This is a genomic window from Rhizobium sp. IBUN (genome assembly GCF_000510625.1).
In the GTDB taxonomy this organism is placed as follows: Bacteria; Pseudomonadota; Alphaproteobacteria; order Rhizobiales; family Rhizobiaceae; genus Rhizobium; species Rhizobium altiplani.
This window is the reverse complement of the sequence record NZ_AZNV01000030.1, coordinates 1-57,201: the sequence shown is the minus strand read 5'-3', so window position 1 is coordinate 57,201 and position 57,201 is coordinate 1. Positions and strand designations below refer to the sequence as shown.

At 59.2% G+C, this 57,201-nt stretch carries 50 protein-coding genes and 2 pseudogenes (1 of these 52 only partly in view); 36 read left to right on the top strand and 16 right to left on the bottom strand.

The genetic code is table 11. From position 1 onward, the window contains the following. From RHIBUN_RS0123555 to RHIBUN_RS0123530, 6 genes are all read left to right on the top strand, one after another. Positions 1–659: the 3' portion of an AraC family transcriptional regulator gene (locus RHIBUN_RS0123555; protein WP_025661438.1), read on the top strand. It extends 304 nt beyond the left edge of the window; 659 of the gene's 963 nt are visible here — the last part of the coding sequence; its start codon lies beyond the left edge, outside the window; the stop codon is at positions 657–659. A gap of 114 nt (positions 660–773) precedes the next feature. Further along, complete coding sequence (locus RHIBUN_RS0123550; RefSeq protein WP_025661437.1) at positions 774–1,427, top strand: nitroreductase family protein; 654 nt, start codon at positions 774–776, stop codon at positions 1,425–1,427. Between the two features lie 34 nt (positions 1,428–1,461). Next, positions 1,462–2,007 (top strand): carboxymuconolactone decarboxylase family protein, encoded by a 546-nt coding sequence (locus RHIBUN_RS0123545; RefSeq protein ID WP_025661436.1) that lies wholly within the window; start codon positions 1,462–1,464, stop codon positions 2,005–2,007. Between the two features lie 43 nt (positions 2,008–2,050). Next, the gene (locus RHIBUN_RS0123540; RefSeq protein WP_025661435.1) at positions 2,051–2,707 is read left to right on the top strand and encodes an NAD(P)H-dependent oxidoreductase; all 657 of its coding nucleotides are present in this window, start codon (positions 2,051–2,053) and stop codon (positions 2,705–2,707) included. Between the two features lie 85 nt (positions 2,708–2,792). Further along, the gene (locus RHIBUN_RS0123535) at positions 2,793–3,260 is read left to right on the top strand and encodes a DUF3788 domain-containing protein (protein ID WP_025661434.1); all 468 of its coding nucleotides are present in this window, start codon (positions 2,793–2,795) and stop codon (positions 3,258–3,260) included. Between the two features lie 184 nt (positions 3,261–3,444). After that, a complete protein-coding gene (locus RHIBUN_RS0123530) occupies positions 3,445–4,362 on the top strand; it encodes an NADP-dependent oxidoreductase (RefSeq protein ID WP_025661433.1) in 918 nt (305 codons plus the stop codon). Positions 4,363–4,665: 303 nt separating this feature from the next. On the opposite strand, the gene RHIBUN_RS33795 is transcribed toward RHIBUN_RS0123530, so the two are convergent. Together RHIBUN_RS33795 and RHIBUN_RS0123520 are read right to left on the bottom strand one after the other, a co-directional pair. After that, on the bottom strand, positions 4,666–4,872 hold the full coding sequence (locus RHIBUN_RS33795; RefSeq protein ID WP_245271709.1) for a type II toxin-antitoxin system RelE/ParE family toxin: 207 nt from the start codon (positions 4,870–4,872) through the stop codon (positions 4,666–4,668). Then, positions 4,860–5,141, bottom strand: coding sequence for a CopG family ribbon-helix-helix protein (locus tag RHIBUN_RS0123520; RefSeq protein ID WP_025661432.1), 282 nt, complete (start codon positions 5,139–5,141; stop codon positions 4,860–4,862). The genes RHIBUN_RS33795 and RHIBUN_RS0123520 overlap by 13 nt, the downstream gene beginning before the upstream one ends. Before the next feature lie 145 nt (positions 5,142–5,286). On the opposite strand from RHIBUN_RS0123520, the gene RHIBUN_RS33790 reads away from it, so the two are divergent. Beyond that, entirely contained in the window at positions 5,287–8,193 is a 2,907-nt protein-coding gene (locus RHIBUN_RS33790) for a winged helix-turn-helix domain-containing protein (protein ID WP_037217449.1), read from the top strand. On the opposite strand, the gene RHIBUN_RS0123485 is transcribed toward RHIBUN_RS33790, so the two are convergent. Further along, positions 8,150–9,391, bottom strand: coding sequence for an MFS transporter (locus tag RHIBUN_RS0123485; protein ID WP_245271708.1), 1,242 nt, complete (start codon positions 9,389–9,391; stop codon positions 8,150–8,152). The two genes, RHIBUN_RS33790 and RHIBUN_RS0123485, sit on opposite strands and share 44 nt — an antisense overlap. 173 nt (positions 9,392–9,564) lie before the next feature. Between RHIBUN_RS0123485 and RHIBUN_RS0123480 the strand changes: the two genes are divergently transcribed. The 4 genes from RHIBUN_RS0123480 to RHIBUN_RS0123465 all read left to right on the top strand — a co-directional run bounded on the left by RHIBUN_RS0123480 (position 9,565) and on the right by RHIBUN_RS0123465 (position 13,254). Further along, a complete protein-coding gene (locus RHIBUN_RS0123480) occupies positions 9,565–10,416 on the top strand; it encodes a VOC family protein (RefSeq protein ID WP_025661425.1) in 852 nt (283 codons plus the stop codon). A gap of 85 nt (positions 10,417–10,501) precedes the next feature. Further along, the gene (locus tag RHIBUN_RS0123475; RefSeq protein WP_025661424.1) at positions 10,502–10,930 is read left to right on the top strand and encodes a putative quinol monooxygenase; all 429 of its coding nucleotides are present in this window, start codon (positions 10,502–10,504) and stop codon (positions 10,928–10,930) included. A gap of 114 nt (positions 10,931–11,044) precedes the next feature. After that, positions 11,045–11,764: an SDR family oxidoreductase gene (locus RHIBUN_RS0123470; protein ID WP_025661423.1), complete on the top strand. Its 720-nt coding sequence runs from the start codon at positions 11,045–11,047 to the stop codon at positions 11,762–11,764. Positions 11,765–12,021: 257 nt separating this feature from the next. Continuing rightward, positions 12,022–13,254 (top strand): MFS transporter, encoded by a 1,233-nt coding sequence (locus tag RHIBUN_RS0123465; protein WP_025661422.1) that lies wholly within the window; start codon positions 12,022–12,024, stop codon positions 13,252–13,254. Between the two features lie 669 nt (positions 13,255–13,923). Here RHIBUN_RS0123465 and RHIBUN_RS0123455 read toward each other — a convergent pair. Next, on the bottom strand, positions 13,924–15,795 hold the full coding sequence (locus RHIBUN_RS0123455; protein ID WP_025661420.1) for a sigma 54-interacting transcriptional regulator: 1,872 nt from the start codon (positions 15,793–15,795) through the stop codon (positions 13,924–13,926). 212 nt (positions 15,796–16,007) lie between these two features. Here RHIBUN_RS0123455 and RHIBUN_RS0123450 point away from each other — a divergent pair, with 212 nt between their 5' ends. Both RHIBUN_RS0123450 and RHIBUN_RS0123445 read left to right on the top strand, forming a co-directional pair. After that, positions 16,008–17,060 carry an NAD(P)-dependent alcohol dehydrogenase gene (locus tag RHIBUN_RS0123450; RefSeq protein WP_025661419.1) on the top strand — a complete coding sequence of 351 codons (1,053 nt, stop codon included), beginning with the start codon at positions 16,008–16,010 and terminating at the stop codon, positions 17,058–17,060. Between the two features lie 93 nt (positions 17,061–17,153). Beyond that, positions 17,154–17,462 carry a ribbon-helix-helix domain-containing protein gene (locus RHIBUN_RS0123445; protein ID WP_051420084.1) on the top strand — a complete coding sequence of 103 codons (309 nt, stop codon included), beginning with the start codon at positions 17,154–17,156 and terminating at the stop codon, positions 17,460–17,462. A 45-nt stretch (positions 17,463–17,507) separates the two neighbouring features. Here the strand turns inward: RHIBUN_RS0123445 and RHIBUN_RS0123440 are convergent, their stop codons facing one another. Genes RHIBUN_RS0123440 through RHIBUN_RS0123425 form a run of 4 tightly spaced genes read right to left on the bottom strand, consistent with a single transcriptional unit; the run spans position 17,508 to position 19,603 of the window. Then, positions 17,508–17,693: a hypothetical protein gene (locus tag RHIBUN_RS0123440; RefSeq protein ID WP_025661417.1), complete on the bottom strand. Its 186-nt coding sequence runs from the start codon at positions 17,691–17,693 to the stop codon at positions 17,508–17,510. A gap of 24 nt (positions 17,694–17,717) precedes the next feature. Beyond that, on the bottom strand, positions 17,718–18,836 hold the full coding sequence (locus RHIBUN_RS34845) for a hypothetical protein (RefSeq protein ID WP_025661416.1): 1,119 nt from the start codon (positions 18,834–18,836) through the stop codon (positions 17,718–17,720). 3 nt (positions 18,837–18,839) lie between these two features. Then, positions 18,840–19,157 (bottom strand): hypothetical protein, encoded by a 318-nt coding sequence (locus RHIBUN_RS0123430; RefSeq protein WP_025661415.1) that lies wholly within the window; start codon positions 19,155–19,157, stop codon positions 18,840–18,842. Next, positions 19,154–19,603 (bottom strand): hypothetical protein, encoded by a 450-nt coding sequence (locus RHIBUN_RS0123425; RefSeq protein WP_025661414.1) that lies wholly within the window; start codon positions 19,601–19,603, stop codon positions 19,154–19,156. Before RHIBUN_RS0123425 ends, RHIBUN_RS0123430 begins: the two co-directional genes overlap by 4 nt. 466 nt (positions 19,604–20,069) lie before the next feature. Between RHIBUN_RS0123425 and RHIBUN_RS0123420 the strand changes: the two genes are divergently transcribed. The 8 genes from RHIBUN_RS0123420 to katG all read left to right on the top strand — a co-directional run bounded on the left by RHIBUN_RS0123420 (position 20,070) and on the right by katG (position 30,333). Beyond that, complete coding sequence (locus RHIBUN_RS0123420) at positions 20,070–21,737, top strand: aromatic/alkene/methane monooxygenase hydroxylase/oxygenase subunit alpha (RefSeq protein ID WP_025661413.1); 1,668 nt, start codon at positions 20,070–20,072, stop codon at positions 21,735–21,737. Positions 21,738–21,831: 94 nt separating this feature from the next. Next, positions 21,832–22,914: a 2Fe-2S iron-sulfur cluster binding domain-containing protein gene (locus RHIBUN_RS0123415; RefSeq protein WP_037217444.1), complete on the top strand. Its 1,083-nt coding sequence runs from the start codon at positions 21,832–21,834 to the stop codon at positions 22,912–22,914. A 52-nt stretch (positions 22,915–22,966) separates the two neighbouring features. Continuing rightward, a complete protein-coding gene (locus RHIBUN_RS0123410) occupies positions 22,967–24,025 on the top strand; it encodes an aromatic/alkene monooxygenase hydroxylase subunit beta (RefSeq protein WP_025661411.1) in 1,059 nt (352 codons plus the stop codon). A gap of 17 nt (positions 24,026–24,042) precedes the next feature. Next, complete coding sequence (locus RHIBUN_RS0123405; protein ID WP_025661410.1) at positions 24,043–24,411, top strand: MmoB/DmpM family protein; 369 nt, start codon at positions 24,043–24,045, stop codon at positions 24,409–24,411. 77 nt (positions 24,412–24,488) lie between these two features. After that, entirely contained in the window at positions 24,489–25,511 is a 1,023-nt protein-coding gene (locus RHIBUN_RS0123400; protein WP_025661409.1) for an amidohydrolase family protein, read from the top strand. Between the two features lie 4 nt (positions 25,512–25,515). Further along, entirely contained in the window at positions 25,516–26,325 is an 810-nt protein-coding gene (locus tag RHIBUN_RS0123395; RefSeq protein ID WP_198021170.1) for an iron-sulfur cluster assembly protein, read from the top strand. 58 nt (positions 26,326–26,383) lie between these two features. Then, positions 26,384–28,018 (top strand): molecular chaperone GroEL, encoded by a 1,635-nt coding sequence (locus RHIBUN_RS0123390; protein WP_025661407.1) that lies wholly within the window; start codon positions 26,384–26,386, stop codon positions 28,016–28,018. Between the two features lie 131 nt (positions 28,019–28,149). Then, the gene (katG, locus tag RHIBUN_RS0123385; RefSeq protein ID WP_025661406.1) at positions 28,150–30,333 is read left to right on the top strand and encodes a catalase/peroxidase HPI; all 2,184 of its coding nucleotides are present in this window, start codon (positions 28,150–28,152) and stop codon (positions 30,331–30,333) included. A 91-nt stretch (positions 30,334–30,424) separates the two neighbouring features. On the opposite strand, the gene RHIBUN_RS37450 is transcribed toward katG, so the two are convergent. From RHIBUN_RS37450 to RHIBUN_RS0123375, 3 genes and pseudogenes are all read right to left on the bottom strand, one after another. Beyond that, positions 30,425–31,588, bottom strand: a complete 1,164-nt coding sequence (locus RHIBUN_RS37450; protein WP_245271711.1) for a sigma-54 dependent transcriptional regulator — start codon at positions 31,586–31,588, stop codon at positions 30,425–30,427. 237 nt (positions 31,589–31,825) lie between these two features. Beyond that, positions 31,826–32,116, bottom strand: a pseudogene (locus tag RHIBUN_RS37445) (GAF domain-containing protein); the annotation flags it as partial. A 416-nt stretch (positions 32,117–32,532) separates the two neighbouring features. After that, on the bottom strand, positions 32,533–33,015 hold the full coding sequence (locus tag RHIBUN_RS0123375) for a hypothetical protein (protein ID WP_025661404.1): 483 nt from the start codon (positions 33,013–33,015) through the stop codon (positions 32,533–32,535). Positions 33,016–33,329: 314 nt separating this feature from the next. Here RHIBUN_RS0123375 and RHIBUN_RS0123370 point away from each other — a divergent pair, with 314 nt between their 5' ends. The 5 genes from RHIBUN_RS0123370 to RHIBUN_RS0123345 all read left to right on the top strand — a co-directional run bounded on the left by RHIBUN_RS0123370 (position 33,330) and on the right by RHIBUN_RS0123345 (position 39,559). Beyond that, positions 33,330–34,352 carry an NADP-dependent oxidoreductase gene (locus tag RHIBUN_RS0123370; protein ID WP_025661403.1) on the top strand — a complete coding sequence of 341 codons (1,023 nt, stop codon included), beginning with the start codon at positions 33,330–33,332 and terminating at the stop codon, positions 34,350–34,352. Between the two features lie 292 nt (positions 34,353–34,644). Further along, on the top strand, positions 34,645–35,310 hold the full coding sequence (locus RHIBUN_RS0123365; RefSeq protein ID WP_025661402.1) for an MEDS domain-containing protein: 666 nt from the start codon (positions 34,645–34,647) through the stop codon (positions 35,308–35,310). Between the two features lie 46 nt (positions 35,311–35,356). Continuing rightward, positions 35,357–37,804 carry a PAS domain-containing protein gene (locus RHIBUN_RS33780; protein WP_198021169.1) on the top strand — a complete coding sequence of 816 codons (2,448 nt, stop codon included), beginning with the start codon at positions 35,357–35,359 and terminating at the stop codon, positions 37,802–37,804. Between the two features lie 339 nt (positions 37,805–38,143). Then, positions 38,144–38,824 (top strand): response regulator, encoded by a 681-nt coding sequence (locus tag RHIBUN_RS0123350; RefSeq protein WP_025661400.1) that lies wholly within the window; start codon positions 38,144–38,146, stop codon positions 38,822–38,824. 354 nt (positions 38,825–39,178) lie between these two features. Then, positions 39,179–39,559 (top strand): response regulator, encoded by a 381-nt coding sequence (locus RHIBUN_RS0123345; protein WP_025661399.1) that lies wholly within the window; start codon positions 39,179–39,181, stop codon positions 39,557–39,559. Positions 39,560–39,679: 120 nt separating this feature from the next. Here RHIBUN_RS0123345 and RHIBUN_RS0123340 read toward each other — a convergent pair whose 3' ends face one another. The 3 genes from RHIBUN_RS0123340 to RHIBUN_RS0123330 form a co-directional block, all read right to left on the bottom strand. After that, positions 39,680–40,171, bottom strand: coding sequence for a VOC family protein (locus RHIBUN_RS0123340; RefSeq protein ID WP_037217439.1), 492 nt, complete (start codon positions 40,169–40,171; stop codon positions 39,680–39,682). Between the two features lie 363 nt (positions 40,172–40,534). Beyond that, positions 40,535–41,128, bottom strand: a complete 594-nt coding sequence (locus RHIBUN_RS0123335; RefSeq protein WP_025661397.1) for a redoxin domain-containing protein — start codon at positions 41,126–41,128, stop codon at positions 40,535–40,537. Between the two features lie 33 nt (positions 41,129–41,161). Next, complete coding sequence (locus RHIBUN_RS0123330) at positions 41,162–42,922, bottom strand: MOSC and FAD-binding oxidoreductase domain-containing protein (RefSeq protein ID WP_025661396.1); 1,761 nt, start codon at positions 42,920–42,922, stop codon at positions 41,162–41,164. A gap of 549 nt (positions 42,923–43,471) precedes the next feature. On the opposite strand from RHIBUN_RS0123330, the gene RHIBUN_RS0123325 reads away from it, so the two are divergent. From RHIBUN_RS0123325 to RHIBUN_RS0123280, 10 genes are all read left to right on the top strand, one after another. Beyond that, positions 43,472–44,635, top strand: coding sequence for an HlyD family secretion protein (locus RHIBUN_RS0123325; protein WP_025661395.1), 1,164 nt, complete (start codon positions 43,472–43,474; stop codon positions 44,633–44,635). Next, complete coding sequence (locus RHIBUN_RS0123320; RefSeq protein WP_025661394.1) at positions 44,628–46,184, top strand: MFS transporter; 1,557 nt, start codon at positions 44,628–44,630, stop codon at positions 46,182–46,184. Before RHIBUN_RS0123325 ends, RHIBUN_RS0123320 begins: the two co-directional genes overlap by 8 nt. A 60-nt stretch (positions 46,185–46,244) precedes the next feature. Beyond that, complete coding sequence (locus RHIBUN_RS0123315; RefSeq protein WP_025661393.1) at positions 46,245–47,513, top strand: adenylate/guanylate cyclase domain-containing protein; 1,269 nt, start codon at positions 46,245–46,247, stop codon at positions 47,511–47,513. A gap of 138 nt (positions 47,514–47,651) precedes the next feature. Next, a complete protein-coding gene (locus tag RHIBUN_RS0123310) occupies positions 47,652–48,611 on the top strand; it encodes an aldo/keto reductase (RefSeq protein ID WP_025661392.1) in 960 nt (319 codons plus the stop codon). Positions 48,612–48,644: 33 nt separating this feature from the next. Continuing rightward, positions 48,645–49,022, top strand: coding sequence for a nuclear transport factor 2 family protein (locus RHIBUN_RS0123305; RefSeq protein WP_025661391.1), 378 nt, complete (start codon positions 48,645–48,647; stop codon positions 49,020–49,022). 47 nt (positions 49,023–49,069) lie between these two features. Beyond that, positions 49,070–49,678, top strand: coding sequence for a TetR/AcrR family transcriptional regulator (locus RHIBUN_RS0123300; protein WP_025661390.1), 609 nt, complete (start codon positions 49,070–49,072; stop codon positions 49,676–49,678). A gap of 176 nt (positions 49,679–49,854) precedes the next feature. Then, positions 49,855–51,657, top strand: coding sequence for an acetolactate synthase 3 large subunit (locus RHIBUN_RS0123295; RefSeq protein ID WP_025661389.1), 1,803 nt, complete (start codon positions 49,855–49,857; stop codon positions 51,655–51,657). Between the two features lie 65 nt (positions 51,658–51,722). Next, positions 51,723–52,229 carry a G/U mismatch-specific DNA glycosylase gene (gene mug / locus RHIBUN_RS0123290; RefSeq protein ID WP_037217457.1) on the top strand — a complete coding sequence of 169 codons (507 nt, stop codon included), beginning with the start codon at positions 51,723–51,725 and terminating at the stop codon, positions 52,227–52,229. 50 nt (positions 52,230–52,279) lie between these two features. Then, a complete protein-coding gene (locus RHIBUN_RS0123285; RefSeq protein WP_025661387.1) occupies positions 52,280–53,284 on the top strand; it encodes a GlxA family transcriptional regulator in 1,005 nt (334 codons plus the stop codon). Positions 53,285–53,330: 46 nt separating this feature from the next. Continuing rightward, positions 53,331–54,329: an MDR family oxidoreductase gene (locus tag RHIBUN_RS0123280; protein ID WP_025661386.1), complete on the top strand. Its 999-nt coding sequence runs from the start codon at positions 53,331–53,333 to the stop codon at positions 54,327–54,329. A gap of 27 nt (positions 54,330–54,356) precedes the next feature. Here the strand turns inward: RHIBUN_RS0123280 and RHIBUN_RS0123275 are convergent. Beyond that, a pseudogene (locus RHIBUN_RS0123275) lies at positions 54,357–54,647 on the bottom strand (helix-turn-helix transcriptional regulator); the annotation flags it as partial. Between the two features lie 208 nt (positions 54,648–54,855). Further along, positions 54,856–57,201, bottom strand: a 2,346-nt coding sequence (locus RHIBUN_RS0123270; protein ID WP_025661384.1) for a 2-oxoglutarate dehydrogenase E1 component, incomplete at its 5' end; no start/stop codon positions are given.

Here is a 57,201-nt window from a genome sequence, read left to right as displayed (position 1 = left end):
TGCTGAGCGAAAATGACAGCCAGGGAGAGCGGCTCGATCTGTTGTGTGGCCGATTCTTCATTGCTGCGCCCCATGATAGATTGGTCCGCAACTACCTGCCCACAAACCTCGTAACGCGGGCTATGGACGGCGATGGAGATAGTGGTTCGGCTTCCAACCAACTGGCAAGTCTAGTGGGGCTAATGCGAATGGAATCGGCCGGCGACCGAGCAGGAGGGCGCGCGGTTCTCAATGCGCTTTCTTCGGCCCTGTTTACACTCGTGCTTCGCGCCGCGAGTGAGTCCGAGAAAGCTCCCGAAGGTCTGTTGGCCCTAGCCGGCCATCCGCGGCTGGCTCCAGCCATCGCTGCCATGCTTGGCGACCCGGCCCAAGCTTGGAAGCTCCCCGATCTCGCAGACTTGTGTGGCATGTCACGCGCTACGTTTATGCGACACTTTCAGGACAGGCTGGGTTGTTCGGCCCTCGATCTACTGACTGATCTGCGTATGAGCCTTGCAGCCAACGAGTTGAAAAAGCCTGCGATCAGCACCGAGGCCGTGGCCGAAACGGTCGGCTATCAATCCGTTTCGGCATTCCGGCGTGTCTTTGCCGAGAGAATGGGGATGACGCCCGGCGAATGGCGCAGACAGGCGCATGGCGGCGAGACGGGCGCGGGTTAGGAGAGACGCGCACGATTGATCCTTTCGAGCATCATATTGAGATAATTCAGTCTCGTTATTATCAAATTGGTCGGTAAATTGGGCTCCGCAATCACTTGATGAGGGAGCAACCCAATGAACTACATCAGCAACGCAGCCAACCAACCGACGCCGACGAATTCCGTCATCGAAACCATTCTGAGCCGTAGCGCTGCCAAATACTACGACACCACCGCCGCGCTGAGCGACGATCAGATCCGAGATCTGGTGCGGATCGGCACGTCCGCGCCGACATCGTTCCATTTGCAGAACTGGCGGTTTATTGCTGTCCGCACGCAAGGCGCAAAGGCCCGGCTACGTCCGATCGCCTGGAATCAGCCAGCGATCACCGAAGCCGCCGTCACATTCATTGTCATCGGTCGGTTGGCCGATGCGAGCACCGTCCCCGAGCGCCTCGCCCCGGTGGTGGAGGCCGGCATCATGCCGGCGCATCTGGTGCCGGAGTGGGAAGCACCCGCTCGCGGCCTCTATGACGATCAACCCCAGCGGCAGCGCGACGAAGCGGTACGTTCCGCTACTTTTGGCACCTCGGCGATCATCTATGCAGCTCGCTCCCTTGGCCTCGGTACGACGCCGATGATCGGCTTCGACGCAGAGGCCGTGCACAGCGAGTTCGGCCTGGCCGAAGACGAAATCCCGGTCATGCTTTTGACCGTAGGGCCGGAGCGTGCCGGCAACTGGCCGCAGAAGCCGCGCATGCCGGTGGCCGATGTCCTGACCTTCGCATGATTTGCAATCCAATCAAAAGCTTATGGAGATTTAGATGCCTAGAACCACTACCCTGACGCCGGAACAGGTTCCGGCCGAGTCGAAACCGACCCTCGATATGTTCACCAAAAGCATAGGGTTCACGCCCAACATGATGGCGGCCTTCGCGCAGAGCCCGATCGCGTTCAACGCCTGGGCCACTCTGCTCGGCTCCCTGAGCAAGGTGCTCGACGTGAAGACACGCGACAGCATCGGCCTCGCCGTTTCCGAGGTGAACGGTTGCAACTACTGTCTGACGGTTCACAGTTTCACCGCTGAACACATGGCCAAGTTGCCGGCCAGCGACATCATTCTCGCACGCAGGGGCCACGCCAACGATCCAAAGCGCGACGCCGCCGTCCAGTTTGCGCGCAACGTCATTGAGACCCGCGGACACGTTTCTGATGCCCATTTGAAAGCCGTCCGTGACGCCGGGTACACGGACGCGAACGCTATCGAGATTGTGGCACTGGTCGCCATGTACACGCTGACGAATTTCTTCAACAACGTCTTCGATCCCGAGAAGGATTTTCCCGCCGTGACGCCGGCCGGGTCGATCTGATCCTATCCCGTCGCAACTTGTCGAAGTCACTGGGAGCAATCACATGAACATCCTCCATATTGATAGCAGTCCGCGCCGACAATCGCATAGCCGTCAGCTTTCGGCGGCAGTCGTCGAAAGGCTTCTCGAAGTTGCACCCGGCGCAAGCGTCAGCCGGCGTGACCTGGGGACCGAACCCTTGCCTCACGCGGTGGCTGATTATGCGGTGGCGCTATCGACGCCGACCACGTTGGCGGCCCCTCCGAAAGGTTCACTCGATGTTTCGGAAGCGCTTATCCAGGAAGTCGAAGCAGCTGACGTGATTGTCATCGGAACGCCGATGCACAACTTCGCGATCCCTTCGGCCCTCAAGGCTTGGATCGATCAAATTCTGCGCGTCGGTCGCACAATGAAGTCGACACCCGCTGGGAAGGTGGGAATGCTCCGGGACCGTCCGGTCTTTATCGGTGTCGCCTCCGGAGCCATCTTTAGCGGTGAGCGAGCTAACCAGCCGGACTTTCTCACCCCCTATCTGTCGCTGGCACTCAGCTCCATTGGGCTGAAGACCCAGCAGTTTCTCCCCTTGCAGGCCACTGCGTTCCTGGACTGGAACGATGCGCCCTTGGCTAGAAAGAAAGTCCTCGCCGCTCTCGACCTCAGTGTGGTGAGGGAGCCTCGAGGCATGCGCAGCGGTCCTGCCGCCCTGTCGAGCACCGGTTGACCCTAACGCGATACGGCGCCGCAAGCCCCTGCACAGCTTCATCTTAACCCCTCCGGCCTGCCGGACTACAATAACGAGCCTTCAGATGATTTTACCAACCACCATGCTTCCGCAGATCGGCGACAGGATCACCGATCATTCAGCGCCGCCAGACGAAAGCGCAATTCGAGAATGGATCGGACCGCAGGCATTCGGACATTGGGCCGAACTGCGCAGTTGGATCGACGAGTTCTATCCTGCTGTTTTCGAGCCGGACTGGCTCTACGGTGGCAGGAACCGCGGTTGGTCGTTGCGCTACAAGAAAACCAAGGCGTTCACCACGCTGGTGCCGGAATACCGGCGGTTTTCGGCTGTCGTGGTCATGGGCGGAGCGGAACGAGAGAAGTTTGAGGAGCGGCGTTATGTTTGGCGACCGCACCTGGTCAAGTGCTACGATGAGGCCAAAACATACGTCGACGGGAAATGGCTGACCCTTGCCATCTCATCGACAGATGATCTTGACGATGTAACTGCGCTTCTAACGATGAAGCGCCCGCCACCATCGCGCGGTTGAATGTCATCCCGGATTCACGGCGCTGCGGCTCCATCGAACTCGGGCGGCGATCTCTTCGACATCGCACACAAACTCGAGTCACGGTCGGCGGGGAAGCGAACCGACAGCCTCTTGTGTGCGAGATCGAATAGTCTCTCGCGAGAAATTTAGTCTGAAGCAACAAATGTCTGAGGAGATTAATCCCATGAAAGCGATCATAGCAACTGATCAAGCCGCGGGAACGGCCGGCATGAAGCTGGTGGAGCGGCCAGAGCCGCAGGCGGCGATAAACGACGTCATCGTTGAGGTTCATGCGGCGGGATTCGTCCCTACAGAACTGACCTGGCCCTCGACCTGGGTCGACCGGGTTGGCCGCGAGCGAACACCATCGGTCCCCGGGCATGAGCTGGCCGGGGTGGTCACCGCTCTGGGCTATGGCACGACCGGACTGTCGGTGGGGCAGCGGGTGTTCGGCCTCACGGATTGGTATCGCGACGGGACCTTAGGGGAATACGTGGCTGTCGAGGCGCGCAACCTCGCGCCGCTGCCAGGCGAAGTCGATTTCGCGGTGGGCGCGAGCTTGCCAATCTCGGCCCTGACCGCATGGCAGGGATTGTTTCAGCACGGCCGTCTTCAGGCTGGCCAGAGCATCCTCGTACACGGTGCCGCCGGCGCAGTTGGCGCGATTGCAGTGCAGCTAGCACGCGACTTCGGTGCTTATGTTATTGGCACCGGGCGCTCCGCCGACCGTCAGAAGGCTCTCGAATTCGGCGCCCAAGAGTTCGTGGATCTTCAAAATGATGTCCTCGAAGACGTCGGTGGCGTCGATCTGGTGTATGATGTCATTGGCGGCGATATTGGAAAGCGTTCTGCGGGCCTCATACGCGCCGGAGGAACGCTGGTGTCCATTGTTGGGCCAGTAGAGGCGCGGCCCGCCGACGGTCTGGCAATCGACTTCGTCGTTGAATCCAATCGTTCCCAGCTGGACGAAATCGTTCAGCGGGTACGGGACGGACGCCTGCGGACGAACATCGGCAACATCTCTACACTCGATAGCGCTATTGCCACCTTTAACTCGACCGAGCGGCGCACTGGGAAGACGATCATCCGAATTCGTCCATGATCGGTATCGATACAATACATCGAGCGGCCTGATAGTAAGCGCGGTCCTCGACCTGATCTTTTTCGGCCGGTGCAACAACTCCGGCCGACACACGCGAGCGAGATTTCCGGGCCGCCCACGGGCGGCCACTGTCCTCTTGATGAGCATCGGACCGGCGACCCGCTTTGTCGCACAAAGGTTTTAGCTGCACGAGCGGAAAACCGATCACTACAATGCCATCAGAAGACAACCTCTTTCTGATGGCGCAGGGCGAGGACCGTCAAATAATTCTCATCGATACGGTAGCGTGCAATATATCCGCTGTCACCGAATTTCCATGAGCCATTCCCGATACTGATCGGGCAGATCTTCAATGAGCCCACCCATGTAGGGATGCGCGCCAAGCGCCCGTAGACTTTGGATAATAGCTTCGCCCGCTCGCTTGGCCGCTAACGGGGTTTTCCGTTGCAAGAACTCCCGAAGTCTCTCGAGATCACGAATGGAGGCCGGAGAGAAGATTATTTGTGGCATCCGGGCGCAGCGCGCTGCTTGTCGTCGGCTCCCCACGTCGAAAGCCATTTTTCGACCTCATCGGCTGTCACATGCAGGCTGGTCGCCTGAAATTCATCCCAGGCCTTCAGGGTCTCACCGCGCAGCGCCTCCCGCTTCTCTTCACGTTCCACGTATTGCTCAATTGCTTCGCGCATGATCCAGTGGGACGAACGGCGACGGACTTCGGCCAAGTGTTGGACGCGGCCTTTTAACTCGTCATCGAGCTTTAGCGAGGTAGGTGATGCCATGTCAGCTCCTTAGTCAAAGGCAATACCCGCCGCTACTATAGGTTGCTTCGTTGCTCCTGTCTATAATCTCGCAGCAGGAGCGACTTCGTGAAACGATAGTCCCCGTATTGAAAGGCTTTGCATTTTTTCGCCCGGAGCTTTGGCCGTGCTTTCTTATTCATTTGGTCCATATGTGCTTGTACCGGAACGCCAGTCGCTGATGCGGGATCAGACGGCCGTCCGTATCGGTAGCCGCGCTCTGGAAATTTTGGTGGCTCTGATCGAGCGACCTGGTGAACTGGTGAGCAAGGCTGAGCTGGTGTCGCGGGCCTGGCCGGATACATTCGTCGAGGAAAGCAATCTCAAGGTGAACGTTGCGGCACTTCGTCGGGTGCTTGGGGACGCCCCCGACGGCACGCAATACATAGCGACGGTGAGCGGCCGCGGCTATCAGTTCGTGTTTCCCGTGCATATTTCCGGGCACAGTGGCGCCTCCGGTATCGCGACGTCGGCCCGCAAGCATAACCTGCCGGTTTCAGCGACCCGCTTGGTGGGAAGAGATCCTGCCGTTGATGCGATCGGGCGTGCCCTTGAGGGCTCGCGCCTCGTGACGATCGTCGGCCCGGGTGGCGTCGGCAAGACGAGGTTGGCGCTCGCAATCGCTGACCGACTGACCACAGCTTATGAACATGGCGTCTGGTTCGTTGATCTGGCGACTGTGAACGATGCTACTCTCGTACCGACGTCGATCGCCACGGCGATCGGATTGAGGGTTCACTCGGCAAATATCAAAGCTGCGATCGCCGCCTTCGCGACCGACCGGGATTTCATGCTTGTCCTCGACAATTGTGAACATGTTGTCGAAGCGGTGGCTGCTTGCGCAGACGCGTTTCTGGCTGCTGCAGCAAGGGTGCGAATTCTGGCGACAAGCCGAGAACCAATACGGGTTCTTGGAGAACAGATCCATCGCCTGCCGCCGCTCGAAACCCCTCCGGAGGCGTCCAAACTTTCTGCAGCCGGGGCTTTGGCGTTCCCAGCTGTCGAGCTCTTTGTCGAGCGCGCAGTTGGAAGTCGCAACGAGTTCAAGCTCAGCGACGAGAACGCACCAATCGTTGCCGAGATCTGCCGCAAGCTCGATGGTCTGGCACTCGCGATCGAACTTGCAGCACCTCGACTGGATGCGTTCAGTACACACGAACTTCTCGATATTCTTTCCGATCAATCTCATGTGTTGAGCGATAGGCGCGGCCGTGATCCTCGCCACCATACCTTGGCTGCGACGCTGGACTGGAGTTACGGACTGCTCGTCGAGCCTGAGCGCGTCCTGTTGCGACGCCTCTCCGTCTTTGCCGGCGCCTTCAGTCTCGAATCCGCTTGCGCGGTTGCGGTCGACGAAGGTCGCCCCCGCTCTGAATGCATTCACGCTGTCGCGAACCTCGTTGCGAAGTCGCTGGTCTCGACGGAGAGGGGAGAGTTCGGGACGCAGTACAGATTGCTCGATACGACACGCAGATATGCGCTGCAGAAACTTGCCGAAAGCGGCGAAAGCGACAGCATGCGTCAACGCCACGCCGAACATCTCCTCGAACTCGCCAAACGCGCCGAGGCCGAATGGAAAATTCGGCCGACCGCCGACTGGCTCGCCGAGTACGGGCGGAAGATGGATGATATCCGCAGTGCTTTGGGCTGGGCGTTCTCCGGGAACCGCAGCGGTGCCATCGGCGTAGCGCTCACAGTAGCGGCTCTTCCCTTCTGGGAGCATCTATCGCTCGTGGAAGAGTGTCGCGCGGGGGTGGAACACGCTCTTGGCAGTCGCTTTGCCAATTTCCGCAATGCGGGCGACGAAATGAAGCTGCAATTTGCCTGTGGAACCACGCTGCTTCATACGCGGGGGCCCCTCCCCGAGGTCAAGGCAGCCTGGACGGCAGCGCTCGGTTGCGCCGAGTCACTCCGTGACACCGACTACGCGCTCAGATGTCTCTGGGGGTTGTGCGACTATTTCACATGGACGGGCGACCATCGCGCCGCCCTGGCGATGGCGGAAAAGATCCGAGAGCTGGCAACCGATCGCGGCGATCTCGACGCACGCAATAACGTCGACAGGCAGGCGGGAACTGCCCTGCGTTACCTCGGCGAGCTTGCCGACGCACAGCATCACCTTGAACGCATGATAGGCAGATACATTCCTCCCGTGACTCGCTCGGACACTGCGCGGTTTCAATTGGACCCGCGATCTGCGGCGCGGGGCACCCTTGCAAACGTTACCTGGCTACAGGGACATCCCGACAAGGCGGTTGCCATGGCACAGCGCCAGTTGGAAGAGGCGCGCGCCGCGCAACATGCCCTCGCGCTCTGCAATGCCGTCGTCCACACGGCCTGCCCTATCGCGCTGCTGACGGGAGACCTTGCTGCCGCTGAGCGCCTGCTTGTCGCCATCGAAGCTCATGTCGCCGAACACGCCATGACGGTTTGGAGTGCCATGGGCCGCTGCTTGCGCGCGGAGTGGCTTCTGCAGAGCGGCGACGCATCTGGACTGGCAGTCTTGAGAGGCGCGCTTGATGAGCTTCTCGCTGTGGACTTCCGCATGCGGTGCCCATTTTACATCGGCGTTTATGCTGCGGATCTGGGAAAATATGGAGACGTCGAAGCGGGGCGCATGGCAATCGACGAGGCCCTCGCACTTTCGGCTTCGACCGGCGAAATTTGGTGCATGCCTGAACTGTTGCGCATAAAGGCGGATTTGTTGGGCAAGGAGGGCGACCACCGGACCGACAACCCCGTCGAGGCGCTTTATGTGCAAGCAATCGATCTGGCGCGCCGGCAGGGCGCGCTGTCATGGGAGTTGCGCGCGGCGACGGCTCTGGCCGAGCATTGGCTTCGAACGGATCAAAACATCAAGGCCGCAGGAGTTTTGGCGCCCGTCTACGGGCGCTTCAACGACGGGTTCGCGACCCGTGATCTTGTTAGAGCTCGCGAGCTCCTCATTGTATTGAAGGACGTCGGCAGGAGGCGTGCGGCCGCTGTCCCTGTCACTCGGCGCGCAAAGCGTACTCAGTCTGCTCCCGAGCAGTAAGCGATCGCGTACGACCATCCAAAATCAGAAGCACCGGAGCGATCGCCGCAATGACAGCAAAGATCGTGAAAGCCTCAAGGTAGTGGGTGCCTTCGGCCGCCATGATATGCAATGAGGCCGGTCCGAGGCCCGCGCCAAACGTCAAAGCCATGTAGTTGATGCCGAAGAGCTTACCGAAGCTGCGCATTCCGAAGCGTTTGGCCAGGAGGTAACCGATCGCGTCACCTTCCGCTCCGGTGGCAAGGCCGAAAAAGACGGCACTGACATAGACTGGGATGAGACCCTCCGAGCTCAATAAAATGAGGTGACCGACAGCGGGCGACAAAAACGCCAGGCTGGTCAATGGCACCGGCGGCAATCTGTCGAGCAACGCCCCATAGCCGAGGCGCATGGCGATGAAAGCGAGGCCCACAAGGCTCATGACAAAAGCTGCATTCGCCGGATCGGCGCCGCGATCCGCCAAAACGACAGGGAGTGAAATCGATCCGGCCGCAGCAGCGAAGTAATTGAAAAAGAAGGCGGCCAGCATCAGCCAGAAGCTGGCGGTTTCCACCGCCTGGCGAACAGTGTGGCCCTCGCCCCCTGAACCCACGACCTCCCGACGTGCAGGTGGGTCGCGAACAACGAAAAGCGCGACGGGTAGCGTAGCCGCCATGGACACCAGACCGGCAGCCACAAAGGCAAAGCGCCAGCCCCACACGGAAATCAGGAATGCGAGGAAGGGAGGAACCGTCGCGATCCCAAGTCCAACGAAGGCAAGCATGGCCCCCAATGCGAGACCGCGTCGTGAGGAGAACCATCCGACGATCATATAGGTATAGGGCACGCCGGTCTGCGCGGCGCCCATGAGGCTCGCCACAACGACGGCCACGATGAATGTCTCCAGGCTATTTGGCGCGATTCCCGCACCAACAAGGCCGATCGCCATCGACACGGATGAAACAACAAGCACCCGACGCGGACCGAACCGATCCGTTAGTGCACCCACTACAGGCGACATGAGACCGTTTACGATGGCTATCGGTGCGACCACGGCGGCCACCACTGTCCGATCCCACTGAGTATCCGCGGTGATCGGTACAATGAAAACGCTAAAGCCATAGATCAGCACGATCCCGATGCTGAAATACATCCCCACGCCTGCACCCAACACGATCGCAATCCGTCTGGTTCGCCCCGCCGTCCTGTCCATACCCATGTGAGCCTTTGGTTGGTGCCGCTCCCGGAGACCGCAGTCCGCCCACAGGCGTTGATATCGTTACTGACGGGATTGCGGCTCGGTTCACCGAATTTCCCCGATCTTAACCAGCCTCGCAAGCGCATCCGCGTTAGAATTTTCGCAATCACCCCAACGAACCACGGGAGCTAACGATGTCGCGCACGCCAAAGACTTCTATCCAACCGGACGACCCGGATCGCCGAGCTGTTCTTTGCGCTGCGGGAGGCGTTGCTCTCGGCGGAATTGCCGCCGCCCTCGGCGGTAGCGCCACTGCCTTCGCGGAGGAAACGCCGGCAGCAACCCGCGCCACGGGTTCGCTAGGCGCCCGGCTCCAGGGTGTGCAGCATTTCGGCCTCACCGTACAAAACATGGAACGCGCTTATGAGTTCTACACGGCAGTGCTCGGCGGAACCGAAGTCTTCCGCCACGGCGATTTCCAAGGCGACGCGGTCCAGAATACGCTTCTGGCCGACCAGGAAATTCTCGCCAATCAACTCGGCGTAAATCCACGGACAATCGGCGTTCCCGATCTCAGAGGAGGCACCCAACGCCTCGACGTGCGGTTCATTCAGTTCGATAATGTCGTAATCGAACTGTTGCAGTATCGCGATGCCGACCAGCCGATGGGCGGCCCGAAGGCTTTCGCCGAACCGCTGGAGCACATGAGCCCGGCCTTCCCGCGAATGATGCACATCTGCTTCCATGTCGGAGACGATGTCGACTTCAATCAGTTCATCGCCGATCTCGAGGCGGAGGCCGCACGACGCGGAATGACGCAGGTACGAGCAAATCGCATCATTCGCGTTTCGACCGAAGAGGAGCGAAAGGCGGCTCCTTTGAGTGCTAACACCAACAAGGTGACCGTCGCGCCATCAGACGGATGGGAACTGATCTATTGCAAAGGCCCGGAGGGGGAACAACTGGAGTTTGTGAAGGCGCTCGGACCGGTGAAAAAGCGGTTTGCCGACGCGCTGGCAGCGCATCTGCAACTCGCCGCGAAGTAGACCCAAAAGGCATCGACATCACTTCTCAAACCGGTCCCGGCTTGGTCAGCGGCCACTGCGATGGGGCGAGATAGGGAGATATGACATGATCAGAACATTGCGGCTGCAAACCTCGGCTATTCTGCTTGGTGGCCTGCTCGCGGGAACAGTTCTCCAAACGGAAGCGCTCGCACAGGAAGGTCCGGGACAGGGCTATGCCAAAATTGCCAGCGGAGCTTACTCGGTCGTTGCCGAGGTCCGTGCCAAACCGGGCAAGGAGACCGAACTGAGAGCCATCACGCTTCCGCTCATCGACCTCGTGCGTAGCGATCCTGCAAACCTCGTCTATTTCCTGCAGGAGAGCCGAGAGACCCCCGGCCACTTTATCTTCTACGAGATATTTGCCAACGAAACCGACTTCGAGGCCCATAACGCAATGCCTTATGTGAAGGAGTGGTTTGCCAAGCTGCCAGAACTCGCCGACGGGGGCGTGAAGGTGATGCGAATGCAAATTCTGGCGCCGGCCAGCGACTAGTAGGCCTGACAAGAACCACACGTAGGCGAATGAAGGCAATCGCGAATTGCGGGGAGAACACACCCGCCCCGCACACGCCTCCGCCTACGAGACCGTCAGACCGGGAGTTGCGATATGAGACTCAAAGGCAAGGTCGCATTGGTCACGGGAGCCGCTGGTGGTATTGGCTTCGCCGTGGCGGAACTCTTCGATAACGAGGGCGCCATCGTCGTCGCGGGCGACATCAAGCCGCCCGAGCAACCATACCCCGAAGGGGTTGAAGCGGTGACACTTGATGTCACCAGCGAAGAGCAATGGGCAACCGTCGTTAGCGCGATCCTCCGGAAGCATGGCCGCCTGGACGTGCTGGTCAATAACGCTGGCATTATCGCTTACGAACCCCTGGACAAGTTGGAAATGAAGGACTGGCTGAAGATGATCGCCGTCGACCAGACCGGCGTTTTCCTCGGCATGCGTGAAGCAGTTCGTGTGATGCGCAAGCAGCAGGCGGGTTCGATCGTCAACATCTCCTCGATATGGGGCAGTGCGGCAGTTGCAGGTGCGCACTCCTACCATGCCGCCAAGGGTGCTGTCCGCAACATGTCCAAAAACGCAGCGATAACGTTCGTATCCGACGGCATCAGGGTCAACTCCGTACATCCGGGCTTCATACATACGCCGTTGACGGACAAGCAGGCGCCAGAACTCAACGATGCCGTCATCGCCATGACTCCGATGAAACGCGGCGGCAAGCCGATCGAGATTGCATATGGCTGTCTGTACTTGGCTTCCGAAGAGGCAAGCTACGTGACCGGCATCGAATTGAATATCGACGGGGGGTATCTCGCCCAGTAGCGCGAGGGGAATTGCGGCCCACAAAAAGGCCCTGTCTTGCAAGCCGCTCCAGGCGCGGCCGGCAATCGCAGCACCGCGTAGGATCGCTCACGGGATGGCTGCAGCACATTTTTGCGGAGCTAAGCGTCATTTAACAATCGTGATGCCTTCTCAGCAGTAAGGCTCTCGGTAGCGGCACACTTGATCGGCTGCTGCAATTCCCAATGAAGCAAACCGCGTCGAGACAAGGCAGTCACCTCAAATCAACGGAGGCCAAAATGCTCAGTAAAGCCTTTGAAGCCCAATGCGCCGCAGTAAACGTTCACTGTACTGACCAGCGACAACGGCAGAAAGCCGGCCTCACTCTCTTCGCTCTTGCGCTCGGAAGCTTCTGTATTGGCACATCCGAATTCGCGAGTATGGGAATTCTGCAGCTGTTCTCGGCGAGTTTGCAGATCGATCTGCCGGCCGCCACGAACGCAATAACAGCATACGCATTCGGTGTCGTGATCGGTGCGCCCCTCGTCACGCTGGCCGCGGCTCATCTTAACCGTAGAACTTTACTTCTGTTGCTTATGACTGTCTTCGTGTGCGGAAACATCCTCTCCGCCTTGGCGACAGGCCTCGGCACGCTTGCGATGGCTCGCTTTATCAGTGGCGTGCCTCAAGGCGCCTACTTCGGGGCGGGGGCGGTCGTGGCATCATATATTGTCGGCCCGGGACATGGTGGGAAGGCGTTCGCCCTCGTGATGAGCGGCCTGACGATTGCCACGATCGTCGGATCACCCCTCGCCACCTTCCTCGGCCAAAACCTGGGGTGGAGGAATACCTACTTTGCCGTTGCAGCTCTCGGTGTGCTGTCCGCCGCTGCGTTGTGGCTATGGCTCCCCAGGACGAATGCCTTGAATGGCGGTTCAATCGTCCGAGAACTAAGTTCGCTCGGCAAACCGGCGGTCTGGTGGATGATGCTGGTGGCAGCGCTGGGCGTATCGAGTATCTTTGCCGTCTATACTTTCATCGGCCCTTTCGTGACCGATGTCGTTTCCATGAGCCCGGGATGGATCCCGATCGCTCTCGCCCTGTTCGGCATCGGCATGACGGCAGGAAACCTTCTTGGCGGCAGAATTGCTGACCTACACCCGGCACGCGGCATCTTGGTGGGCTTCGGGAGCGCCGTGATCGTACTCGCGATCGTTGCCAGCTTCGGCTCCAATGCCTCCACGCTTTTCGTCGGGCTTTTCTGCGTTGGGGCAACCATGATGACAGCAATACCCACGATCCAGGTCCGCCTTACGCGGCTTGCGCCGGAAGCCCCAACTTTGATGGGTGCCATGAACCTGGCCGCTCTCAACGTCGCAAATGCCATCGGCGCCTGGGCCGGTGGGCTGGCCATCGGCAGCGGCTTGGGTTTGCTCTCTGCGGTATGGGCAGGGTTTTGCCTCACCCTGCTGGGACTTGGCGCATTCGCACTTGTCCTGCGCGGCAGTCCGCGCATGGCTCCCGCGCAATGAGCAGTGACATTCAAGCAAGCACAAAGCTCGTCAGCAGCACCCACGACGAGCATGAGGCCATCGTCTATCCCTTGGTGTTGGATTTTCGTTGCCCTGGTGAGTAAATCTCCGTGAACCGCTCTCCTGTCGCTGGACCGACCCCCATTGTTATCGAAACCTCGGAAGTCTCAAGAATGATCGGGGCTGAAGACTGAAGCGAAATTCTCACGCGCTAACTCCACAAGGCCGATATTGGAACAGCGGACAAACGTTCTCCGAAAGGGATCACCTTCTGGTGGTCATACAAGACCATGCTCGAAACAAACCGTTCTCCGGATGCTTCGGCCAGAATTCGCAATCCCGAAAAATCGGAATTAGAGACGGATGCTGCCGCTTTGACGAGCAGTCGCCTCGCGGCATTGGATAATTTCCGCCTTGTACATGATGTCGCGCGAAAGGTTTCATGTTTTGCGGCCGCCTCCGGCCTATCGCTACATCCAAAATCAACGATGGACGCCTTGAAGGGATCCGAACCTCGTACCTTGTTGTTTCCGGAGCCACGACACTGATTTTCATCGAGGATCTCGGTTCGATCGAAATTCCGAGCCGAGCCAAGCTTAAGCACCTTTCCAAGCAAACAAAAGGTCGCCGAATCCCCAAACAATGACGCCTACCGCACCCGTCTCACGTCTACCGGACGTGTTTGTAGACTGTAGTCCGCGACAAACCAAGCTCATGCGCAGTTCGCAAGATATTGCCTCCGGTCCGCCGATGGACTGTTCTGATCTCCCTGCAGCGGGCAGAGTTGAGCGGGCTATCCCTGCATTCGTCACAGCAGTCGTTTAAGGTAACCGAGGCGGCCAGGGGTTCCTGGAAACACTCTTCGTCCACATACTCGCCCCGGTGTCGAACCAGCGCACGCTGCAAAACGGTGCGAAGTTCGCGGATGTTGCCCGGCCATTTGCGACGCTGGAGCTTTGCAATCGCAGCGTCTGTGACTGGTAAACCCGGTGCCAGGTTCTCCATGAGATTGCGTACAATCGTGGCGAAATCGCTGCGCGCCGCGAGTGGCGGTAGATCGACGCTGAACGCATTCAATCTGTAGAAAAGGTCCGCACGAAATAGCCGTTGTTCGACCATCTCTTCGATACTGCGATTGGTGGCAGAGACAATCTGGACATCGACCTTGTCAACCTTGTGCGCACCGACCGGACGGACCTCCATGTTGTCGAGAAAGCGAAGTAGAGATGTCTGCGCGGCAAGTGGTATGTCGGCCACTTCGTCCAAAAATAGCGTTCCTCGATGGGCTGCGCGCGCAAGTCCGGGCGCTCCCTTCATGCGGGAATTGGTGAACGCCCCTTGCTCGTGCCCGAAAATTTCGGAGATGAAGAGTTCCTCCGGAACGGCCCCGCAGTTGACGGGCACGAACTCACCTTTTCGCTCGCTCAGTTTATGAATATGCCGCGCCATCAACTCCTTTCCCGTTCCCGTCTCTCCGGTGACATGGATGGGCATCCCGAGACTGACCGCATCCGCCAGTTCCGCGAGCAACTTCGAGATGGAGTTGTCCTCGCACACGAAGTCGGGAGCGTCGGCTTTTGATATCAACACGGGAACGAAGGCCCTTTGAGAGCCTCTCAATTCAGCAACGTTGCTCCGTTGGGCAATCTGTCGACAGGCCATGAAGAGCCCGCTGCCTGTCAGATCACGAATTCGGATAACCCCTCCACTCAACAGCCCGTCCAAAGCCCCATGGAAGCCTGCTTCGAAAAGCGAGTCGAAATGGGTCCCGAGCAACGCCGGGAGCCCCGCCAAAAGCGCCTGTCCTGATCGGTTGATAGAAGTGACATCTCCTGAGGGCGATACCGAGATCAATCCTGCGGACAATGTACCCAAGTATTCCGCCCGAGGATGAAACGCAAAAACGAAACTGTCCGCGGATTCCTGAAAGACGAGACCGTTCTCGATCTGAGCGGCCGCCATCCTTACAAGGGCGTGCGTGTGCTCCTGGCGTGCATCATGCGCACACGATGCGTCGAGAAGCCCGAGCATCTCACCACGGCAATTGAAAATCGGCGCAGCCATACAGCTGAGATGCCCGTGGGATGCGAAATAGTGCTCCCGCCCGTAAACGGCAGTAGGCTTTGACGTCAACGTTGCCAGGCCCAACGCATTCGTTCCCCGCTCGTTTTCGTGCCAACCACTGCCGGGAATGATCGCTCGGCCCGCAGCGCTCTGGGCAAACTCGTGGTCGCTGATCGTATCGAGCACGATCCCGTCCCTGTCAGCGAGAGCGATGATGAAGTTCGATCCGGCGATCTGCGAGTGTAGTAGCCGCATCTCTGCGAGTGCCAACTGACGCAACGGGGCGGCTGCTTCCCGTCGTCTCTTTACATCGGAGAATGGAAGCACATTCGCAACAGGGTCGGCGCGAGGATCTAGCCCGGCATCGCGGCACCTCTGCCAGCTATCAGCGACGATCAGCTGGAGCGACCCCGCGGGTACACGATCTCCCCTTTCCAAGGCACTTCTTGCTCGATCCATTCCTGAAAGATGTGACATAGCTCCTCCTCATGCATCAACGCATTTGCGTTGGACCTCAAGTGGCCAGAAACTGAACAGATGACACGCCGTCTGCGTTCATCCTGCGAACAACCTGCCGCCAACCGAATGTTGGTAACCAACTGAAAAAACGACATTCTTTCATCTGGAACGCCGTTTGCTCCCATGTCTGGTGCAATGTTCATCAACACCGCCGACGGAGGAGACATCAAATGAAGGCGCAGGTTCTGAACAAGTACGATGACAATCTGACAGGCGATCAGTGGGTGTCCTTGCAAGAGGTTCCCGACCCGCAGATCAAGAAGTCCACCGATGTGATCGTGCGTATAGGAGGCGCTGGCGTATGCCGAACCGACCTTCACATTATCGAGGGTGTTTGGCGGCCGCACATGGATCCCAATGGAGACAACCTGCTGCCCCTCATCATGGGGCATGAAAATGCAGGCTGGGTGGAAGCGATCGGCAAGGAGGTCGAAGGCATCAAGGTGGGCGATCCGGTGATCGTTCACCCCAAAATATCGGGAGGGACCTGCCTTGCGTGCCGACGCGGATTCGACATGCACGGCCCGGGCAAATTCCCGGGTTTGGACTGCAACGGCGGCTACTCCCAGTACCTGTGCACATCGGAACGCAACATCGTCCCGCTGCCGAAAACACTCGCACCGAAGGACGTTGCCCCGTACTCTGACGCGGGCTTGACTGCATATCGAGCAGTGAAGAAGGCCACTCGCCATCTCCTTCCTGGAGAAAAATGTGTCGTTATCGGCGCAGGCGGGCTCGGTCACATCGGCATTCAATGCCTCAAGGCGATGTGCGCAGCCGACGTAATCGTTGTCGACAAGTCGGACGACTCCCTCGCGCTGGCCGGAAAGATAGGCGCCGACGAGCTCGTGAAAGCGGATGGAAACGAGGTCGAAGCTGTACTCCAGCTGACGCAGGGTCAGGGTGCCGAAGCGGTGATCGATTTTGTCGGTGAGAGAGGGACCACGACCAAGGGTTTGGCCATGACCCGCCCGATGGGTAGTTACTACGTCGTCGGCTACGGCGAGGACATCCGCGTGCCCACCGTCGATATGGTCATCACCGAAAAGAACATCATTGGCAATCTCGTCGGAACCTGGGCCGAACTGGTGGAGCTCATGGCTCTGGCAGATCGCGGACTCGTGAACCTCACCACGGTCGAGTACAAGCTCGCCGATGCGAACAAGGCGCTCAAGGATCTGCACAACGGCAAGATCCATGGGCGGGCCGTTCTCATTCCTTAAACGCGGTCGGCAATTAACCTCATCGAGCGTTCTCTGGCCATTCGTTGGCCGGAGAACGGGATCGAGGCACGCAAGCAACGTGAGGACAATGAAATGATGTGCAGGATTCTCACACGTCGCGAACATGATCGCTTCCTCAAAGTCACCCGCTCAATTCGGATTGCGGGACATTCCACGAGCATCCGGCTCGAAGCTGCCTTCTGGGATACGCTCGATGACATGGCCACAGTCGAGGGTGTCCCGAGAGCAAGGTTGATCGAGCAACTGCATTACGAGGCGGTTGAGCGCCATGGCGTGTCGACCAGTCTTGCGTCGATGCTTCGGACAGTCTGTCTCCTCTATCAGCAGGAGAAGATCAGAGCTGCCCAGCCAAGGGCCGAGGCAGGTCTGATTCGGAACTGAGGCACCCCAACTTTCGCTAACCTCTGTCCCGTTTGACGGGCGTTATTACATTGAGGGGGAAGCCTCGCCAGCGGCTCCAGCCTTTCCTTCGGCGATCCAGCGCGCGCCAAGAACCAATGCTCCCATGGCAAAGTCCTTGCCGTAGGCTTTGACCATCTCCTGCGAAAGGAGCGATATCCTTTCGAAGAATTCGTCCTTTGCCTTTTGCTCCTCGGAAAGTGTGTCCTGCATTGGTGTCCTCCCTTTTCTGTTTGATCACTTGAACATCTGAGCTGGGAAGCTGACGATGGCGACGTTGCCAAGCGCATCTCCCAGACCAAGGTGCTGTCCGTCACTGGTCCACTGCAGTGACGTCACGGGGCCACCGACTGAACGGACGACGAGCTCATCAGGGGCGCCCACTGAGCAGATTACGACCTGACCATTGCCGTAGCCAGCGGCGACAAGACGACCTGTCGGCTGAACCGCCACCGCTTCGACTAACGCCATTCCCGTTCGACCTGTTGTGAGAGCACCCCGGGAGTGGTCTTGGAACGGTGGGCTCCTCATCGACCATGCCGCGACACGAAATGCTCCGGAGGCAACGAAAGCCTGTTCCAGCGCGCACCAACGCACGTCGGCAACCCGGCCCGGGAAGTCACCAAGAAATACGTGCTGCCCGGCCTCGACGTCCACCAAGAGTAACCCTGCGCCCTCCACGCCTAGCGCGAGCCATCTTCCTTCAGCGTCCCACGTCAAGGACAATGGCTCCCCGCCCAGCGGAACCTGTAGGGACGGCTCCAATCCGTTCCGGCAGCGATACAACGCGAGGCAATCACCGGAAGCAGCGGCAACCATCGTACCGTCGCTCGAAAATGCAACGCGCGTTGGATTTCCTCCACCCGGGTGTTCCGCCTCGAACTTCTCGGCGACGTTCCCCTCAGGATGAATGATCAACCTACCGTCGGAGGTGAAGGCCAGTGCGCCCGTGGCACGACACAGGTCGAAGGTGGCAAGCCTTGCACCAGACGACAGCACAGTCCCAACGGTCTCGCCCGATCGGCTAACATGGGCGACCCCGCCTTCTCCTGCGACACGGAAGCCGCCGCCAGTGAAGGCGTAAACGGAATTTGCTCCGTTTATTCGCGTTCTGATCAATGGGGCTGGCTTACCCTGCCGGGGCATGATGGCCGCTCTGCCATCGTCCGTCGAAATACGCGCTTCGGGCGGCTCGTTGTCAGCCATCCTCGCAAAGACGACAGTTCCGTCGTCGCAAACGGCCGCCAGCAGACTGTTGTCATCGTTGAAACAGACGCGTCGAACCGCAGATTGTTGCTTCCAGTTTCGAGCAAGCAGATCGAACAGGGTCAATGGGGGGTTGGACTGCTGGTTCATTTATCATCCTCCCTTGGCTTTCGCGATCAGGAGGTCGATGTCCTTCACTGCCGCTTCCGCCGCTTCAATGGCTGCGTTGGTTTCGATCTGCTCGGACCTGATTGCAGATGCCTGCTCCTCGGATTCTCTCAAAGCCGAAACGAGCGTCTCGTCGGCGGGGTCATCTGCCAAAGCAAGCTCAAGCCGCATGATCTCCATCTCAACCCCCGACGCCTGTTGGATCAGCTTGTGTGCCGTTGCCGTGAGGGACGAAATACGCCCGACCATTTCTAGTCTGCGCTGTAGCGGTTCCTGATTGGACTGGTCTTGAAAGGCCCTCATTGTGCTGCACCTCCCGGCGCTTTCCAGGCTTCGAGAGCAGCGGGAAAGTCAGGCAGCTGCTTTCTGAACTGCTGCTTGGCCATGTCGATATGACTGCGGAGCTGGTCCCATACGTCGACGCGGATCATGGGGTCATTTGTCAGACGCTCAACTTCCTCGACACGCAATTGCTTTGAAAGCGAGACGCCGGAAAACACGAAATCGCGAAGTAGAATGGCATGCCTTTCCGCGAATGCGTGGATCATGGGATGCGTCTCGGGGGTGATCTCAGCAAGTGAAAGTTCTCCCAAGATGAACCGTTGGAAATAACCCTGCAGCAGGTTCTGGCTCTCACCTAGAAAGCGCATAACAAACACCAGATCGCGCGACATTAGCGCGACCAGATCGTCTGCGACATCATTCGCCGCCGTGGGTAGTGATCCGTGATTTTCGCTCTCGTCGGCCATTGATGCCTCGACTGTCACAACGCGACGACCATAGATCAACACCGCGAGGAAGTCGACCGTTTTATTTATATAAAATAATATGTTACATGATTTTCCTGAGACGTTAAATAAAGTTACATTTGTCAATTACACCTGTAATGTTCCTTTACACTCCGTTGAGCGACCAAGCCTGGGAACCCCTTAGAGGACGGGCTTTTTGAGTTTGGCACGGGCCTTGCAGCTCCATTTCCCATAACCGCTCAAAGCGATCACAAAAGAACGAAGGAAGTGGGGAACAGCATCGTGTTCCGGTCGAGGAGGCCGGATGTTCCCATAAGACCTTTGCCTCAACCGACTGAACTGCCGACTCCGGAGCGCGGACGCGCATCCCTTTGTCGTGCCGTTCCAACTCTCGCTCTCGGCGCAGCTCGCGCCGTTTCCTGCCGGGCCTAAGAGCTCGGCGCAAACAAAGTGGAGGCAGAGGACGATGTCGTCTTTGACGCTCAATAAGATTACCTCGCAACGAGGCATTTCTGTCGGCGAGGCAACGAAAAGGATTTCCGACCTCGGTTGGAATCCGACCTACGTTCAGGAAGCGATGACCTTCCCGACCGACTACAAGATCACCAAGGCTCCGCGTGATCCGATGAAGCAGGTTCTCCGGTCCTACTTCCCGATGCAAGAAGAAAAGGACAACCGCGTATACGGGGCGCTCGACGCAGCACTTCGCGGCGACATGTTCCGCAACGTCGAGCCACGCTGGGTCGAGTGGATGAAGCTCTTCCTCGCGATCATTCCCTTCCCGGAAATTTCCGCCGCACGTTCGATGGCCATGGTCGCTCGTATCGCGCCCGGAGAAGATCTCCGTACTGGGTTCACGATGCAGATGGTCGACGAGTTCCGCCATTCGACCATTCAGATGAACCTGAAGAAATGGTACATGGAGAACTACATCGATCCTGCTGGCTTCGACATCACCGAGGAAGCCTTCGGCAAGTGCTACGCCACGACGATCGGCCGCCAATTCGGCGAAGGCTTCATCACTGGTGACGTGATGACTTCAGCCTGCCTCTATCTGACGGTAGTGGCCGAAACGGCTTTCACGAACACCCTCTTCGTTGCAATGCCCTCGGAAGCCGCGCGCAACGGCGACTATGCCCTGCCAACCGTCTTCCTGTCCGTCCAGTCCGACGAAAGTCGACATATTGGCAACGGCCATTCGCTTCTGATGGCAGCGCTCAAGGAGCCGGAGAACCACCTCCTGCTTGAGCGGGACCTGCGCTATGCGTTCTGGCAGAACCACGCGATCGTCGACGCTGCGATCGGAACGTTCATCGAGTACGGCACCACCAACCGCGACAAGAACAAGGAATCTTACGCGGAGATGTGGCACCGCTGGATCTTCGAGGACTACTACCGCACCTACATGCTGCCGCTCGAAAAATACGGCATCAAGGTCCATCACGACGACGTGCACGAAGCCTGGAACCGCATCACCAAGAAGCACTACGTCCACAAGGTCGCCCAGTTCTTCGCCGTCGGCTGGCCAGTAAACTTCTGGCGCATCGAGGCTCAGCGAGAAGCTGACTTCGACTGGTTCGAGAATAAGTACCCGGGCTGGTACGCACAGTTCGGCGAATTCTGGAAGTGGTACGACAAACTCAGCCGACCGGGCGAGACGATCATCACCTTCAACGAGGATGTCGGCTATGTCTACCCGCATCGCTGCTGGAGCTGCCTCGTCCCCTGCTTGATCCGCGAGGACATTGTGGTGGACGAGATCGACGGCAAGCTTCACACCTTCGCCCACGAGCTCGACCGTTGGACCGCAGTCGAGGCATTCGCTGACGAATACCAGGGGCGCCCGACGCCTGCCATGGGCCGCTTCAGCGGGAAGCGCGAGTGGGAGACGCTCTACCACGGCTGGGATCTGGCCGACGCCGTCAAGGACCTGAACTTCGTTCGCTCCGACGGCAAGACGCTCGTCCCGCAGCCGCATCTGCGCTTTGACGCAAAGGACATGTGGACACTCGACGACATCCGCGGCCACACGCTGCAGTCGCCACTGACACTGTTGCGCGAAATGTCCTCCGCAGATCGCGAAGCACACCTGGCGGACTACCGCGCGGGCTTCACCATCAACCCCTGCCACTAGGCTTTAGTCGCGGGAGGCCGGGCATCCGGCCTCCCCATTTCGGGAAGACGCCGCTGCCTTCGGGGAACCGGCAGAAGTTTGGAGGACTATCGAAATGGCTGACGCTCAGAAAGTGCATGCCATGGCGCATAAGGTGAGGCTGGAGCCTGTCGGCGTCGAATTCGAGGTGGAGGACGGCGAAACAGTTCTCAACGCCGCGTTCCGGCAGGGAATCGCCCTGCCTCACGGGTGCAAGGAAGGACAATGTTCTGCCTGCAAATGTGTCTTGCTCGACGGCGAAGTCGACATGCTCAAGTATTCAACCTTCGCCCTCAATGACATGGAGAAGGATACAGGCCACATATTGCTATGTCGCTCCATCGCCTATTCCGACATGGAAGTGGAGCTTCTCAACTACGACGAGGAAGTATTGTCGAAATCGATCGCCGTGAAGTCCTACAGCGGGCGGATCACGGGCTTCGAGAAGCTCACCCACGATATCAGAGGCATTGAGATCGAACTCGGATCCCCGATGAAGTTCTGGGCGGGGCAATATGTCGACATCACGGTCACCACGGAAAAAGGGGAGACGATTACACGCTCGTTCTCCATGGCAAATTCGCCGAGCGAAACCCAAAAACTCTCTTTCATCATCAAAAAATATCCTGAAGGAAAATTCTCCGGTGAACTCGACTCTGGAGGAATTCGGGTCGGTGCCGAAGTCACCGTTGTCGGACCTTACGGCACCTGCTTCCGACGAGAAGGCCGAGGAGGCCCCCTAGTCCTGGTCGGCGCGGGTTCAGGTATGTCTCCGGTTTGGTCGATCCTCAACGACCACTTGCTGAGCGGCGAGTCGCGCCCTGTCTACTTCTTCTATGGGGCTAGAACGGCCGATGATCTCTTCCACCTTGATCGCATCGCCGAACTTGTTGCCCGCCAACCGGAGGTGTCATTCATCCCAGTGCTGTCGCATGCGGCTGAAGACAGCGACTGGTCTGGAGAGCGCGGCTTCGTACACGAGGCGGTCGACTCCAAGCTGAAGGAGCTAGGTATCGACGGCGAGGGTGACGTCTATGCGTGCGGCCCTCCACCGATGATCGACGCGCTGCAGCCGGTTCTGTTCATGAACGGCTTCGAGAGCGAACGCATCTTCTTCGACAAATTCACGACTTCGTCCGGAGGAGCTCCGGGACACTAGAGCTGGACGAAGACCGGACAGCACCATCCATCGAAACAAGGGAGTGAAAACTATGCCTGCAATTTCGAGTTCAGTCGGATCAGGAGCAGCAGGAGCCGCAATATTCGCGGATTCCGACAGCCGCAGATACCGCTACTTCGAACCCAAGGGTCAACGCGCGACCCATTATGAGGATGTCACCGTCGACGTCCAACCGGATCCGGAGCGATACCTGATCCAGAACTGGATCATTTCCTTCGCGAACGGCAAAGGCGCCTACGTCAAGGACAACACCGTCATCAAGAGCTCCAACTGGCACGCGTTCCGCGCACCGGACCAGGAATGGGAGAGGACGCACTACCAGCGCCAGTCGAAGATCGAGACGATGGTGCAGAGCGTCATCACGAACGCTCGGCGGGCTGGCGCGCCAGCGACTTTCGACAAGGCCTGGGTCAAGATCCTGCAGGCCCATCTTGGCGCCTGGAAGCATGTAGAGTTCGGCCTGGGCACGTCCCTGATGCAGGCCCAGCGGTACGGCTACACCCAGATGATCAACAATGCGACGCTGACCAACTCGTCGTACAAACTCCGCCTAGCCCAGGACATAACGCTCTACCTTGCCGAAATTGGCATGGACATTCAGGGCTGGGATGACGAGCTCGGCAAGAAGACCTGGCTTGAAGACCCGATCTGGCAGCCGACCCGCCAGGCGGTAGAGACCATCATGGGCACCGAGGACTATCTCGAGCAGTATTTCGCGATCAACCTCGTGTTCGAGCCTCTGGTCGCCGAACTCTTCAGGTCCGGTTTCCTGATGCAGGCCGCGGCAGCCAACCACGACTTCATCACGCCGCCAGTCGTTTCGGCCGCCGAGGCCGACTACGAGCGAAATCTCGCGAACACCATCGACCTTGTCTACCTGCTCGCCAACGACAACATCCATGGCGACGCCAACAGGAAGGCCTTCCAGTCCTGGATTTCGAAGCACGCAGCGCTCGCTGACAAGGCGGCGACGGGGCTGCAGCCAATCTGGTCGATGCCCCACTCCAAGCCGATATCGTTCGCCGACGTCCAGGCCAAGTCACAGGAACGCATCGGTACCATTCTCAGCGAACTCGATCTCAAGCGCTAGGCCAAGGAGGCTCACATATGTCAAGCGTTGCACGCGATACGTCGCACGACAACATCTTCAAGTTGATGAAGGATATCACCTTCGAGCAGACGATCTCCCACCAGTGTGGTGTCACCATGAATGACTCAGTCGAGGCGCGAGCTATCGCCGAGTTCATGAGCAAGAAGCCAGGGGTGATCGTTACCTATCAGCCCGCGATGATCCGGATCGACGGCAACGGGAAGCTGATCTTCAAAATGGACGAGATCAGCGAATACCTCGGGCGCGAGATGACGGCCGAGATCTTCGAGGTGAATACCTCCACCCACTACGGCCGCATGGTTCGCATCGATGACAACGAGGTGATCCTGTTCGGCAACATGGATGAGGTCTTCGACTACATCTGAGGCCGGACAGATTTCGGGGTAGCGCGCCAATCTAGGCGCGCCACCTTGAGCACAAAGATTTTTTGGAGGAGAGCAAAATGTTCGTCACACCCGAAGGCAAAGAGATATTCGTCGTCGATGGCCACACCCACTTTTGGGACGGTAGCCCGGAAAATCAGAGAAACATCCATGGCAAGCAGTTTATCGAATGTTTCTATGGATATCACACGGCACTCAGCCCCAAGGAACTGCTTTGGGAGAAGAGCAAGTTCGAGAAGTACAGCGCCGACAATTTCTATAATGACCTTTTCATCGACGGGCCGGACGATGTCGCAATCATCCAGTCCACGTACCTGAAGGACTTCTACAAGAACGGCTTCAACACGATCGAGCGCAACATCGAAGTCGCCAAGCGCTATCCCGAACGCTTCATCGTGAACGGATCCTTCGACCCCCGCGACGGTGAGAAGGCACTCGAATATATCCACTTCATGAAGGAAACCTACAACATTCAAGGCGTGAAGATGTACACGGCTGAATGGAACGGTGCCTCCAAGGGCTGGAGACTCAACGATCCCGACGCGTATCGCTGTTTCGAACTCTGCGAGAAGCTGGGTATCAAGAACATCCACGTTCACAAGGGTCCGACCATTATCCCGCTGAACAAGGACTCCTTCGACGTACACGACGTCGACTACGCGGCAACCGACTTCCAGGGGCTGAACTGGATCGTCGAACACTGCGGTCTGCCACGCCTCGACGACTTCTGCTGGATCGCAGTGCAGGAAACGAACGTCTACGGTGGCCTCGCCGTCGCCCTGCCCTTCATCCACTCCCGCCCGCGGTATTTTGCCGAGGTTATTTCGGAGCTGCTGTTCTGGGTCGGCCCGGAGAAGATCCTCTTTGGTTCCGACTACGCCATCTGGACGCCACGCTGGCTCGTTGAGAAGTTCTGGGCATTCGAACTACCGGAAGACATCAAGCAGGAGCGTGGCGTCGACCTCACACCGGAGATCAAGGAAAAGATCCTCGGCCTGAACGCAGCACGTCTCTACAATATCGACATCGCCGCCAAGAAGAAGGCACTGGCAGCGACTCCGTTCAGCGTTGCCGCGGAGTAGTACGATGACAGCCTCCCAAATGAGAGAAAGTCGCCAGGGGGAACTCTGGCGACACCTGGCACAGGTTAACGACCCGGAGCTGGACGAACCCGTCACCGAAATGGGTTTCATCGAACGGGCCGAGATCGCATACAACGGTGATGTCGAAGTCGATTTCAGACTGCCGACATACTGGTGCTCTCCGAACTTCGCTTTCCTGATGCTTGAGGACATACGGGTGGCGCTCGAAGCACTGTCCTGGTCGCCGCACTTCAGGATAGCCCTGCACGACCATATGTTCGCCGACGAGGTGAACCAGGGTGTCGCCTCCGGCAAGAGCTTTGCGGAGATATTCGGCTCCCTTGCGGAGAATACTGATCTCGAGCCGCTGCGCGAGAAGTTCCGCCGGAAGGCTTTCCAGCGTCGACAGGAAGCTGTGATCCTGTTTCTTCGTGGAACCGACGCGACCGACAGCGCTATCGTCAACGCAACCTTGGCAAACCTGGACGCGCGGGCATCGAATGCCGGAGACCTGGCAGGGCCAATCCTGCGTTACCGCGAGGCATTGCTGGCGCGCTGGCCTGCGCTTTCACCCCATGATCTCGCAATCACGAACTTGGACGGAGCAGTAATCGAGGAGCAGGATCTCCCCTCTCACCTGGCCAATCTGCGCAGTGTCCGCATCAATATGGAATTCAACGGAGCTATCTGTCGCGGGTTGAAGACGACCCGCTACAAGGAAATGGAAGTTATTGACGGTGAACCGACGCTGGTCGACTTCATCGTCGGGCGCGTGCCCGCTCGATGCGGGCAGCCGCATACGACCAGCAACTAAAGTCAAGAAGACTGAAGTCACCGAAGTGAGGAACCGCCGCGGCGGTAGAGGAGGAACTATGTCTAAGATGATGCTACACAACTCAGCGGCGCGGCGCGCACTGGCCCGCGGTGTCAATCGGCTCGCCGCCGCAGTGGAGCCCACACTTGGCCCACGCGGCATGAACGCTATGATCGACCGACCGATCGGCACGCCAATGGTCACGCGCGACGGTGTCAGCATTGCGTCGGAGATTGAACTCTCCGATCGGTTCGAAAACATGGGCGCGCAGGTGGTTCGCGAAGTCTCCATGCAAACGAACGAGATCGCTGGGGATGGCACTACGACAGCGATCGTGCTGGCCAACGCCCTGGTCCAGGAGGGCATCGCAGCAAACGAGCGCGGTGCCAAGTCCGTCGATCTCTGCAAGGGCATTGATCTTGCCGTCGAGAGGATCGTGGTGGCCCTAAAGGACAAGGCCAAGCCCGCCAAGGCAAACGGCGTCCTTTCGGCGGTGGCAAACATCGCCGCTACCGATCCGAAACTCGGCGCACTCGTGGCGGAGGCGTACGAGCGTGTTGGAACCGAGGGCGTCATCACTACGGATTTCAGCGTCACGACTGAAACAACGCTGGATGTTGTCGAAGGGATGTCGTTCGATCGCGGATATCTCTCCCATCACATGGTTACGGATCAGGAGAAAATGGAGGCTGTCCTTGAGCGCCCTCTCATTTTGATGACGGATCTCAAGATCAAGGATCCTTCATCGCTCGATGCCGCGCGTCGCATCGCCAACGAGGCTGGGCGACCCCTTCTGATCCTTGGCGAAGATATGTCTCCAGAGGCCGTCGTCGCATTGTTGGGCCAGGAGAAGCCAGGGAAGTATCTGGTAGTTCACGCGCCCGAATACGGGCATTGGCGCAAAGCTCTTCTGGAGGATCTGGCAATCCTGACGGGCGGTCGAGTGATTGCACGTGATCTTGGCGGCAAGCTTGAGAACGTGACCATCGGCGATCTTGGTTCTGCAGAACGCGTCAGGACCAGTTCGACCCACACTACCGTCGTTCGAGGCGGAGGCGATCCCGCCGCAATCGAAGCTCGCAAAGCGCAGGTCCAGCGCCAGTATGATGTGGCACCACCGAACATTGAGCAAGACAAGCTGCGCGAACGACTTGCCAAACTCTCCGGCGGCACCGCAGTCATCTACGCCGGCGGTGTCACTCCCGTGGAGCAAAAGCGTACGATACAGCTTATCGAGGATTCGCTGCACGCCGTCCGCGCTGCTGTGGAGGAAGGTGTGGTCGCCGGCGGCGGATCGGCGCTGGCGCAAGCAGCCCCCGCTCTGGACGACCTGTTGGAAAAAACAAAGGGTGATGTCTCGGAAGGCGTGCGTCTCGTCAAATCCGTCCTCACTCGGCCCCTCTCCCGTATCGCGATCAACGCGGGGGCTGATCCGGCAGCGGTTGTCGAAGAGGTAACACGCGTGAACAGCGGTCACGGCTACAATGCATCCACAGGCGACTACCAGAACATGATCGAGGCGGGCATCATCGATCCGGTACGCGTCACGTACACGGCAATTCGAAACGCGGCGTCTGTCGCCAAGCTCATTCTCACGACCGAAACTCTTATCGGCGACCTCGAGGAGGACGAGATCGATCCCACCGCTGGTCCTGCGTTGGGTGGCGGTGCCGAAAGACTGGGACGGGCATAGAGCAACTCAAGTTTGATGGCGTTCGGGCGACCGCTGGCACTCCAGCAGGAAGGTCAGCCCGTGCGCCATTTTTTTCACCTCACCGCTACGAGTGCTGAACAGTAGCCATCTCAAACGACAAGGGAAGAGAAATGGACCACAAATCCGAGACTGCAGGTAAATGTCCGCTCGCGCACGGCAACACGCCCCGGGCTCGATCCAATCGCGATTGGTGGCCCAACCAGTTGGACGTTCAAGTTCTCCACCATCATTCAGGTCTCTCGGACCCCATGGGGGGCGAGTTCAACTACTCCGAGGAATTCAAGAAGCTCGATCTCGCCGCGCTGAAAAAAGACCTGTCCGCGCTGATGACGGATTCGCAGGACTGGTGGCCCGCAGATTTCGGCCACTATGGCGGCCTGTTCATTCGCATGGCCTGGCACAGCGCAGGCACCTATCGTGTTACCGATGGCCGCGGCGGTGCGGGCATGGGGCAGCAGCGGTTCGCCCCGCTCAACAGTTGGCCAGACAACGTCAATCTCGACAAGGCTCGGCGCCTGCTCTGGCCGATCAAGCAGAAATACGGCAACCAGATCTCCTGGGCCGATCTCCTGATCCTGACAGGCAACGTTGCACTCGAATCCATGGGCTTCAAAACCTTTGGCTTCGCAGGCGGCAGAGCTGACGTATGGGAACCGGAGGAACTGTACTGGGGTCCTGAGGGCACCTGGCTTGGCGACGAGCGTTATAGTGGGGAACGCGAGCTTGATGAACCGCTCGGCGCGGTCCAGATGGGTCTCATTTACGTCAATCCAGAAGGTCCAAACGGCAATCCGGATCCGCTCGCTTCGGCGCGAGACATTCGCGAGACATTCGCTCGGATGGCGATGAATGACGAGGAAACGGTGGCACTGATCGCTGGTGGCCACACGTTCGGCAAGACCCATGGAGCCGGTGATCCGTCGTTCGTGGGCGTTGATCCCGAAGGGGATGAGCTTGAGGCACAGGGCTTGGGCTGGTCGAGCAAGTTCAAGACCGGGATGGGCAAGGACGCCATCGGAAGCGGTCTCGAGGTCACGTGGACCCAGACACCGACCAAGTGGAGCAACTACTTCTTCGAAAACCTATTCGGGTTCGAATGGGAGCTGAGCACCAGCCCGGGCGGCGCGAAACAGTGGGTGGCAAAGACCACCGACGCCTCCATACCGGACGCGTTCGACTCGTCTAAGAGGCAACTGCCAAGCATGCTCACTAGCGACTTGGCACTGCGGTTTGACCCGATTTATGAAAAGATTTCTCGACGCTTCCTCGAAAATCCGAAGGAATTCGCCGACGCATTTGCTCGCGCCTGGTTCAAGCTGACCCATCGCGACATGGGACCAAAGGCGCGCTATCTCGGACCAGAAGTGCCCGCCGAGGACTTGATCTGGCAGGATGTTGTCCCGGCTGTCGACCACGAACTTGTCAACGACGCCGACATCATGGCTCTGAAGGACAAGATCGCCGCGACTTCTCTGTCTGTCGAAGAACTGGTTGGCACTGCTTGGGCATCCGCGTCGACGTTCCGCGGTTCGGACAAGCGGGGCGGCGCCAATGGAGCGCGCATCCGTCTCGCGCCACAAAAATACTGGCAGGTCAATCAACCCGAGCAACTCTCCAAGGTCCTCGGCGCACTTGAGGCAATCAAGGATGAGTTCAATGCCGCTCGATCGGCAAAGAGAATTTCGCTTGCCGACCTCATTGTCCTCGCAGGTGGCGTCGGAATTGAGAAGGCCGCGACAGCTGGCGGTCAAAGCGTCGTCGTCCCGTTCACACCGGGTCGCACGGATGCCTCGCAGGAACAGACAGACGCACATTCCTTCGCACCGCTGGAGCCGCGGGCTGATGCGTTCCGAAACTACGTCAACGACAACAAGCGTCAATTCATGCAGCCCGAAGAAGCGCTCGTGGACCGAGCTCAACTTCTGACGCTTACCGCACCCGAGATGACAGTACTGATCGGCGGTCTTCGCGTGCTGAAGGTCGGCAATCCCGAGCATGGGGTGTTCACGGAGAGGGCGGGAGCACTGACGAACGACTTCTTCGTCAATCTTCTAAACATGGCCATCGTATGGGCTCCAGTGCCGGGCAAGAAGGGCATCTACCAAGGCACAGACCGCAAAACCGGCGCGGTCAAGTGGACTGGCACTCGCGTAGACCTCATATTTGGCTCACACTCGCAACTTCGTGCCATAGCGGAAGTTTACGGCCAGTCCGATGGCAAGGCGAAGTTTGTGAAGGATTTCGTCGCCGCCTGGACGAAGGTTATGAACGCTGACCGCTTCGATCTCGTTTGATCGTTTCGTCAATGTCTCTGGGCGCGAGGAATCTCGCGTCCAGATTCTCCAGAATGGCCTGAGGACGTGAGCAGTCTGAATGTCTCATACGTCAGGCATAGCTGCGCTTGATTCCGAACTGCTCTAACTTTCGGTAAAGCGTTGGCCGCGAAATCCCGAGCCGGGTGGCCACTTTGCTAAGGTTCCCCTGCTCCGCCGCCAGTGCCTTGAGAACCGCCTGGCGCTCAGCCTCCGCGAAGCTCAGGACCGAGCCTTCTCCTGCCACGGAACCGATCAAAGCTGGCACCTCCGCGATTTCGGCTGGGAGATGGCCGAGGCCAATCACTCGATCCCTTGCTAGAAGGTGCAGGTGTTCGACGAGGTTGCGCAACTCGCGGACATTGCCCGGCCAACGATAGGCCTGCAGCGCATCCAGAGCCTCATTGGTAAACTCAAGAGGACAGATGTCTCTTCGCTCCGCCAGCTTCCGATTGAAATGTTCGAGAAGCAGGAGGGAATCATCGCCACGTTCGCGTAACGGCGGCACGTGGATTGTCACCGCACTCACTCTGTAGAACAGGTCCCGACGGAAGCGTCCGGCCGAGACTTCTTCCTTTAGATCGCGATTGGTCGAGGCCACGAGCCTGACGGAGACGGGCCGCGCGCGGCTCTCGCCGAGACGGTGGACGACGCGCTCCTCAAGCACGCGAAGCAGGAACGGTTGTATGTCCAGCGGCATCTCGCCGATTTCGTCGAGGCTTAGAACGCCGCCGCTCGCGAGCTCGAACACACCCGCCTTCCCGTCGCGCGAAGCTCCTGTGAACGCTCCGGGTACATGACCGAATAGCTCGCTACCGAAAAGCTCCTTCGTCACTGCTCCGCAGTTCAGGGCTATGAACGGAGAGTCTGTCTGCTTCCCGCTGCCAGCGTGGATCAGGCGGGCGAACAGCTCCTTTCCGACACCGGTCTCGCCTTCGATTAGCAGTGACGTGACATCATCCGTTTCCGCAGCACGACAGGCAATGTCTACCGCGGCCCGGATTGCCTCGCTTTGGCCAACGATAATGGAGCTCTCATCGCGTGCTCGTTCAGATGGACGACGACTGATCGATACGGTCCGCCCCCTCGAATTCTTCTGAAATACCAATGCGGCACCGCGGATATCGCCATCGAGCTCTAGGGGGCAGACATTGCAATCCCGCATCGTTTCCGGAAGACTTGTCGCGAGAGTATCAAGGAAGCCGGATCCCGTAAGCTCCGGCGACCAACAGCTCATGCTGCTCGGTCGCAACCCATTTCCGAGGCGGCGCCCCTCCGGGAGGGTCACATTGTTATGGAAGATCGCCCTGCCCTGACGATCGACGATCAGCAAGCCGTCACTGGCACGGTAGTTGTTTGCAGACGCAAGGAACGCCTCCAACAACATCATTCGCTCTGCTGTCTGGGAATCTGCAATTGCTCGCTCAATTTCCCGAGCTGCGGCCGTGACCAGCGCGATATTGTGGGGCCGAAAGATATCGGGATGTCCGGACAGGTCCACCACCCCTATCACCTTGCCGTCGAATGGATCCCGTATTGGAGATCCTGCGCAAGTCCACCTTTTGATCCCGGCACAGAAATGCTCGGCGGCGTGAACAAAAACAGGTTCGCCAGTCCAGAGGGCAGTCCCGATCCCGTTTGTCCCAACCACATCCTCGGTCCACTTGCCGCCGATACCGAGATGTATGTCCTTTCCGTCGAAAACAGTTCTTTTGTCACCGATGACATCTATCAGGACGCCGTCCTTGTCAGCCAACACGAGCATTGCCCCCGTGCCATCGAGCATCCGACCAATCGTTGCAAAAGGACGGGCGGCGGCTTCGAGCAATTCCCAACTGCCACGCGACCTCGCCTCAACGACCTCGCGATCAGTTTCGATTGGCGCATGGTCTTGTTGCGCGTTGATTCCGCCATCGGCGCAGCGATGCCAGGAGTCGTGGATCGTCGAACGTATTGGGAGCGTTGAAACCGAGGAGTGTCGGCTTCCCTCAAGCACGCACTCCCAGGCTCGGGTCACAGTTGTCTCATCGTAGTCCGAGCGCAATGCGACTGCGCTCGATCCCGCATCCGGTGAGCGGGGAATAGAAAAGTCAGTTACGCCATTCGTGTTTTGAGTCATCTAGGTCTCGCGTCCCAGTAACGATACGATGCGCTGGATAAAACTAGGCGGGCGCGAGCGTGTCACGCTTCAGGAGCGATATCGAGGCGACGGCCGATGTCGGCGGCGAGATCGGCAGCGCTATAGGCGGCGCCGAGAGTAACTCCGTCCATATCGGCAAGCACTCCTACGATATCGTCATCGAGCGGAGCCACGTAGCTGTTGTCGGCGGTGGCCAGCTTGAACGCAGTCGCGTTCCCAGTCGCCCGAATGTCCCCGAAGTGCAGGAGTTGCCGTCCCGAATGCACGTCGACGGCGATTATCCGGTCGTTGGGCGTTACTCTGATGCGGGCTTCTGGTTCGGGCGCCGCAGCCGGGCTCCCACCGATGTGGATTATGAGACCCTCGGCTTGAGGGGTCGCTCGCGGCTTCTTGGAATTCGAGTATCGTCCGTTGCTGAGATGGTCAGCGAGCTTGGTAATCAGGCCTCTGTTTTGTTCGATGACCTGCCTGATTTGAACGTCCTCGGGGCGTGGACCGTCCCGTTTCGAGAATATATCTACCATGACTCCTCCCAAAATCATGACTGCATTTCACACTTAACAAAAATCAATAGCACGTTTTCAGAAATGCTCCATCATGTCCTTTAGCACCTTCTGAAGTCAACGTGGTGGTATGGGAGTGCGGCAGTGTACGCCTCGAAGCCCAGAGGCGACATCATTGGTTTCCTGTTGACGTTTTGCAGCTAATCGTAAGATTCCTCCAGCACACCTTCAATAGGAGGGAGCGGGAAAGCCAAGCTTCCCAGATTCCATGTTCGCGGACGTCCTGCAGCAATCGATAATATTCCCGCAACGATCTTGATTATGGAGTGAATCAGATGCCCGAAGCCTTGGAAAATGTAAGGGTAACGCTGGCATCAAGGCCCAAAGGGCTGCCGTCGCCTGAGAACTTCCGAACTGAGCGCGGCCCCCTGCCGACGGCCGCAGAAGGTGAGGTCCTTCTGCGGGTTCTTTATCTATCACTCGATCCGTATATGCGCGGACGCATGGATGACGCGAAATCCTATGCTCCGCCCGTTGCTATCGGCGGGGTCATGGAAGGCGGAACGGTTGCCCGCGTCATCCGCAGCCGCAACAGCAATTTTGCGCCCGGCGACATCGTCCTGTCCCATTCGGGCTGGCAGACCTACGCAACATCGAGCGGCGACGGGCTGAGGAGGCTTGACGCCACGCAGGCACCCCTGACCGCGGCGCTCGGCGTGCTCGGCATGCCAGGCTTCACCGCCTATGCCGGACTTCGCAATATCGGCAGGCCAAAGCCCGGTGAGACCGTTGTTGTCGCCGCAGCAAGCGGCGCCGTCGGATCGGTCGTCGGCCAGATTGCGAAAATTGAAGGTGCAAGGGCTGTCGGCATTGCCGGCGGCCCGGAGAAATGCGCATTTGTCCGCGACGAACTAGGATTCGACGTTGCGATCGATCACCGCGCCAAGGATTTCAACGCCCAACTCGCGTTAGCCTGCCCCGATGGGATTGACGTCTATTTCGAGAATGTCGGCGGCCCCGTTGCCGAAGCGGTCTTTCCGCTTCTCAATGATTTCGCACGCATACCCGTCTGTGGCCTGATTGCGCACTATAACAACGAACCGGCAGAAGGCGTCGATCGCCTCCCCGGCTTCATGCGAGCCGTGCTTCGCAAGAGCCTGACGGTGCGTGGCTTCATTCAGCGCGAATTCGCCGACCAGCGGTCCGATTTTCTGAGCCAGGCGTCGGTATGGCTGGCCGACGGCCGCCTGAAATTCCGCGAGGACATCGTCGATGGCCTGGAGAATGCCCCCGAAGCCTTCATCGGCCTGCTGCAGGGCAAGAATTTCGGGAAGCTGATTGTACGTGTCAGCGAATAACATCAAAAATTGAGATGCCCGCTTCATTGTCACCGGCTGTTGTCGACAGGATGGCCAAAAGGAGGAGCTTCCTCTATTGTACTGGGCGTCGCCACTACCTTTGCATTGACCTGAAACATCGCTCTCGTTGCAAAAAGGGCCCCGGCAGCCAACACCATCGTACAATAGACGCTATTTCATGATCGGCGCATCCTTGTTGCGGGATCGGCAGTCGCTGGCAATATTCCACGGCGGGCAGCGTCGAAAGATCCGGAGCCCAGGCGCGAGACAGGAACCAGAACTGTGATCGCAAATGGCACCGCATGCTCATGCAATTCGCTTCGCCGGCTCGGAATTGGGCCACAGCCGCCATGTCTGCGCCTTCTTCAACAGCGAGGATGAGGCCTACAAGGTGCTTATACCGTTCATCGTCGATGGGTTCGAATGCGGGCATAAGGCCGTTCATCTGGTCAATCCCGACCAGCGGCCCGCACACCTCGACAGGCTCCGCTGTGAAGGGATCGACACCGAAGAAGCCGAGGCCGTCGGTCAGCTCGACATTCGAACGAATGCCGATGTCTACCTCAGCAATGGTCGCTTCGATTCCGACAGGATGCTTGCGGTCTTCGAGAAGCTGGCGAGCGGTCACTCGGACAACGGCTATCCTCTAAGCCGGATCATATGCCAGATGGACTGGGCCGGCGACGGACGATCCGACATTGCGGATCTGATATCCTTCGAAGCGCGCGTGAACGACGTCTGGAGCCAGCACGACGACGTTGTCATTTGCATTTATGATCTTGCAAAGTTTGGCGGCGAAACTGTCGTCGATGTTCTCCGCACGCATCCGATGGTTGTCGTCGGCGGCGTCCTCCAGGAGAATCCATTCTATGTCGCCCCGGCGCAGTTCCTGGAAGAATTGCGGGAGCGGCGTGCGAGGAGGAGCGAGGCTCGCGACCGCGGTGAGAACCATGGTTGATCTCGCGAAGAGTGCCGCACCACGTGATGATTGGCGTCGCCGATGCATGAGCGACCTGATCACGCTCGTTGCCTTGCCGGCGATGTGGTCGGGTGGCGATCTTTTTCAGATCGGCAATATCCTCCTCGACGCCCTTCAGGCGATGCTGGATGTCGACCTGCTCTATCTTCGGCTGATGCTGCCTGATGATCCAGCACTCGTGGAACTGGCCAGACAGCCGACTTCCGATGTCGATATCAACGCTCAGGAGGTTGGCGCGTCCCTCGATTCCGCACTTGGACCTCTTTCGGCCTGGCCGGCTTCCGCCAACCTGTCGCTCGGGCAAGGGCTGATGGTCATTGCGCATGCGCAGGTGGGATTGGGAGGTGCTGCCGGCGTTCTGGTCGCGGGGTGCCATGGCAGGCTTCTGTCGCAAGAGGAGCGCCTTGTACTCAACGTCGGCGCCAATCAAGCCGCACTCGCGGTCAACGAGGCGGCGCGTCATGTCGGTCAGGTAAAATTGACAGCAATGCTTGAGGAGCGAATCGCCGAGCGGACGATGGAGCTCGCCACTGCCAACGTGGCCCTGAAGAACGAAATCGCCGAACGTGAGCAGACGGAGGAAGCGCTCCGCCAAAGCGAACGCACTGCTCGTCGTCTTGTCGACAGCATGCCGGGTATGGTCGCGATCCTTTCCAGGGAGGGAGTGGTCGAAGCCGTGAACGCACAGCTCACCCGATACTGCGGCGTTAGTCTTGAAGAGTTTCGAAACTGGCAACATGCTGACATCATACATCTCGACGATCTGCCGACAGCGATAAGGATCTTCAACGAGGCAATCTCAGCCGAACAGAATTTTGATCTGGAAGTGCGCGTAAAGGCTAGTGCCGGGGACTATCGATGGTTCCAGGTTCATGGCGTTCCCTTCCCGGACCCCTCGACCGCGCCATGGTATGTGTTCCTGACGGATATCGATGACCGGAGGCGTGCCGAGGCCGCCAGGGCGGCCAACGAGCAGAAACTCCAGGAGATCGTAGACGCCATTCCCGTCATGGCCTGGGCCGCAGCACCGAGCGGAGAGGTGGAATATCTGAACGAACCCTGGCTTGAGTTTGCCGGGATCGCGGCAGATGAGGCCGACCACTGGTGGGCAGCCGTTCACCCGGACGACGTCGCCGGCCTTCTCAAGACGTGGGAAGAGGTGCTGCACGCGCGCGTTCCCGGTGAAGCAGAGGCCCGCATCCGCCGTCGCGATGGCGAATACAGGTGGTTCCTGATCCGGTCCAACCCGGTCTTCGCCGAAGATGGGTCGGTGGCACGATGGTATGGAACGAATACCGACATCGACGACAGGAAGAAGGCCGAGGACAAGCTTCGTCACAGCGAAATGCTGCTGGCGGAAGGCGAGCGGATGAGTCACACCGGTACCTTCTGCTGGCAGCTAGCAACCGATGAGGTCATTTTCTCCGACGAACTCAGCCGCATCTTCGGCTTCGAGAAGGACGCCGTCATCACCATGGAAGCGGTGGCGACGCGGGTTCACCCTGACGATAGAGAGGTTCTCGCACGCCGGCGCGACGAAATTCGCGCCGGCGCTTACAATCCCGAATATGAGGCCAGGATCATTTCGGGTGACGGGTCCGTCCGCCATCTAAGGGTCGTTGCGCGCAGTCTCGAGTATCCCGATGGCCATGTGGAATGCATCGGCGCCGGCCAGGACATCACGGAGCGACGTCTTGCCGAAGAAGCACGCGACCGATTCAGGGCCGAACTTTCGCAGATCACACGGGTGATGAGCCTCGGAATGATGACGGCCTCGATAGCCCACGAAGTGAACCAGCCGCTTTCGGGGATCATCACGAACGCCAGCACGTCTCTTCGAATGCTCGCCGCGACACCACCGAACGTCGAGGGCGCTCTGGAAGCGGCACGTCGGACCATCAGGGATGGACAGCGCGCATCCGAAGTGGTCGGGAAGGTCCGGGCACTGTTCAGGAAGCAGCCTGCAACGCTCGAACCGCTAGACCTCAATGATGCCGCACGCGAGGTTGTAGGCTTGATCGGGAGCGACCTGCAAAGGAAAAGGATCGCACTGCGGTTGGACCTTTCAGATCAACTGCCGGCGGTAGATGGGGACCGGGTCCAGCTTCAGCAGGTTATCATGAACCTGCTCCGCAACGCGATCGACGCAATCGGTGAGCTCGCGCACCAGCCTCGGGAAATCGCTTTGCGAACGGAGATCACAACAGAGGGGCTGGTCGAGCTCGCGGTCCGGGACACAGGTTCGGGTATCGCTACTGATATCGAACAGCTCTTCACAGCATTCCACACGACCAAGAGCGACGGCATGGGCATCGGCCTGTCGGTCAGCCGCTCAATCGTCGAAGGGCACAACGGTCAAATGTACGCGTCATCCAACGAAAAGGCAGGAGCGACCTTCGGCTTCCGGCTTCCCTCGAATTCGGCACCACAAATCCTGGCGACGGGCCTCGGTCAAGCGAGGACGCGGCGATGAAGAAGGAGCCAGTCGTTTGCCTTCTTGACGAGGATGTTTCGATACGGAAACCGCCGCTCCATCTGATCCGATCGCACGGATTTGATGTTCGATTCGTTCTTGGAGATGAAGCAAACCAATCGCATGAACCTCGGCGTCGGAACGCGGGCGTCCCACAGGCTCACACGCAATGGGCAGGTTTTACCGGTCATGCTCAGTACAGCAAGGCGGCGAAGAGATGCGCCGACTGCTCTTTGCCGAGGGCGGTCAATGTCTCGGCGACCGTTTTGACGGTTCTGAGCGAAGGCTTGCCTGATTTGCTTGTCAGATGAGACTGAGCGAAGCCAGAAGGAGAAAGCCATGTACAGTACCATCGCGGTCGCACATCAGCGGGCAAAGACGCAGACCCAGGCTCTGGACAGATCCGTTGTGTTTGTCGTCGATGACGATGTGTCCGTCCGGGAATCCCTGGAACTTCTCATCGCATCCGCAGGATGGCAGCCGCTGCTTTTCGCCTCCGCGAAGGACTTCCTTTCACATGCGCGACCCGCTGGGCCGAGCTGCCTGGTACTTGATGTCAACATGCCGGGCTTGAATGGTCTCGACCTTCAGAGCCTTTTGACCAAGGATGGACGGAGGATACCGATCATCTTCGTAACCGGCTTCGGCGACGTGCCGACCACTGTGCGCGCAATGAAGGCCGGAGCATTCGAATTCCTGACCAAGCCAATCGACACCGCTGCGCTATTGCAGGCCATAAAAAGTGCCATGGAACGCAGTGCAGCACTCACGCGCGAAGATAGCGAGCTGGCCGCCCTTCGATCCTGCTATCAAATGCTGAGCCCCCGGGAGCGCGAGGTCATGTTCTTCGTCGTCCACGGCCTCCTGAACAAGCAGGTGGCTTTCGAACTTGGGATCAGCGAAATAACCGTAAAGGCGCATCGCGGTCAGTTGATGCGCAAAATGAATGCTCGTTCTCTGCCCGAGCTTGTCAACATGTTTGCGCGCCTCCGGCTCGGCGATCAGGTAGTCATACATTGAGGACCACGGCAAAGGTTTATCCTTCGCGCCAGGCCATCATCCGATAGTATCGGAGACACCTTGGCACGATAGCCCGAGGTCCCATTTCGGGAGATGCTTCCATGGGAACAAAGATTGAAGCCTTGTTCCCGGCGGCGCCGATTTGCACAAATCAAAGGCCGATACCACGCCAGCCACGATGATTGCGGGCGGGTGGGTCGCCTGCGCGATCGGAGGCAGGAATGATGGGCCAGCGGACCGATACCTTGGTACAATGTACTGGAGGTTGAACAACTCCTAGATTCAATCGTGTTCAGGCGGTGGTTCCGACCGGTTGACAGATATACCCATGTGGTGGCCGTAACGGAGTTGGCCATGGAAAGCGTTCGTCCATTGGTTTCGGTGGTTGACGATGATGTGTCGGTTCGCGAGTCCCTGCCCGCGCTCATTCAATCATTTGGCCTCGACAGCATCGCCTTTGCGTCGGCTGAGGAGTTTCTCGCTTCGGGCGCCCTTGCGACGACGAGCTGCCTGCTTCTCGACGTCGTTATGACGGGAATGTCTGGGCCGGATCTGCAGTGCGAGCTCCTACGTCGCAACAGCCCGGTCCCCGTCGTCTTTATAACTGCGAACCATGACGAGAACCTGCGGTCAAGGCTCCTTGCAAAGGGCGCATCCGATTGTCTTTTCAAACCTTTCTTCGAGGACGCCCTCGAAAAGGCCGTCCTTCGAGCACTCGCAGAACGCAGCGGATGACGCGCCCGGCTTGACATCACGGATGTTCACCACCGGCCCCAGATGCGATCCCGTAGCGTCTGAGGCGTCGTCGTCAAAAGCGCCTGTCCACCGTTCTTCGGTGGAATACCACCTCGACGATCAGGGCTCGGAACCCCAGACAGCCGCGGTCAACTGCGGCGTGAAGCTGTGATCGCCGCGATGCCCCGGCAGGCGAGCGGTGATCTCCTGGACGGTCCAGCCGTTGCCGTCAGGGTCTGTGAACGAAAAGTAGGAGGCATAGCTCTTGCGATCCGGATTGGGGCCTTTGGCGATGCCTCGACCGTTGGAATGGTGGAAGATGCCATTTTTGTCGTGAAACACCTCGCTGACCTCGATCCCTCGACTTCGGAGGTCCTTTCGAGCGGCCTCGATGTCGGTGACCACAACGTGCAGTCCTTGCCCGGTGCCCGGAGATGCGGCAGTGATGTTCTTGCCAAACATGACCGATGCATCGGAACCTCCCGGCGTGAACTGAATGACCCGGTAGTCGTCGCCGTTAAAATCGATATCCAGCCTCCATCCAAGACGCGTGTAGAAGGCCTTTGACCTATCCGCATCAGCCACGGGGATGACCACAAGTTCTAGCTTCATATTCAAGCTGCCAGCTTTTGGGGCATCTTCTGCGACGCCCCCCTGTTTTTCAATATTATCCATGTTGGGCCCCTTTGAAGAAAACTCTGATCGGGATCGAAATCTGCGCGCGTCAACGGCTGGACGCCATTGAACTTTGGTGTCGCATCGCCTGCCTGGAGGCCATTGCTTGCAATGGCAGATCCCTCTGGCGCGGCGTCGATTCGTTAAAGGCGTCGCTGTGAGGCGGTCCCCGAAGGGGTCCAACCTTGGAGATGGCGACTTCAGAGCATGGGCTTGCCTTGTCACGAAGCACGACGGCGCCTTCACCCTCGCTTTGCTAACCGGACTGGTTGCACTCTCGGGTCACCGAAAACCGGTGGGCTAATCGTCGGCCAGAGTTTGTGCGATGGATCTGCCATAGGGAAAGAACATATCCTTACGCCCTTCCTGCCAAGCGGTCCGCAACCCCGGTTGTGTGATGTCCCAGTCGGGCCAGGATTTCTTGCAGACCTCGCGCAGATCCTGGCGAAGGTCCTCAACTGTCGGGCGGCCGAAGAACCAATAGCCATTGTAGAGTTTGTAGACGACCAGACCAGGTTCGAGGACAATGACATGGGGGATCATCGGATTATGAACCGGGTCCGTGTATTCCGCGATTTCGAGATCCTGCTGGATCGTCCGTCTCGGATCCGACAGAAATGGCCAATGCGCCCCGACGCCGCTGCGGAACTCGTGTGCTTCGGCAATGGTGTCGGTGCTGATCGTTACCAGTCTGCAATAACCGACCTCCATTTCTCGATAGAGCTGTAGCAACCCCTCATGCTGACGTCGATCCTTGGGACAGAAGCTGCCTCGGCTGAGAACCAGCACCATGGGATAGATGGCCTGCAACTCCGAGAGCTTTCGACGCTTGCCGGTGTGATCGCTGAGTTCGTAGTCTGGAAAAACCGCTCCCGAAACGATGTCCGATCTCATGTCGAATTCCTCCGCTTGTGCGGCCCATGGCCGCTATAGGTCTATGACGAGGTCACCTGCCGGTTGCGAGCAGCAAAGCAGCAGATTGCCATCCGCAGCTCCATCGATCGGGTTCGGTTGATAGGTAACCAAGCCCGAGATCAATCCGGTCTCGCAGGTGTGGCAGACGCCGGTCCGGCAGGACCAGCGAGCCGGCACATCGCATGCCTCAGCCAAGTCGAGCAGGCTGTGCATGCTCGGGTTCCAACGCACGGCCAATCCGCTGCGGGCGAACGAGACCAATCCTCCGGAGCCGGGCTCGCCAGCCGGCTGATGCGGCGGCTGTCGCGGCGAAGTTGCGATTCCTGGCGTTATGGATAAACCGGCGCCGAACATCTCGGTGTGGATGCGATGGCGCGCAACTCCGATGCCAGCAAGTCCTTCCGTGAGGTCGCTCATGAACTTCGCAGGTCCGCAAAGGTAGAAATCGCTCTCGATCGGAAGGCCAAGCGTCTTGAGGATTGCCGTGTCCAGGTGGCCTGTCGAGTCATAGTCAGTGCCCTGTCGGTCGCCTGGCGCGGGCGCGCTGTAGCAGGTGTGGCCATGGGCTTTCGGGAGCGATCGAAGGAGCTCGCGTACCTCCTGTGCGAATGGATGCTCCAGGCTGCTGCGCGTTCCGTAGAGCCACCAGATCTCCCGCGAGGACTTCTCAGCGGCGAGAGAATGAAGCATGCCGAGAACCGGCGTCATCCCTATCCCCGCGCTCAGGAATGCCACAGGTCCGTCGCCGCGGATCAATGTGAAGCTGCCGCGCGGCGCGCTCACCCCCACGAGATCACCCTCGTTCAGTTCTTCGCTTACGAATCTGCCGGCAGCACCGTGCGGCTCGCGCTTGATGGTTACCCTGAAACACTCGCCGTCCGCGCGGCCTGACAGTGAATAGCTTCGAAGCAGGAGCGGAGCCGAGCGTGGGTGCAGCCGGAGCACGATGAATTGCCCTGGCAGGTAGGTCTCCAGCATCCTCCCGTCCAACGGCTGGAGTTCAAGCGAGGTGACGTGATTAACCACCGACGTCTTGCGAACAACGCGGAACTCGCGGAAGCCACCCCACGCCGGGCGCGTCTCGATCACGCCCGTCAGGCCAGCATTTCCCGTCACCTTCGTGCCCTCGGCCGATTGTGTGAGCAAAGCCTGGAACGAACGGCGCCAACCAGCGCTCAGCGCCGGATTGCGCAGCGCCCGTTCCAATCGGTCGCGGCGATGGCCAGGCTTGTAGAGCAGCGCGTTGATCTCCGAGACAGTCATGCCGCCCTCTCCGGATGCGGTCTTGATGATAGCGTCGTCCGCTTGGACATAGCCTTCCTCAAGAACGCGAAAATAGAAGCCCGGTCTGTCATGCAATACCAACAGAGCCGCCATTTCGGGCACGTCCATGCGAATGCCGAGCCGATAACATGTGACACGGGGCTGCGTCACCTCGAACAGCGCCCCACCGATGCGATAGCGGTCACCGATGCAGACCTCGGCGTCGGCAAGCCCATCCACCGTAAAGTTTTCTCCGAACTGCCCATAGACAAAGTCGCTTCGGCCCAAGTGCCTTTCCCAGTACCGGTAGGAGCTTATCTGGTAGACGAAGACCGCGCGTTGCTTGCCACCATGTCCGGCGCGGTCGGCCTGCCCATCGCCGTCGATGTTCAATGTCCGCGCCATGCGTGGACCCTCGACCGAGCTCTTCCAAATCGCCGTCTTGACGATCCTGTTCTGCCATTCGACGTCGCGGGGCAACCCGACGTTGACGGAAAGAAGGCGAGCCATAAGACATTCTCCCCATGCCAATACCGCTTGGTTGAGGATCCAAGGCTTCTGATCCGCAAGCGGACATGTTGCCCGGTCCCGTCACAAGAGAACATCCGAACGGACACGCATTCCATTATACGAAGGTGTCGCCGATACCTTGGTTGAATGGCGCCTCGATGACGGGCCTGCTTTCATGGCGGATCGGCGCCGCCCGGTCATGAAAAGACGAATACCTGGGCAAGCGTATTTTCATAGGTCGCACCTTGTTGAAACGATACGTATCGTTTATATCAGTCGCATGACAGCCGAGGGTTTGGTTTCGAGCGGCTCGGGGATTTGTTCCCGTAGGTCGCCGTGGGTGAATTCGATCGGTTGCCGACCCTCCTGTCGGACGATGCGGAGGTGGGTCGTGGAGCTTCGTATGTCCAATCTACGAAGCGACGGAACGGCGAACCGCATCTGCCGCGTGAACCTGAAAGCCCGCGCGGTCCGACATCGCCGATTTCTTCCGGGACGCCGCGAGCGTCGCGGAAGGCGAAACTCGGATCTACCAAACGGACGAAGACAATGGCCTGGTTGAGAAACAAGAACCAAGTAACTGAGCAGTCGGGAACCAACGTCACGGCGCTGCCTGGAACTCAGGACGGCACGCATCCGGCGGCTCCCTCCCCCAACAAAGCATCACCGTCCTCGTTCGTCGTGCCTGTCACGGCAATCGTCGTCGCTCTTTCCGCCGTTGTCGGCGCCGGAGCCAACTGGGATTGGTGGGTCGCAAGCCGATCGGTGCAAACGACGGACGACGCGGCAGTCTATGCGGACGTCTCCTCCATCAGCGCCCGCGTCGCAGGCACGGTCGACGGGATTTCGGTCCGCGACTACGAGCGTGTCAAAGCTGGTGACTTGTTGTTCTCGATCGACCGAAAGCCGTTCGAAGTCGCTCTCCGAGCTGCCAAAGCGAGGCTTCAAGCGGCCCGTGCTCAGCTCGAAGACAATGACACCCAGCGAACGTTTCAGCTCACCCAGATCGACGTCGCCGTCGCGCAGCAGCAGGCCTCCGCCGCTGATGAAATCCAGGCGAGCAAGGAGCTTGAGCGCCAGACGCGACTTGGCATCGACGGCAGGGCGAGCTCGGTCCAGACGCTGGAAAAGGCTACCGCGGCTCACGAGCGGGCGTTGGCGAACTCCAAGATGACAGACGCGACGGTGGTCGCTCAGCGGGTCAAGCTCGACGTGATCGCAAAACAGCGTGACGTGCTGAAAGCGAACGTCGACACCGCCGTGGCTGACGTTGCGGCACGTGAACTTGATCTCGGCTACGCCGATGTGCGCGCACCCGTCGATGGCGTTGTCGCGAAGCGGAGCGTACAGCTCGGAAACTACGTCGCTACGGGCACGAACCTTATCTCGATCGTGCCGCTTCCGAAGGTTTACATCCTCGCAAACTACAAGGAGAACCAGTTGGCTCTGGTTCGCGAGGGGCAGCCCGTCGACATTTCTGTCGATCTGCTGCCGGGAGAAACCCTCCACGGCATCGTTTCGAAAGTATCGCCCGCAAGCGGTTCGACGTTCGCGCTTTTGCCCCCTGACAATGCGACCGGCAACTTCACGAAGGTTGCCCAACGTCTGACCGTGCGCATCGAAATCGACCCGACGCAACCGAACTTTGAGCGCCTGCGTCCAGGCATGTCGGTCACAACCCGAATAGCCACAAAAGGAAAGCGCGATGTCTAGGCGCGTTCATTCAAGCGATCTTCCGCGACAGGGATATGTCGCGGTTGCCATGGTCATGGCGTCGATACTGACTGCCTTCGACGTCCGGACCGCAAGCATCGGCCTCGCGGACCTGCGCGGCGCGTTCGGTTTGAGTTTCGACGAGGGCGCCTGGCTGAGCACCTTCGCGACGGCACCGCAAATTCTCGTTGCACCGAGCATCGGCTGGTTGATCGGCGTCTTTGGCGTCAAGAAGGTCATGATCGGGCCGTCTATTCTCTATTCCGTCATCTCCGTTGCGATACCATTTGCCCACGGCTTCGAACCTATCGTCGCATTGCATGCTCTAAGAGCAATGGTGCTTGGCATCTTCGTCGGAGCAACGCTCTTGGTTGCCTTTCGAAACCTTGATCCGAGGTACTGGATCTTTGCTCTTTCGTTCTACGTCCTGAGAATACCGTTCGCGCAAAACCTCGGCCTGTATGCCGCCGGCAGTTACACCCAAACGATCGGATGGCAATGGCTCTACTGGCAAGGCGCCGTCGTCGCGCCCGTCATCGGCATCCTGTTCTGGTATGGCGGGAAACCGATGAAGGTCGACCGGGAGCTTCTGGATCGTGCCGACTGGGGCGGAATGGCGCTTTTTGGCGTAGCTTTGACGACGCTCTATTTCGCCTTGGACCAGGGTAACCGTCTGGACTGGTTCCGCTCGGGGTATGTGGTGTCGCTTCTCGCCGCAACGGCCTTTCTCTTCTGCGTATTCTTGTGGCACGAGACGCGGGTCAAGGATCCGTGGGCTCATATTTCAATCCTCCGTCACAGAAACATCGCGTTGGGGTTCGCCGCCATCGCCTGCTTCATGATCGCCAGTCTCGGCAGTTCGCTGCTGGAACCGAACTTCCTGGTCAGCGTGGCGCGCCTGCGTCCGGAGCAGATCGGCGACTTCACCGCACCCTACGCAGTTCTGCTTCTCTTCGCGGCAACCGGTACGGCTGTGGCGCTTGTCCGGACCCTCAAGCAACGTTGGACCTTGATCATCGGCTTCACATGTTTCGCAATATCGGCATGGCTTGGTACACAGTTGACCAGCATATGGTCGCTGCCCGAGTTCCGGCTGATCGTGATCCTGCAGACGTTCGGCGAAGAGATTGTATTTCTTGCTGCGGTGGCAACCCTGTTCAGCAATGTGAACCCGGCCCGCGCCATATCCCTCGTCGCCTATGTCCAGGTCATGCGCCTGATCTGTTCTGAGACCGTCGCGACGTCGATGACGACCTGGGTGCGCCAGCGCGAACAATTGCACTCGTACCTGATCGGCCTTCACGTCACCGGGACGACGCCGGGGTGGAATTCGATAATCGCTCAGCTTGGCTCAGGGTCTGCACCGGCAACGTCGCAGTCCGAAGCCCTGAAACGCGGCGTGGCGGTACTGGCAACGATCGTCCAGAGGGAAGCGAACGTCCAGGCCTATATCGACGGGTTCTGGATCACCTTCATGGCCGCGATTGTCGGGCTGATCGTAGTCTCCCTGATGAAGCCCTCTCCACCGCACCCGCTGACGACGAGATGAGGCAAAACCGCCGCACCGATCGACTGTTGATTGGAAGGCTCAATAGCAGGAGTTGCTCCCGTGGACGACCACCACGCCAAGAACATCACCAACTGGCTGATGCAATCCGGACTGAAGGGCTTGCCGGAGGAGGACCTGCTCGCGGGGTTCTGCGAGCGCTGCAACGCTGGTGGACTGCAGATCGACAGGGCAAGCGCCGTCATGGATACGCTGCATCCGGTGTACGAACGCCGAGCCTACCGCTGGGGTCGGTCCCGATGGATGCAACGTGTCTTCGAGTTCGGGTTCGCCAATCCAGGTGGCATCCCGAGCGACTGGCAGCGCTCTGCCTTCCACTATCTGAAGAGGACGGGCGGCACGGAGGTGCGCCGACGGCTGCTGAACGGCGATCCGGCCGACTTTTTTCTCGTCGACACGATGAAGCGGGATGGGTTTACAGATTTCATCGCCACGGCACACCGCTTTGACGATCCAGGCGCCATCGGCGGTATTGATTGCTTTTTCTCACAGTTCGGGACCCGCGTGCCCGATGGTTTTTCCGAGGCAGACGAGCAGGCGCTGCGCGACCTCCTGCCGTGCCTTGCACTTGCGGTCAAGTGCGTGGTGGTGAGTGGTGCTGCCTCCACCATTGCAAAGGTCTATCTCGGCGAGGGCGCGGCTAACCATGTGCTGCATGGAAGGATCACGCGTGGCCGGAGCGAACGCATCTCTGCAGCGCTATGGTTTTCCGATCTCGCCAACTTCACCCGGATCTCGGACACGGTCGATCCTGAAGAAATCATTCCCATGCTCAATGATTACTCCGACGCGGTGATCTCCTCGATCGAGGAAGCCGGCGGCGAAGTGCTCAAACTGATGGGCGACGGGACGCTCGCGATCTTCAGAGGCGACGTCGCCAGCCGCACATGCGCTGCCGCGCTCCATGCGCGCGCTTTGCTCGACAAGCGGCTGGTCGCACTTAATGCGCAACGCAGCGCCGAAGGCCGTCCCGTGACGGACGTCTATCTCGGGCTGCATGTGGGAGATGTCTTCTACGGAAACATCGGCAGCCAGGACCGTCTCGACTTCACGGTCATCGGCCCTGCCGTAAACGAGGTCAGCCGCATTGCCTCGCTTTGCCGACCTCTGCAACGCAAGTTCCTCATGTCCGCGCCCTTTGCGGCGATCGTGCCGCGTTCTGAGACCGATGGTCTGCAATCGATCGGTTCCCACGTGCTGCGTGGCGTCAGCCGCGCCCAGGAGCTTTTTACAATCACGGTCGAAAACGCTCCGCCACAAATCGGAATGACGTCGGCTGAGCCCGGTGCGGTGCTGGCGAAAGCGTGTTGACACCAAGGTACAATAGGCCGGGAAACGGTGTCGCTTTACAAGGAAGCACGCGTGATGTCATCGCGGCTGGTCTGGCTAAGGCGCAACGAGAAAAGCTCGCGCCGATGCAAGTTTTTGCCCCAAACGAAGGAATGGCAAATGGAAGCCCCAGATATGCTCCGCTTCAGGAGAATCCCTCTCTCCCATGGCACCGGCGCGATCCCGGTCGCCGGGTTTGGAACACTGATACCCGATGCGACTGCGACGAAACAGGCCGTGAAGGCGGCACTTTTGACAGGGTTCCGCCATTTCGACTGCGCCGAGCGATATCTGAACGAAGAAGCGGTCGGCGCGGCGTTCAGCGAATCCATTGCCGCGGGTACCTTGCGTCGAGAAGACCTTTTCGTCACCACGAAGCTTTGGAACACAAACCATCGCCCGGAACGGGTCAGACCTGCCTTCGAAGCAAGTTGCCGTCGTCTCCAGGTCGACTACATCGACGCCTATCTCATACATACGCCGTTCGCCTTCCTCCCCGGCGAGGAAAAGGACCCGCGAGACGAGTACGGACACGTCATATACGATCCTGGCGTCAAGCTGGTCGACACATGGCGCGCACTGGAAGAACTTGTCGACAGCGGCCGGTGCAGGTCCATCGGGCTCTCCGACGTCTCGCTCGACAAGCTCAAGGAGATTGTCGAGGAAGCACGCATCAAGCCTGCCATCGTGCAGGTAGAGTCGCATCCATACCTTCCCGAGTGGGAATTGCTGGAATACTGCCAGAAACACGGCATCGTTCTCTTGGCTTTCGCAGCTCTCGGCCATGCAATGGTTCCAAACCCGCTCGAGGACCCGGTCGTCACCACGATATCCAAACGCCTCGGCAAGACGCCGGCTCAGATCGCATTGGCTTGGGCAGCCCAACGCGGAACGGCATTCCTGACGACGTCCAAGAACCCAAAGCGGATCGAGGAGAACTTCGACTTTTCCACCCTGCCCGAGGATGCGATGCTTCAGATGCGCGAGCATATAACCACAAACATCCGCTTCAACGGCGTGGTCGACACCGGAGTTCCCGGCTTCATTCCCCGCGTCACCGGGGTGCAAGCAGCCAAGTGAGATTGGAAGCATGTCGAGGAAGGAATGTCCAAGATGGAAGATCGGGAACTCAGGGCGGCGCTCGAACGGCATTGGGCAGCCTCGGACGCCGGGGATTTCGAGCTGGAGCATGAAATCTATCAGGAGAATGCCCTGCTTGAATATCCGCAATCCGGAGAACATATCCGGGGACGCAGGAAGATCCAGGAAAGCCGCTTCGTTCAACCAAACAAGAAGCGTTTTTCCGTCCACCGCATCATCGGGAGCGGAAACCTGTGGGTCACGGAGTTTGTCCTGACCTACGACGGTGCGCCCTCTTACTCGGTGAGCATAATGGAATTTGCGAATGGCCTTGTAGAGAGGGAAACCCAGTACTTCGCGAGTCCTTTTGAGCCCTCCGAGTCGCGCGCTCATCTGGTCGATCATTCGTAGTGTAATCGTTGTTGATCGGGGCTACGAAGTTGAGGTACGCCTTGTCAATGACCACGAAACCGATACCCGCCCCTGCCAAGAAGCGAACATCCATTGGATCGCGTCGCAACCCGGAAGCAGAGACTGCTGTGCTTGCCGCCGCCAAGGATCTGATTTCGGAAAAGGGCTATGCCGGTTTCTCAGTCGACGAGGTCGCCCGCCGAGCCGGTGCAGGAAAAACGACGATCTATCGCTGGTACCCGACGAAAGCCGACCTTTTTATCGCGATCTACACCGCCGAGCGTTCGACCTTCGTGCCGGTTCCAGACACCGGAAATCTTGTTGAAGAACTTGTGCAGTACACGACCAGTCTGTGGCGTTTCTGGGAGTCGCACCCGGCCGGGGCCGCGCTTCGCGGCTTGATCGCCGAGGCACAGGGTACGCCGGAGGCGCTAAGTGCGCTGCGCGACAGGTTTCTTCCAGATCGCACCGCCGACGTGAGACGGATGTTGAGCGGCGGTGCAGCGCGCGGCGAGTTGCGGGCCGACGAGGTGGACGACAAGGTCGCCCTGTGGGTCGGCTTCAGCTGGTTCAAACTGCTGGTCGGCGAGTTGCATGACGAAGGCGCCATAAAGTCGGTGATGATGCAGATTGCAGAAGTTCGGCGCGACAGCTAGCGCCGAGCCAACTCTGATGGCGTGTCGGCCAGGACACCGCTGCTGCCTGAAACCCTGGCCGTAAACGACGTAGGATTGTCTGTTTTTGCCACGGAATTGAAATTCCGGACAGGTGTCGCGCGCCTATATTGGATCGATAGACCCTAGAGCCTGTGCGCTAAGACTGGACCTCAATCATGACGATCAATATCACCGCAACGACGCCAGCGACGGCAAACTTCGAAGAGATAACAGGCGCAGCCATGGTCGTGCGAGCCTTGGCCGACCAAGGGGCTGAAATCCTCTTTGGGTATCCGGGCGGCGCGGTGCTTCCCATTTACGACGCTCTCTTGGATGAGCCCCGGCTTCGCCATATCCTAGTGCGCCACGAGCAGGGTGCAGCCCATGCCGCCGAGGGATACGCGCGATCGAGCGGCAAGCCGGGCGTCGTTCTCGTCACCAGTGGGCCGGGCGCGATCAATACCGTCGTCGGCATCGTCGATGCGCTGATGGATTCGATCCCGCTGATCGTCATCACCGGCCAGGTTCCTACTCATCTGATCGGCACCGACGCTTTTCAGGAAGCCGACACGATCGGCATCACGCGCTCGTGTACAAAACACAATTATCTGGTCAGAAGCATTGAGGAACTTCCTCATGTCATGCACGAGGCCTATCGGATAGCGACCACCGGACGGCCCGGCCCTGTTCTGATTGATATCCCGAAGGATATCCAGGTCGCACGCGGGCGTTACTCAGGCCCCCGCGAGGCGATCCCTCTCCATCGGTACGAGCCGCAGATCAAAGGCAATGCGGCAAGCATCGCACAGGCCATAAAGCTTCTGTCCGAGGCGCGCCGGCCGATACTCTACACCGGTGGCGGCGTCATCAATTCCGGGCCCAAGGCGAGTGCACTGCTACGCGAGTTTGCCGCCCTTGTCGGTGCGCCCGTTACCTCGACGCTGATGGGCTTGGGGGCGTTCCCCGCCTCCGACGACCTGTGGCTCGGAATGCCTGGCATGCACGGCGCATACGAGGCCAATCATGCGATGCACGACTGCGACGTCATGCTCTGCCTCGGCGCCCGGTTCGACGATCGCGTCACAGGTCGTCTCGACGCCTTTTCTCCGGGATCGCGGAAGATACACGTCGATATCGATCCGTCGTCGATCGGAAAAGTTGTTCCCGTCGACGTTGGTATCGTCGGCGATGCCCTGTCTGTCCTGGAAGACCTCATCGCCGGGTGGCCACGCCAGCGTCAGCAAGAGCGCAAGGATAGGCTTGCGCCCTGGTGGAAGCAGATCGAGGCGTGGCGTGCACGCAAGGCATTCGGCTATCGCAATTCCTCGGAAGTCATCAAGCCGCAATACGCGCTCGAGCGGCTGCGGGCGCTGACACTCGACCGAGACGTCTACGTCACGACGGAAGTCGGGCAGCACCAAATGTGGGCGGCGCAGTTCTTCCATCTGAACGAGCCAAACCGCTGGATGACATCAGGCGGGCTTGGGACGATGGGTTATGGCCTGCCGGCTGCGATCGGTGTCCAGCTCGCGCATCCCAGGAGCGCCGTCATAGACATCGCCGGCGAGGCATCGATACTGATGAACATCCAGGAGATGTCGACTGCGGTCCAGTACAGGCTCCCGGTCAAGATATTCATCCTCAACAACGAATACATGGGAATGATCCGGCAATGGCAGGAGTTGCTGCATGACGAACGCTACAGCCATTCCTATTCGGAAAGCCTTCCGGACTTCGTGAAGCTCGCCGAGGCGTACGGCGCCGTGGGTATCCGGGCGGAAAAGCCAGAGGAACTGGACGGCAAGATCATCGAGATGCTGGACACTCCCGGACCGGTGATCTTCGATTGCCGGGTCGAGAAGACCGAAAACTGCTTGCCGATGATCCCGTCGGGAAAGCCTCACAACGAGATGATCCTGGCTGACGAAGTCGTGGACATGGGCTCGGTGATATCCGCCGAGGGCCGTGCGCTGGTGTGACCATGTGTGGAGACCCGCAGAACCGCACGTTTATCGAAGGCGGCCTCGATGTTGATGCTCCCGCCATCCAGAGCGGGGGGCTGTCCGACGTCCTTTCGGCAGGCCTTCGCGTTGTCTTCTGCGGCCTCAATCCGGCCGTCACCGCTGAGCGGGACGGCCACAATTTCTCGTCGCCCAGTAACCGCTTCTGGCGGGTTCTGCATCTGGCAGACTTCACCCCTCGCCTGTTGAGGGCGGAGGAGGAACAGGAATTGCTCGCTTACGGCTGTGGGATAACAGCCGCAGTGTCGCGGGCGACGAGGAGTGCTGCCGAACTGACTGCCGACGACTACGTCACGGCTGCACCCGAGCTAGAGGCGAAAATCAACCGCTTCTCACCGCACAATCTGGCGTTCCTGGGAAAGGCTGCGTTCGCTGCCATCAGTGGCCGCGGTGATTGCGATTGGGGACGGCAGAGCGAGGTGTTCGCCGGAGCGAGGACCTGGGTCCTGCCGAACCCGAGCGGCCTCAACAGAGCGTTTAACCTCGAGCGCTTGACCGGACACTACCTCGACTTAAGATCGAAACTCTAGCCGCTTGCACGGCCCGGAGCCTGCGGGCGGCCCACAAGCAGGGGCCGACCATGCGTATCGCGATCCTCACCATCCCTGGCGTCCAGATGCTCGACGTGGCAGGGCCGATGGACGTATTCTCGGAGGCCACGACGCAGCTGAAAGGGCGAGCCGGCTATTCGCTTGAAATCGTGGGCCTGACGATGGAGCCCGTCACCGCCCTCAACGGCACTCGATTTCTGCCGGATATGTCGATCAAGGACACTCTGGAAGGGTTCGACACTTTGTTGATTGCCGGAAGTCCCGGCATCCGCGAGTATGAGGATCATCGAAAGCTTCTGCAGTGGATAGGTCGGGAATCGCGCCACGTTCGCCGGCTCGCCTCGATATGCACTGGCGCCTTCCTTCTTGGAAAGGCGGGGCTGCTGGACGGTCGTCGGGCGACGACACACTGGAATTCCACTTCCCGGCTCGCCAACATGTTTCCGAGCGTGAGGCTCGAGCCAAATACGATCTTCGTCAAGGACGGTCCAATCTATACCAGCGCCGGGGTCACCGCGAGCATGGATCTGGCCCTTGCCCTGGTGGAAGAGGATTTCGGCCGAAGCATTGCGTTGCGGGTCGCCAAGGAACTCATCCTGTTCCTCCAGCGTCCCGGCGGCCAGTCGCAGTTTAGCGTTCATCTCGAAGCGCAGGCGGCCGAGATCGGTCCGATCCGCGACATCACACAATGGATCGTCGACAACATCGCGGGCGACCTCTCGGTCGAAACATTGGCGGCACGGCTTGGGATGAGCAGCCGAAATTTCGCCAGGACGTTTAAGCGCGAAACCCACATGACCCCCGGCGATTACGTCGAGGCTGCCAGGGTGGAAGCCGCTCGGCGAATTCTCGAAGAGAGCGACACCCCGTTAAAGAGGGTCGCAAGCCTGTGCGGGTTCGCGGATCAAACCGGTTTGCGTCGCGCCTTCATGCGACGGATAAATGTGACGCCCGTCGAATACCGCCACAGGTTCCGGCCGTCCGGGGCGACAGCCGTGAACGCGCCACCGCCTCGGACGCTTGCTACGGCGTGAATGATGCCAATTCGACCACTACACGGACGACACTTTGGAGACAGTCATGGAAAAGAGCTTCCCGGCGATGGTGATCGACAGCGGGGACGGCAAGACAAGCGGCACGTTTCGCGAGATTTCCATGGCAGAACTGCCGGACTACGACGTTCTGGTCGAAATCGCGTACTCGACGCTCAATTACAAGGACGGCCTGGCAATCACGGGCAAGGGGCGCATCGCCCGACGCATGCCGATGATCGCTGGCGTGGATCTGGCGGGTACGGTTGTGGAGAGCCGTTCGACAAAATGGCAACCGGGCGACAAGGTTGTCCTGAATGGTTGGGGACTGTCCGAGACGGAATGGGGCGCCTATTGCCGATATCAACGAGTCAAGGCGGAGTGGCTAATCCGCCTACCCGACAGCTTTTCGATGCAGGAGGCGATGGCCATAGGGACCGCCGGGTACACCGCAGCCCTGTGCGTCGATGCGCTGGAGAAATGGGGCACGATAACGCCTGGCTCAGGCGAAGTGATTGTCACCGGGGCGGCTGGTGGTGTTGGCTCGGTCGCGGTCGCGCTGCTTTCCGCGCAAGGCTACAATGTCACGGCGGCGACAGGGCGTCCCGAGACCCACGACTACCTTGCTTTCCTGGGAGCGACCGGCCTTGTCGATAGAGCAAGTCTTCAGGAGAAAGGACCGCCGCTTCAAAAGGAACGTTGGACCGGCGGCATTGACAGCGTCGGTTCGAACACGCTGGTAAACATTCTTGCTCAGACGGTACGAGGCGGCGCAATCGTCGCCTGTGGCCTTGCCGGGGGCGCGGATCTGAACGGTACCGTGATGCCGCATATTCTTCGAAGCGTCGCATTGATCGGCATGGACTCCGTCGCTGCCCCGCTCAAGCAACGCCTCGCTGCATGGAGGCGCCTTGAGCGCGATCTCGACAGGGAGAAGCTAAGAAAGATGACGACCGTCGAACCCATGTCCAGACTACCCCAACTTGCTGAGGACATCATCGCCGGGAGAATACGCGGCCGTGTGGTTATCGACCTCGCCTCGACCTGAGCGATCCACGCTTTTCCTGTTTCCCTGGAGGTCGTGCGCAAGCTGCTTCAAGAACGTGGCGATGGCTTCCTCGTTGCGCTTGTAGAAAATCCACTGTCCCACCCGCCTGCTGGTGACGAGGCCGGCCGCGCTCAGCGCTGAAAGATGTGCCGAAACAGTGGATTGCGCCAGGCCGCTCCGCTGGAATTGGTTAGCGCAGACGCCCATTGCGAGGGGATGTTCCTGATCACCAAAATGCGTCTCCGGATCCCTCAGCCAATTCAGTATGTCCATTCGTGCCGGGTGCGCGAGCGCCTTGATGACTTGCAATGTTTCCATGGTCTTTCCTTGAACCTCACTCGCTTTGCTGCGCGAGAACGACCGATACGTCGATGCTGAAGCGCCTTTGCCTCGGCATCGTGGACGCACGCTACGCGCACGACGACGATCGATCGGATGAACGTGGACGTCATGTAGTCCACCTGCCCTCGCGTCCGTCTTTCTGGGAATGAGATCAACTTAAACGTATGTTGATCTCCATTCGCAGCTATGCGGCGAACGCCGCGTTCATAAACAGGCCAACCTCCGCAACGTGGCGCGACATCTGACCGGAAGCCGTTGATGCCGAAGCTGGTCGGCCCGCATAGCCCGCTCGCCCCGCGGATCCGCGAGCTTGTGTAATGGCCCATTCGAGGTAGGGCTCGACGAATGACCAAGCGCCCATGTTCTTCGGCTCCTCTTGGCACCAGGCGATGCCAGCCGTCGGGAAGCGCCCCAGTTCCGCTGCAATTGCCTTGACCGGGAACGGATAGAGCTGTTCGACACGCAGTAGATAGACGTCGTCGATACCGCGCCTGGCCCGCTCATCCTGAAGATCATAGTAGACCTTGCCCGAGCACAGCAGGAGCCGCCGAATTTTGCTGTCGGGGACCAGCTTGACCGGGTTTCCATCGTCCATTTCGCCCTCGTCGCGAAGGATGCGTTGAAATCGCCCCGTTGTGCCGAGGTCGACGAGGTCCGACCGACACCGCTTGTGGCGCAGCAAGCTTTTGGGAGTCATCAGGATCAGCGGTTTGCGGAAATTGCGCGCCAGTTGCCGCCTGAGAATATGGAAATAGTTTGCTGGGGTCGTGCAGTTGGCGACCTGCCAGTTACCCTCGGCCGAACTTTGCAGATAACGCTCCAACCGTGCTGATGAATGTTCTGGCCCCTGACCGTCATATCCGTGGGGCAGCAGGCAGACCAGGCCCGACATCCGCAACCACTTGCGCTCCGCCGACGACAGGAACTGGTCGAACAGCACTTGGGCGCCGTTGGCAAAGTCACCGAACTGCGCCTCCCAGAGAACAAGCGCGTTCGGTTCGGCAAGCGAATATCCATATTCGAAGCCAAGGACGCCCTGCTCCGACAGCATCGAGTTGAAAGTCTCGCACGGCGCCTGGTCGGGACTGATGGAAGCCAGCGGCGCGTAGCGCGCCCCGGTTTCCTGATCGATGATCACCGAATGGCGCTGCGAGAAGGTCCCGCGTTCGCTGTCCTGCCCCGAGAGACGAACTGGATACCCTTCAACGGCAAGTGATCCGAATGCGAGCGCCTCTGCCGTCGCCCAGTCGATGCCGGTACCGGCCTCGATCGCCCTACGTCGCGCCTCAAGGAAACGACCGACAGTGGGGTGCGCGTGAAAACCGCCCGGTAGCGTTGTGATCTTGTCGCCGATGGTCCTTAGCGTCGATACCTCGACGCCTGTAGCGCCATCGCTCTCATCCTCGCTTTCAGCGCTGCCAGAGCCAAGTCCCGCCCATTTGCCATCCAGCCAGTCGCCCTTGTTCGGCTTGTATGATTTGGATGCCTCCAACTCGAGATCAAGGTGCTCAACCCACCTCTCGCTGGCGTCCTCGACCTCGCCCTTCCCTACAACCCCCTCCGCGATCAGCCTCTCCGCGTAGATGTCGAGCGTCGACGTGTGCTTTCTAATTTCCTTGTACATCTCGGGTTGAGTGAACGACGGCTCATCGCCCTCGTTATGGCCAAAGAGCCGGAAGCAGATCAGATCGATTACAACAGGTTTGTGAAAGGTCTGGCGATATTCGATCGCGAGCCTGGCGACGCGTACCACTGCTTCAGGATCGTCGCCATTCACGTGAAAGATCGGCGCTTCGACCATCTTGGCGACATCGGACGGATAAGGTGAGGACCGAGAGTAGCTCGGGTCGGTCGTGAAGCCGACCTGGTTGTTGATTATCAGATGGACCGAGCCTCCCGTCCGGTAGCCTTTCAGGCCTGATAGGCCGAGGCTCTCGGCAACGACCCCCTGTCCGGCGAATGCCGCATCGCCGTGGATCAGGAGCGGCAGGACTGTCGTGCGCTCCGCTGTATCGCTGTGCTGTTCCTGCTTGGCTCTGACTTTCCCCAGCACCACCGGGTCGATGATCTCAAGATGCGAAGGATTGGCGATCAGGGACAGGTGAACCCGCTTACCGCCGATCTCCCGATCCGAAGAGGTTCCCAGATGATACTTTACGTCGCCGGACCCTTCAACTTCGTCCGGGAGGAATGATCCGCCCTTGAATTCGCTGAAGATTGCCCGGTGTGGCTTGTGGATCACCTGGCTAAGGACGTTCAGACGTCCGCGATGGGCCATGCCGAAAACGACCTCAGTTACACCAAGGGCCACACCATGCTCAAGGATCTCTTCGAGAGCAACGATTGTCGACTCCCCGCCGTCGAGCCCAAAGCGCGTCGTGCCGACGAACTTCTTGTTGAGATACCGCTCGTACCCTGTCACCTCCACGAGCNTCTGGAGAAGCCGCCGCTTGTGATCAGGCGCCAGTTCGGTCTTAGCGTTCAACGGTTCGACACGTTGCTGGATCCATGTCCTTTGCGTCCTGTCGGA

Excerpts from the sequence above, each read along its gene's own strand:
- RHIBUN_RS0123325 (WP_025661395.1), top strand. The coding sequence starts at position 43,472 with ATGGCCTGGTTGAGAAACAAGAACCAAGTAACTGAGCAGTCGGGAACC.
- RHIBUN_RS0123445 (WP_051420084.1), top strand. The coding sequence starts at position 17,154 with ATGATGTGCAGGATTCTCACACGTCGCGAACATGATCGCTTCCTCAAA.
- RHIBUN_RS0123475 (WP_025661424.1), top strand. The coding sequence starts at position 10,502 with ATGATCAGAACATTGCGGCTGCAAACCTCGGCTATTCTGCTTGGTGGC.
- RHIBUN_RS0123390 (WP_025661407.1), top strand. The coding sequence starts at position 26,384 with ATGTCTAAGATGATGCTACACAACTCAGCGGCGCGGCGCGCACTGGCC.
- RHIBUN_RS0123545 (WP_025661436.1), top strand. The coding sequence starts at position 1,462 with ATGCCTAGAACCACTACCCTGACGCCGGAACAGGTTCCGGCCGAGTCG.
- RHIBUN_RS0123370 (WP_025661403.1), top strand. The coding sequence starts at position 33,330 with ATGCCCGAAGCCTTGGAAAATGTAAGGGTAACGCTGGCATCAAGGCCC.
- RHIBUN_RS0123485 (WP_245271708.1), bottom strand. The coding sequence starts at position 9,391 with ATGGGTATGGACAGGACGGCGGGGCGAACCAGACGGATTGCGATCGTG.
- RHIBUN_RS0123395 (WP_198021170.1), top strand. The coding sequence starts at position 25,516 with ATGACAGCCTCCCAAATGAGAGAAAGTCGCCAGGGGGAACTCTGGCGA.
- RHIBUN_RS0123285 (WP_025661387.1), top strand. The coding sequence starts at position 52,280 with ATGCGTATCGCGATCCTCACCATCCCTGGCGTCCAGATGCTCGACGTG.
- RHIBUN_RS0123330 (WP_025661396.1), bottom strand. The coding sequence starts at position 42,922 with ATGGCTCGCCTTCTTTCCGTCAACGTCGGGTTGCCCCGCGACGTCGAA.
- RHIBUN_RS0123420 (WP_025661413.1), top strand. The coding sequence starts at position 20,070 with ATGTCGTCTTTGACGCTCAATAAGATTACCTCGCAACGAGGCATTTCT.
- RHIBUN_RS0123280 (WP_025661386.1), top strand. The coding sequence starts at position 53,331 with ATGGAAAAGAGCTTCCCGGCGATGGTGATCGACAGCGGGGACGGCAAG.
- RHIBUN_RS0123320 (WP_025661394.1), top strand. The coding sequence starts at position 44,628 with ATGTCTAGGCGCGTTCATTCAAGCGATCTTCCGCGACAGGGATATGTC.
- RHIBUN_RS0123295 (WP_025661389.1), top strand. The coding sequence starts at position 49,855 with ATGACGATCAATATCACCGCAACGACGCCAGCGACGGCAAACTTCGAA.
- RHIBUN_RS0123310 (WP_025661392.1), top strand. The coding sequence starts at position 47,652 with ATGGAAGCCCCAGATATGCTCCGCTTCAGGAGAATCCCTCTCTCCCAT.
- RHIBUN_RS0123340 (WP_037217439.1), bottom strand. The coding sequence starts at position 40,171 with ATGAAGCTAGAACTTGTGGTCATCCCCGTGGCTGATGCGGATAGGTCA.
- RHIBUN_RS0123430 (WP_025661415.1), bottom strand. The coding sequence starts at position 19,157 with ATGAGGGCCTTTCAAGACCAGTCCAATCAGGAACCGCTACAGCGCAGA.
- RHIBUN_RS33780 (WP_198021169.1), top strand. The coding sequence starts at position 35,357 with ATGAGCGACCTGATCACGCTCGTTGCCTTGCCGGCGATGTGGTCGGGT.
- RHIBUN_RS0123365 (WP_025661402.1), top strand. The coding sequence starts at position 34,645 with ATGGCACCGCATGCTCATGCAATTCGCTTCGCCGGCTCGGAATTGGGC.
- RHIBUN_RS37450 (WP_245271711.1), bottom strand. The coding sequence starts at position 31,588 with ATGAGCTGTTGGTCGCCGGAGCTTACGGGATCCGGCTTCCTTGATACT.
- RHIBUN_RS0123305 (WP_025661391.1), top strand. The coding sequence starts at position 48,645 with ATGGAAGATCGGGAACTCAGGGCGGCGCTCGAACGGCATTGGGCAGCC.
- RHIBUN_RS0123400 (WP_025661409.1), top strand. The coding sequence starts at position 24,489 with ATGTTCGTCACACCCGAAGGCAAAGAGATATTCGTCGTCGATGGCCAC.
- RHIBUN_RS0123405 (WP_025661410.1), top strand. The coding sequence starts at position 24,043 with ATGTCAAGCGTTGCACGCGATACGTCGCACGACAACATCTTCAAGTTG.
- RHIBUN_RS0123335 (WP_025661397.1), bottom strand. The coding sequence starts at position 41,128 with ATGAGATCGGACATCGTTTCGGGAGCGGTTTTTCCAGACTACGAACTC.
- RHIBUN_RS0123350 (WP_025661400.1), top strand. The coding sequence starts at position 38,144 with ATGTACAGTACCATCGCGGTCGCACATCAGCGGGCAAAGACGCAGACC.
- RHIBUN_RS0123540 (WP_025661435.1), top strand. The coding sequence starts at position 2,051 with ATGAACATCCTCCATATTGATAGCAGTCCGCGCCGACAATCGCATAGC.
- RHIBUN_RS0123480 (WP_025661425.1), top strand. The coding sequence starts at position 9,565 with ATGTCGCGCACGCCAAAGACTTCTATCCAACCGGACGACCCGGATCGC.
- RHIBUN_RS0123345 (WP_025661399.1), top strand. The coding sequence starts at position 39,179 with ATGGAAAGCGTTCGTCCATTGGTTTCGGTGGTTGACGATGATGTGTCG.
- RHIBUN_RS0123375 (WP_025661404.1), bottom strand. The coding sequence starts at position 33,015 with ATGGTAGATATATTCTCGAAACGGGACGGTCCACGCCCCGAGGACGTT.
- RHIBUN_RS0123410 (WP_025661411.1), top strand. The coding sequence starts at position 22,967 with ATGCCTGCAATTTCGAGTTCAGTCGGATCAGGAGCAGCAGGAGCCGCA.
- RHIBUN_RS0123455 (WP_025661420.1), bottom strand. The coding sequence starts at position 15,795 with ATGTCACATCTTTCAGGAATGGATCGAGCAAGAAGTGCCTTGGAAAGG.
- RHIBUN_RS0123440 (WP_025661417.1), bottom strand. The coding sequence starts at position 17,693 with ATGCAGGACACACTTTCCGAGGAGCAAAAGGCAAAGGACGAATTCTTC.
- RHIBUN_RS0123550 (WP_025661437.1), top strand. The coding sequence starts at position 774 with ATGAACTACATCAGCAACGCAGCCAACCAACCGACGCCGACGAATTCC.
- RHIBUN_RS0123450 (WP_025661419.1), top strand. The coding sequence starts at position 16,008 with ATGAAGGCGCAGGTTCTGAACAAGTACGATGACAATCTGACAGGCGAT.
- RHIBUN_RS0123425 (WP_025661414.1), bottom strand. The coding sequence starts at position 19,603 with ATGGCCGACGAGAGCGAAAATCACGGATCACTACCCACGGCGGCGAAT.
- RHIBUN_RS0123535 (WP_025661434.1), top strand. The coding sequence starts at position 2,793 with ATGATTTTACCAACCACCATGCTTCCGCAGATCGGCGACAGGATCACC.
- katG (WP_025661406.1), top strand. The coding sequence starts at position 28,150 with ATGGACCACAAATCCGAGACTGCAGGTAAATGTCCGCTCGCGCACGGC.
- RHIBUN_RS0123470 (WP_025661423.1), top strand. The coding sequence starts at position 11,045 with ATGAGACTCAAAGGCAAGGTCGCATTGGTCACGGGAGCCGCTGGTGGT.
- RHIBUN_RS0123530 (WP_025661433.1), top strand. The coding sequence starts at position 3,445 with ATGAAAGCGATCATAGCAACTGATCAAGCCGCGGGAACGGCCGGCATG.
- RHIBUN_RS0123520 (WP_025661432.1), bottom strand. The coding sequence starts at position 5,141 with ATGGCATCACCTACCTCGCTAAAGCTCGATGACGAGTTAAAAGGCCGC.
- RHIBUN_RS34845 (WP_025661416.1), bottom strand. The coding sequence starts at position 18,836 with ATGAACCAGCAGTCCAACCCCCCATTGACCCTGTTCGATCTGCTTGCT.
- RHIBUN_RS0123465 (WP_025661422.1), top strand. The coding sequence starts at position 12,022 with ATGCTCAGTAAAGCCTTTGAAGCCCAATGCGCCGCAGTAAACGTTCAC.
- RHIBUN_RS33795 (WP_245271709.1), bottom strand. The coding sequence starts at position 4,872 with ATGCCACAAATAATCTTCTCTCCGGCCTCCATTCGTGATCTCGAGAGA.
- RHIBUN_RS0123415 (WP_037217444.1), top strand. The coding sequence starts at position 21,832 with ATGGCTGACGCTCAGAAAGTGCATGCCATGGCGCATAAGGTGAGGCTG.
- RHIBUN_RS0123300 (WP_025661390.1), top strand. The coding sequence starts at position 49,070 with ATGACCACGAAACCGATACCCGCCCCTGCCAAGAAGCGAACATCCATT.